Raw genomic sequence first — 57,671 nt, forward strand, 5'->3', positions numbered from 1 at the left:
TAAAAGCCCATGTGATGTCTTTTGATGAAGCCATGTCTCGACTCGAAAGTGAGGAAATAGATAACGCTGCCACCGTGATTAGTCTACAATGGTTAGCGCTAAATAAATCGAAACTTGCAACATTGTTGTGAAACGGGAGTCATTTTGTCTGATTTGATGCATGAGTATGGTGCAAGGGGTAACGCCACTAAACCTAGGTATGTGCAGTCCCTTCCAAAGTATATTACCTTGTGTGAGCACAATTATTTACGTGCACTCAAAGTTATGCCTGAAGAAGAAGTGGGAAATCAGTGTCAGATAAAAATGGGCGCCATGGACTTTTTCATTGCAGTGGATGCGGTTGCGAAATACACCACAGATATATCTATCCGTCAAAAGCATGCCTTAAGCAGCCATATTGGGGAGTTTGAGTTAGCTGTTCGGTTATACCACGATGCACGAGTGGCCGAAGTGATTCAGCACAACTACCATCAAAAGGTGAAACCTTCGTATCGTTACCCCAATCCTAATATGCACCATAAAGATGAAAAGTATCAATTAAATGCATTTTTAGCGGATTGGCTTCTTGCCTGTATTGAACGCGGTAGAGTGCCATTGAATTGGGATGTGAACAATGGCTTGGTTTGACGAAAACTATGTATTTAATCAAACTCAACTAACGCTGGCTCACATTACGGATACACATTTGTTTGCAGTGAGTAGTGGCGAATATTTTGGGGTGAATACCGCGGAACACTTTAAGCGCGTGTTGTCGGAGCTTGCGACGAAAACGCTCGATGCGGTCATATTTGGTGGTGACCTTACCCAAGATCATACGGTTGAATCTTATCAGTTATTTGCCCAAATTTTAGCTGAGTCTCCGCTCGAGTGCCCACTGTTTTGGGTGCCCGGTAACCATGACGATATTGCGTTTTTAGCTAAGATCAGTAAGGGGCAAATCCATTCTGCAAAACGGCTGACTTTTGAGTTAGGGCAAGTTTTGCTGCTCAATAGTAAGGGGGTAACCCCTGCTGGTTGGGTAGACGCTGCACACCTTATTGAAATAGAGCGGCATACAAGTGTCCCTAGCATTGCATTTTGTCATCATAATCCATTGCCCATAAACGGATACTTAGATAAACATATGTTAGAAAATGGGCCCCAGTTGCTCAATTGCTTAGCCAATACTGGCAGGGTTTTGAACTTATTCCATGGGCATGTGCATCATGAATATGACTTTACATTTAGAACATTAAAGATCAATGCGACCCCAGCGACATCTATCCAGTTCACGCGTCATACAGAACAATGGCAACAAGAAAACTTAGGTGCGGGATACAGGCTAGTGAGTTGGACACGTGACGGTATACAAACAGAGGTTAAATGGCTCGAAAAGTAATCTATATACACGGCTTTAACAGCTCAGAAAAATCATTTAAAGCTGTGCAATTTGGGGAGTTTTGTCGCGCACGTTGTGAGTATATTATTCCTCGTTTACATTTTGACCCACGTATTGCAATGTTGCAGCTGGAGCAACTCATTGATCAAGACTGTGCATTGATAGGCAGTTCGTTAGGCGGCTTCTATGCAACACATTTGTCAGAACGATTTGGATTAAAAGCGGTCGTAGTGAACCCCGCTGTTAGGCCGGATAAATTGTTATGGGATTACCTCGGAACTCAGTATAATCCTTACCAAGATATACATTACGAGCTTACTGAGGAACACGTATTTGCACTACAGCAAATGTATGTGAAGCAGCTTACGACCCCAAGCAATATCATGTTATTGCAGCAAACTGGTGACGAAGTGTTACCTTATCAAGAAGCAGTGGCGTATTATTGTGAGTGCCCCTCAAAAATAGAATTTGGTGGCGACCACAGTTTCATGAATTTTGAAAGGCACTTTAATCGCCTCGCCAATTTTCTTAAAATTAACTAAAACAGAAAGAAATAACTTAGTCAGTAGCATTTATGAGTGAGCAAAATTATAACGCAGAAGCCATTGAGGTGTTAAATGGCCTAGAGCCAGTTAAGCGCCGTCCAGGCATGTATACGGACACCACTCGACCTAACCACTTAGGTCAAGAAGTTATCGATAACAGTGTTGATGAAGCATTGGCAGGCCATGCGAGTAAAATTGATGTTATTTTGCATGAAGATAACTCGCTTCAGGTCATTGATGATGGTCGAGGTATGCCTGTGGATATTCACCCAGAAGAGGGGATCCCGGGCGTAGAACTGATCTTAACGAAACTGCATGCTGGTGGTAAATTTTCGAACAAAAACTATCAGTTTTCGGGTGGCTTACACGGGGTTGGTATTTCGGTTGTAAATGCACTTTCAACACGTGTGGAGGTCACTGTTAAGCGCGATGCTCAACAATTTGAAATTGCATTTGAAAATGGTGACAAGGTTCAAGACCTCGAAGTGACGGGCAGTGTTGGAAAACGTAATACTGGTACTTCGGTACAGTTTTGGCCTGATGCAAGTTACTTTGACTCTGCCAACTTTTCATTGACTAAGCTTCATCATTTGCTCAAGGCGAAGGCCGTCCTTTGTCCGGGGTTACGCATCCGTTTTATCAATAAGCAAACCAAAGAAACGCAAGAATGGCACTATGAGTCAGGTTTACAAGATTATCTAAGCGACAGCGCTAAAGACTTAGAGGTATTACCTAAATCTCCTTTTACGGGAAGTTTCAGCGGTTCAACAGAAGGTGTTGATTGGGCACTGCATTGGCTACCAGAGGGCGGAGAGTCCATAGCCGAAAGCTATGTCAACCTGATCCCGACTGCGCAAGGAGGGACCCATGTCAATGGTCTTAGACAGGGATTACTAGAAGCGATGCGTGAGTTTTGTGAATTTCGCAACCTGCTGCCACGTGGAGTGAAACTAACACCAGATGATGTATGGGATAAATGTAGTTACGTATTATCGGTTAAAATGCAAGACCCACAGTTTGCAGGCCAAACCAAAGAAAAGCTCTCTTCTCGCTCGTGCGCGACGTTTGTTTCTGGCATCGTCAAAGATGCGTTTAGCTTATGGCTTAATGAACATACAGAAACCGCAGAGCTATTAGCAGAGTTATGTATTAGCAATGCTCAAAAACGGTTACGCGCGGCAAAAAAGGTAGTGCGTAAAAAGGTCACCAGTGGCCCAGCCTTGCCCGGTAAACTCACCGATTGTTCGGGGAGTGAAACCGAACGTTCAGAACTCTTTTTAGTAGAAGGTGACTCGGCAGGTGGGTCAGCCAAACAGGCTCGGGACAGAGAGTTTCAGGCGATTATGCCTTTGCGCGGTAAAATTCTGAATACTTGGGAGGTTGACTCAGGTCAGATTTTAGCTTCTCAAGAGGTCCATGATATCTCGGTGGCTTTGGGAATAGACCCCGATTCAACTGATTTATCAGCACTCCGTTATGGCAAAGTGTGCATCCTTGCTGATGCAGACTCGGATGGTTTACACATTGCAACCTTGCTATGTGCGCTGTTTGTAAAGCATTTTCCGACGTTAGTTGAAGCCGGGCATGTGTATGTTGCGATGCCGCCTTTATTCCGTATAGACGTCGGGAAAGAAGTTTATTATGCGTTAGATGAAGATGAGAAGCGTGGCATATTAGACCGTATTGAGGCCGAGAAAAAGCGCGGTAAAGTCAATGTACAACGCTTTAAAGGCCTGGGTGAGATGAACCCAATGCAATTACGTGAGACCACGATGGATCCCAACACCCGTCGGTTAGTTCAGCTTACTTTAGAGGAGCAAGAGCAGACAATGGAAATGATGGATATGTTGTTGGCGAAAAAGCGCTCCGGTGACCGCAAAGCTTGGTTAGAGCAACATGGCGACAAAGCCGAGGTATAACAAGAAGTAAGGTGTATCATGACTGATCCACAAGCCCTATCATTACAGGGCATAGAACAATTACCAATGGGGCGTTTTACCGAAGACGCCTATTTAAATTACTCCATGTATGTGATCATGGATAGGGCATTACCACACATTGGTGATGGCCTGAAACCTGTGCAACGTCGTATTGTTTATGCGATGAGCGAGTTAGGTTTATCTGCAGCTGCAAAATATAAAAAGTCGGCGCGTACGGTGGGTGACGTGCTGGGTAAATACCATCCTCACGGCGACAGTGCGTGTTATGAAGCGATGGTCTTAATGGCACAGCCTTTTTCTTATCGATATCCGTTGGTGGATGGACAAGGTAACTGGGGTGCTGCCGATGACCCTAAATCCTTTGCTGCAATGCGTTATACTGAAGCGCGTTTATCAAAGTTCTCAGAGGTGCTGCTCAAAGAGCTTGGCCAAGGCACCGTAGATTGGGTACCAAACTTTGATGGGACAATGAAAGAGCCTCAAGTGCTACCAGCACGCTTACCTCATATCCTATTGAATGGCGTGACGGGGATTGCAGTTGGTATGGCCACGGATATTCCACCACACAATGTGAATGAGCTGGCCACAGCATGCTGCATGCTGCTGGACAAACCTAAAACGACGTTAGAGGAACTGCTCGAGGTCGTACAAGCACCCGATTACCCGACTGAAGCAGAAATCATCACGCCAAAAGATGATATTCGTAAAATCTATACCACGGGGCGTGGTTCAATCAAGATGCGTGCAGTGTATCAAGAAGAGCAAGGTGAAATCGTTATCACTGCTTTGCCACACCAGACCTCTGGTGCGAAGATACTTGAGCAAATCGCTGCGCAAATGACCGCTAAAAAGCTGCCGATGGTTGCCGATTTACGGGACGAGTCAGACCATGAAAACCCAACGCGTATTGTTGTTGTGCCGCGCTCTAACCGAGTTAAAGCAGAACCACTGATGGCGCATTTGTTTGCAACGACCGATCTTGAGAAGAACTATCGTGTAAACCTTAACATGATTGGTTTAGATGGACGTCCTCAGGTCAAAGATCTCCAACAAATTCTTTCTGAGTGGTTAATATTCCGTCGTGAAACTGTGCGCAGAAGGTTGCAGTATCGCCTTGACAAGGTATTGGCGCGCTTACACATTTTAGAAGGCTTGATGATTGCTTTCTTAAATATTGATGAAGTCATTGAAATCATTCGTAATGAGGAAGAACCTAAAGCAGAGTTAATGTCTCGATTTGGTTTGTCTGACACCCAAGCAGAAGCCATTCTTGACTTGAAGTTACGCCACCTTGCGAAACTTGAAGAGATGAAGATCCGCGGTGAACAAGATGAGTTGAGTAAAGAGCGTGACAAATTAGAGTTAACGCTGGGCTCTGATCGTCGCATGTCGACATTAATGAAAAAAGAAATCCAAGAAGCCGCGGAGCTGTATGGCGATGAAAGACGTTCGCCAGTAATTGAAAGACAGGAAGCGAAAGCGCTGAGTGAAAAGGATCTCATCCCGTCTGAATCGGTGACCGTGGTGCTGTCCGAAAAGGGCTGGGCTCGTTTTGCCAAAGGTCATGAAATCGATGCAGAGGGATTAAATTATCGCTCTGGTGATAGCTATAAAGCTTCTGCCAAGGGCAAGAGTAATCAGCCTGCGGTCTTTTTAGATAGTTCTGGTCGCGCTTTTGCGACAGATGCGCACAGTTTGCCCTCTGCAAGAAGCCAGGGCGAACCAATGACAGGTCGATTTAACCTTGCAACAGGGGTGAATTTTGAGCATGTTGTCATGGGGGAGGAGCAAGATCTATATTTGATGGCAACAGATGGTGGCTATGGATTTATCACTGAATTCTCTGATTTGGTCAGCAAGAATAAAAATGGTAAGGCGCTGGTCAGTATTCCTAAAGGTGCAGAGTTGATGGCACCCATTACTGTCAATGATGTAGCTACAGATCGCTGTATGGCGATTTCTAACGAAGGCCGCATGTTGCTTTTCCCACTGAGAGATTTGCCGAAATTGGCCAAAGGTAAAGGGAATAAGATTATTTCCATTCCAAACGCCAAAGTGCAGGCAAGAGAGGAGTTTGTCAAAGTGCTGGCGGTTGTCCCAGAGGGACGTGCGGTTACACTATATGCTGGAAAACGCAAGTTGACACTGAAAAACTCTGATCTTGAACATTATTTTGGAGAGCGAGGGCGCCGAGGTAATAAGTTACCGCGGGGCTTGCAGCGCGTCGATAACTTTGAAGTTGAGTTTATAGAAGCGGAAGATATCAACCCTGAAGGGGATACGGAAGCCTAAAGCGATGAGAGGAGCGGGTCAAATGACTCGCTTTTTTATTGCCCGTCGAGCATCAACATTGCGCAGCGCATTGTCATCATTTCCTCGTTAATCTGTCACTTTGCAGTAAAAACCCTGATGTATGACAAGCAATTTCTATCTGACTCGGCTAGAATACACGGTTATAAGTTATTCTTGTTCAGAGTGACACCCAACAGTGGTGACGCTCGCACTGACAATACGGGGTTTTTATGTCTGAGAAGTGCTACATTACAGCGCAACAGTTACTAGAGGATTCTTTCCGTCTAGCGGCTCAAGTTTATGAAGATGGGTTCCGTCCTGACTTTATCATTGGTATTTGGCGAGGAGGCGCACCTATTGGGATCGCTGTGCAAGAGTACTATGACTATAAAGGCATCGAAACAGACCATATCGCTGTTCGTACTTCTTCATACTATGGCATTGGTCAGCAGTCTAAAGAGATTAAAGTTCACGGTTTGCATTACATCATTGAGAATGCCAATGCCGGAGACTCGTTATTAATTGTTGATGACGTATTCGATTCGGGTCGCAGCATCTATGCACTTCGCGAAAAACTAGAAGAGCTTATGCGACTAAATCTGCCTAAAGATATCCGTGTTGCTTGTCCTTATTACAAACCAACCAATAAAAAAGTGCCTATGACGCCAGACTATTATATTCATGAGTCTGATGAGTGGTTGGTATTTCCACATGAGCTTTCAGGGCTGACACCGGATGAATTAATCGCTGGTAAGTCAGACCTAGCAAACATCAAAGAACTATTTACCAAGTGATGTAATAAACGTTCAAAAAAGCCGCTGAAAACCTGTTTTTTCAGCGGCTTTTTTATGGCTGCTTATAAGTGCATTTGTTACACTCCAGCCATTGTGATTTATGCATTTTTAGTATGACAGACTATCAATCAATTTTAGAGCGTACCGTTTCGCATGTACAGCCATTCTTGTCTCAGGGACAAGTAGCCGATTACATTCCTGCTTTGGCTGAGCAGCAGTTGGGACAGTTTGCGATAGCCATTCAAACGCAATCAGGTGAAACTTATTGTGCGGGCGCTTGCGACGCCAAATTTACGGTGCAGTCAGTGTCCAAGGTGATGACTTTGACGCTGGCTTTGCAGCGATATGGTGATGAGTTATGGCACAGAGTCGGCAAGGAGCCCTCTGGCACAGCTTTCAACTCTTTGACTCAGCTAGAGTTTGAAAATGGTATACCACGAAACCCCTTTATTAATGCCGGTGCAATCGTCACGTGCGATGCGTTGTATTCGCGTTTGAGTGCGCCGATCCACACCATGCTCGAAAGCTATCGTATGCAAACCGGTAACCCGAAGTTATCCATTAACAAAGTGGTTGCGCAGTCTGAATATGAACATCGCTATCGCAATGCAGCGATGGCGTATTTAATGAAGTCATTTGGCAACTTTAATAATGAAGTTGAAGAGGTGTTGTGGTCATACTTTAATTTTTGTGCCATTGAGTTGAATGTCGCGGAGTTGGCCAAGTGCTTTTCGTATTTGTCTAACGGCGGCGTTTGCACTCAGACAAAACAGCAAATATTACCAGCGAAACAGGTGAAGCAATTGAACTCTTTGCTGTTTACCAGTGGTCTTTATGATGCGGCGGGAGATTTTGGATATCGTGTGGGTATGCCTGGCAAGTCTGGTGTTTCGGGGGCGATAATCGCAGTTGTACCAGGGCGGTTTACGATTGCTGTATGGTCACCTGGACTTGATACAGTTGGGAATTCTGTTGCGGGTATTACGGCGTTAGAGTTTCTTGCTGAGGAGCTCGGCACAGCAATTTTCTAACGCCGATAATAGCGCGATATTTATCGCGCTATTTAAATTTATTGGTCCCAGTAAGACTGCTCTAACGAGTCTTCTCTTTCTGGTAGTCCGCGAGACAGTCTGGGTGAATGTTGCACCAATACTTCGAAGCTGGCACGGTTAGCGTATTTACTAATTTGCGCCAGTGAGGAGTATGTGATCGCAGACTGCTCATGCTTCGCAGAGTTAGGTACATTCAAGCGATGGTAAACATTGGCTGATAAGTCATGTAAAACCGCTGCTAACGCACAATCTCCAGCGCCATTGGTGTTTTTAATTGTGTCGGGACCGCCCATATATGGTGCAGTATGGCTATATACTCGAACAGGTCGTTCACAGCGTGACTTGCGCATTGCACGAGAAAACTCATAGCGGTTAAATTCAGGAATAGCGCCAGGTAAAAGCGGATACTCTGTTTCTCGTTTCATCTCATCTTCTACATAACCCGCCATGTAAAGACCCGTTGGACCTGCGGTACAAATGACCAAGTCAACCCAATCCAGTGCTTTATCAGCAGCCATGAGCGGATCATCAAACCCGGTGATTGCTTCGCCTTCCTCTTCGTTCATGGCAAGAATGTCGACATGCTTTTCGACAAATTCAGCCCACCACTGAGGATCTTGTTCAATCAAAAACTTAGTACCAAGAGTAAGTACTACAGGGACACCAGCTTGGTTGGCGTACTCTACCGCCTGCATGGTGGCTTGCGTCATTGTTTCATCCCCGTTGGTACGCATTAGGTATGCGCTGATCACCAAAGCTGAGGCATTTTCTATCAAAGACTGGCTGATAGATTCAGGCTTTAAGTAGTTCATTAAGCCAGCACTAATGGCAAAGGTTCTTTCGCCACTATCATCAATTAACGTAAAGCAACGGCCAATTGGGCCAGCAACAGGTTGCAAGTGATCTAAGTCGACACGGCTAGACGTATTACATAAAAATTTATACGCATAGCTGCCGATTTCTATACTTTCACTCATTACGCCCAGCAAAACCGAACGGTCATCTGCTAGAACTGAGTAGTTGTGCATGGTGTTGCCAATGGTGCCGCCTGCAAATTCGTAGTCAATCATGTCATCACGTTTTAAACGCTCATAGAGCGCGTTGGTGACATCATTGTCTATGACTTGTGACATACCGCGTTGCAGATGGAATTCATCTAAAAACGCTTGGTCGACTTTGGCTTCAATATCAACAACGATTTGATCAATGCCGCAAATATAGTTGCGCTTTAAGCGATCTTCAGCATTTAAGTGATTGATAAGTGGGTCCTTATCCTCCACTGGAAAATAATGTTTATGCCTACGGTGTCCCGGAAATTTCATGTTTTACCCGTGTGTTTTGAGCTCATTAAATAAAAAAAGCGGCGAATTATAGCCTAATTTTGTATGGGTGAGCCATGGTAATTTGGTAATTTTAGCAATAATTCTGTAACCAAGCGGTTTCTATAAAGGAAGCTGGTATACTAAAACTCAAATTTACATTGTAGTTTTTAGTATGACTATCCAAGAACAAGATGAGTACTGGATGCGCCAAGCGCTAAGCTATGCTGACAAAGCAGAAGCTGAAAATGAAATTCCCGTTGGGGCCGTGGTTGTTCGAGATGGGGAGTTGATTGCTGCGGGTTGGAACCGTTCCATTGGGCATCATGACCCCTCTGCGCATGCAGAGATGATGGCGATTCGAGAAGCGGGAAAGAAAATTCAAAACTACCGACTTATTGATTGTACCTTATATGTCACCTTGGAACCCTGTCCAATGTGTGCAGGCATGTTGGTGCATGGTCGTGTTAAGCGGGTTGTTTATGGCGCAAGTGATGCTAAGACCGGTGCTGCTGGCTCGGTGATGAATCTGTTGCAAGACCCTCAGCTAAATCATCAACCGGAAGTCACCTCTGGTGTGCTTGCACAAGAGTGTGGTGACAAATTATCTTGCTTTTTTAAGCGCAGAAGAAAAGAACATAAAGCAGCGAGAAAAGCACGCCAAGCGCAACAAACGAATACGGCTCAAGGCTGAGCCGTTTTGGTGTCTGCTGCTAATTGGAGAAGTGAATATATGCGGCGGCGCAATAGGATTTTCTTGTGGATGTTTTTAAGCATCACTCTGCGACGATTCGGGTTGGTATTGCGAGTGTTGCGTTTAAATTGATGAGTTCGACGTCTTCTAAGCATCAGAACCTCCTTTGTGAGAGAGAAAAAACTTACGCGTGACAGAAATACCCGTTTAATGTGACAGGCTTATGACAAGGATGCTGGGATGCAATTTATTCGCCAGAACTGAAAGGGAGCGCCCCATTTTCGTCTAACCAGACCAGAGCGTCAAAGTAGCGACGTATGTTATCAACGTAATGTACCGCAACATCGCCACGCGCATATCCATATCTTGTGCTTCGATAGTAGCGCTTTTTTGTCAACAGTGGTAGTCGTTTTTTAACATCTGCCCAGCTGTGTGGATCGCCACCCTGCTGTGCCGTTAATTTGAGAGCATCACGCACGTGTCCCATACCAACGTTATACGCAGCAAGCGCCAACCAAGTTCTATCTGGATTACTGACCCCATCGGGAACGCGAGCAATTAAATTGGCGAGATAGCGGGCTCCGCCACGAATATTTTGTTCAGGCTTTAATCTGTGTTTTACACCGACACTTTTGGCGGTACTTTGCGTGAGCATCATGATACCTCGAACACCTGTGGGGGATTTGGCTCGTGGGTTCCACATTGATTCTTGATAACTCAAGGCTGCAAGTAGTCGCCAATCTAAGTCATATTGTTTAGAGTAGGCAATGAACCACTCGGCATATTTGGGTAAAGTTTGTTTACTCGCTTCAACAAAAGCAACGGTATTGACATAATTGAAGCGCGTAACATGACCAAAGTATTTCTCTTCCAGTGTCGCTAATTGGCCACTGCTCTGCATCTTCGCAAAGAATGGCATCAATAGCGCGTATAGCGAATCATCTGTTTGGCGTTTCATAACCCAAGCGATGGGATCTGACTGCGAGACAGAGAAGGCTATGCTGAGATTTGGGTGATAGCGCCGAAACAAGGCCAGAGAGTGTGAGTCCACAATGGTATACTCTATTTCATTATTGAGAATACCGAGCAGTAGCTCCTCTTGATCGAGTAAAGTGGTTGTCTGCCATTGTAATTGAGGGTAGTTAACTTTGGCTTCTTCAAGTGATAATACATGGTGACTATTGGCGAGTACTGTTACGGGGGCCTCAAGTTGAGCGTAATTTCTGGGTCTTTGCTTCCCTTGTTTGTACACCAATTTTTGGCTTATCTGTCGATAATAAGGGCCAAAGCGAAATGATTCTGTTCGGCTTGGGTGATAGCTTATGCCCGAAGCCACGACATCTAATTGGCCTTGCTCCAAGCTGGCAAAGAGTTTTTCCAGATTAAAAAAAGGGATAACTTCAAGTTGAACGCCAAGCTCATGAGCGAATGCGCCTGCTAATTCAAATTCAAATCCTTCCTCTTCTGTGTGGCCCTGATAATAAGTCGCAGGTCCGACTAAGGTACCCACTTTTAGTGTATTATTCGCCTTGATTTGCTGCAATTGGTTAGGAGGGGTTTTATCACACCCTATGAGAAACATGCTCACTAAGCAAATTGAAACGAAACAAGTCAACCGAAGAATTACCATACCCACCCTGATTCAGTTTATTCTGAGCCTGAAATACCTTTGTAAATTATCTTGTTAGAAATTGAAAAACAAAGAGTACCGTATAAATCATATCCATTAATTTGTATGCTCGCAGTTAAATTGAATTTTGTGAAGCGGGTTTTTTTCGATAAATGACAATTTTGAGTTAAATCTGTGCGTCAATTCGACTATAATAGCGGCCCAAAATATCGTTCAATCCTTAACCCCGGATGAAATATCTATGTTAATCCTACGTGGTGCACCTGCACTTTCTGATTTTAAAGTCCAAAAGATACTTAAAAGCTGCGCGGATGCAGAATTACCTGTTACTGGTGTTTACGCTGAGTTCATGCATTTTGCTGATTTAACTGCTGAACTTACAGAAGCAGAGTTAGATAAACTGAGCAAGCTGTTAACGTATGGGCCAACTGCTGTTGAACATACGCCAGAAGGCGCACTCGTTTTAGTGACGCCTCGCATCGGTACTATTTCACCATGGGCATCAAAAGCGACCGATATCGCTAATAACTGTGGCCTAGATAAGGTACATCGTGTTGAGCGTGGCATCGCCTATTATGTTGAAGGTGAGCTAAGCGCTGCGCAACTAAATGAAGTGTCTAAGCTACTTCATGATCGTATGACTGAGTCTGTACACAGCCAATTAGAGGATGCGGGTCAGTTATTCCGTGTTGAAGAGCCGCGCCCAATGTCATCTGTAGACATTCTTGGCGGTGGCCGTGAAGCACTTGCGACGGCAAACGTTGAGCAGGGTTTTGCATTAGCGGATGACGAAATTGACTACCTAGTAGAAAACTTTCAAAAATTAGGCCGTAACCCGAACGACATCGAGCTATTCATGTTCGCACAAGCGAACTCTGAGCACTGTCGTCACAAGATTTTCAACGCCGATTGGACAATCGACGGTGAGCAGCAGCCTAAGTCGCTGTTCAAAATGATCAAAAATACCTTCGAAACGCACCCAGAAAACGTATTGTCTGCATATAAAGATAACGCGGCAGTAATGAAGGGTTCTAAAGCGGGTCGTTTCTTCCCGAATAAAGAAGGTGAGTACAACTACAATCAGGAAAACATTGAAATCTTGATGAAAGTTGAAACGCACAACCACCCAACGGCGATTGCCCCTTTCTCGGGCGCATCAACGGGCTCTGGTGGTGAAATTCGTGATGAAGGTGCTACAGGTCGTGGTTCTAAGCCTAAAGCGGGTTTGGTTGGTTTTACCGTTTCTAACCTCCGTATTCCTGGTTTTGAGCAGCCGTGGGAAACAAACTTTGGCAAGCCTGGCCGTATTGTCAATGCATTAGATATCATGATTGATGGCCCACTAGGTGGTGCGGCGTTCAACAACGAATTTGGTCGCCCGAATCTACTTGGTTACTTCCGTACCTACGAAGAAAAAGTGAACAGCCACAATGGTGAAGAGGTGCGTGGTTACCACAAGCCAATCATGCTTGCAGGTGGCCTTGGTAACATCCGTACTGAGCATGTTCAAAAAGGTGAAATTCCAGTTGGCGCTAAGCTAGTCGCGTTAGGTGGCCCTGCGATGAACATCGGTCTGGGTGGGGGGGCTGCATCATCAATGGCATCTGGTCAGTCAAACGAAGACTTGGACTTTGCGTCAGTACAGCGTGAAAACCCAGAAATGGAGCGTCGTTGTCAAGAAGTGATCGACAAGTGTTGGCAGTTAGGCGACGAAAACCCAATCGCGTTTATCCACGATGTGGGCGCGGGTGGTCTATCAAACGCATTCCCTGAGCTAGTTGACGACGGTGGTCGTGGTGGTAAATTCCAACTACGTAACATCCCGAACGATGAGCCGGGCATGGCACCACATGAGATCTGGTGTAACGAATCACAAGAACGTTATGTACTAGCCGTAGCGGCAGAAGACTTTGACCGTTTTGAAGAAATTTGTAAGCGTGAGCGCGCGCAGTACGCTGTAATTGGTGAAGCAACTGAAGAGCGCCATTTAACCGTTGCGGATAGCCACTTCGACAATAACCCTGTCGATCTTCCACTTGAAGTACTACTAGGTAAAGCACCTAAGATGCACCGTGACGTTGAGTCGAAGCAAGTATCTGGTGAAGCACTTAAGACTGACAGCATTGACGTAGAAGAAGCAGCTAAGCGTCTACTTCGTCTACCGACGATTGCAGAGAAAACATTCCTTATCACAATAGGTGACCGTACGGTTACGGGTTTAGTGGCACGTGACCAAATGGTTGGCCCTTGGCAGGTACCAGTAGCAAACTGTGCTGTAACAGCAGCAGCGTTTGACACTTACCACGGTGAAGCAATGTCAATGGGTGAGCGTACACCTGCAGCACTTCTAAACTATGGTGCATCAGCACGTTTAGCTGTTGCAGAAGCGCTAACGAACATTGCTGGCGCAAACATTGGCGGCCTTGAGAACATCAAGCTATCTGCAAACTGGATGGCAGCCGCAGGCCACCCAGGTGAAGACGCAGGTCTTTATGAAGCAGTAAAAGCTGTGGGTGAAGAGCTATGTCCAGCACTTGGTCTAACGATTCCTGTTGGTAAAGACTCAATGTCAATGAAGACGACTTGGCAAGACAACGGTGAAGATAAAGCGGTTACCGCACCTCTTTCTCTTGTGATCACTGCATTTGGCCGTGTAGAAGACATTCGTAAAACGGTCACGCCACAGCTTCGCACTGATAAAGGTGACTCAAGTCTAATCCTAGTTGACTTAGGTGCCGGCCAAAACCGTATGGGTGCATCAAGCCTTGCGCAGGTTTATAAGCAACTTGGTGATAAGACACCGGATGTTGATAGCCCAGAGCTATTAAAAGGTTTTTACAACGCAATGCAAGCGCTAGTCGCTGACGAGAAGCTACTAGCTTACCATGACCGTTCAGACGGTGGCTTATTCACTACCGTTGCTGAAATGGCATTTGCAGGTCGCACAGGTGTGACAGTAAACCTTGATAGCCTAACAGGCTCTGACATCGAAGCACTTTATAACGAAGAGCTAGGTGCAGTCATTCAGATTCGCAATTCTGACCTTGCAGCAGTTGAAGCTGTGTTAGCAGATAACGGCCTTGCAGCTATCAGCCACACTATCGGTGCATTAAACGCAGAAGATAAAGTTATCTTCAACCGTGGTGGTGAAGCAGTACTTGCAAATACACGTACTGAATTACGTACTATTTGGGCTGAAACGACTTATAAGATGCAAGCACTTCGTGATAACCCTGAGTGTGCTAAGCAAGAATTTGATGCAAAATTTGACGAGAAAGATCCAGGCCTAAACGTAAACCTGAGCTTTGACCTTAACGAAGACGTTGCTGCACCTTACATTGCTACGGGTGCCAAGCCTAAAATGGCAATCCTTCGTGAGCAAGGTGTGAACTCTCATGTTGAAATGGCAGCAGCGTTTAACCGTGCTGGATTTGCAGCAGTTGACGTGCACATGAGTGACATCCTTGAAGGTCGTCTAACGCTAGAAGAGTTCAAAGGGCTTGTCGCATGTGGTGGCTTCTCTTACGGTGACGTACTCGGTGCCGGTGAAGGCTGGGCTAAGTCAATTCTATTCAATGACATGGCACGTGACCAGTTCCAAACATTCTTTGAGCGTCAAGACACGTTCAGCCTAGGTGTGTGTAATGGTTGTCAGATGCTATCGACACTGAAAGAGCTTATCCCAGGTACTGAACACTGGCCACGTTTTGTAACCAACAAGTCAGAGCGTTTTGAAGCTCGTTTCAGCCTTGTTGAAGTGCAAGAAAGCCCGTCAGTATTCTTCCAAGGTATGGCTGGCTCTCGTATGCCAATTGCGGTATCTCACGGCGAAGGCCATGCTGAGTTTGCAAACGACGCAGCAGTGAAAGCAGCATTGGAGTCTGGCACGGTAGCAGTTCAGTACGTTGATAACTTTGGTCAGCCCACGACGCAATACCCGAACAACCCGAATGGTTCACCAGAAGGTATCACAGGTATCACGTCAACAGATGGTCGTGCAACAGTAATGATGCCGCACCCAGAGCGTGTATTCCGTGCAGTAGCTAACTCTTGGCACCCAGATGAGTGGAAAGAAGATAGCCCGTGGATGCGCATGTTCCGTAACGCACGTAAAAACGTGGGGTAAAACACGACCGAAACGAAGTTTCGCAGCGTGTTTTACGCGAGTCATGGATGACGAGCCGGGCCGCAGCTTCAGGACGAATTAGTCTGCACTGCCTTAACTAGCTTTAAAGAAAAGGTCACTTCGGTGGCCTTTTTTGTAGCTTTAAAAAAGCGAACGCTTGGCAGTGAACTATTTTCTGGTTGGCTTGTATTTCAAAGCAACGTTGAATTCGGGTTCGCCGAAACGTCCAAATTTTTATTGTCTTCTCTGTGCTATTTTACAACTTCTTACTTAGTTCTACATTACATTGTTTCAATGATGGCTTACACTAACAGCCTTAAGTCGCTAATTTATCTAGGAACAAATGCGCCGCAATGTTTTAGTCACAGTGATGGTTTTGCTACTGACACTAATCATACTTTATTTCTGCCGGGTGCCGCTAAGTTTGGTCGTAGCCAAGTACGTTCTGCCGCAAGGGAAAATCACATGTTTGGATTGGACCTTTTCTGGGTTAACAGAGGTTGAAGTAAGCGAAGTTTGTTTTGAAAATGATGACTTCAAGGCGAAGGGGAAAAACATTACTGTAACCTCTGAACGCATTGATATTAGTTCGTTGGCAGTTGCGCACGTAAAAACTCAAAAAAATATCGACAATAGTGAGGTGCAAAAACTCAACATCCCCATGAATGCGCACCGCCCACTAGTTAGCATCAATCAATTGAGTATCAGTTCTCACCTTTTAAAAAAGCCCTTAAATGCTTCCGTCACCGAGATGAAGCTGAATCAGTTTGCATTCACTGGCGATGTTATTGCCAAGCTTGAGCTATCCGTCGACAACTTGAATGTAGATTTTGATTTGACGAGCAATTTTCTAGCGCCTTATTTACCAGAGCCAATCAAAGCGTTTTCGGGAATGCTGCATTTTTCTACAGATGGCTTGAGTATTACATACGATGCAGATCTTAACTTCAGAGCTAAATACCAACAAGAAGCGCAATGTGAAATAGCGCTATTAGGCCGTGGACAGGTCACTGGCAACTGGGACTTCAACCACGCTAAAGGCGCTGTAAATGCAACATCTTTGCCCTTGGATATAAACTTGTCACATTGCGAAGACTTATTAGATCTTCAACAAGAGTTGGCTGTGTTAAGGTTAAGTGAAACCTGGTCAGTCTTGAGCACTGAAAATATTCAGATTAACAAATCAGACATTATCCTACCGAGCTTGAGGGTATCAGACTCCCATGGTCAAACGGATATTCAGATAGACACTTTACTAGTGAATCTTGACAGCCAACAGGTTCAAGGAAAGTTGGTGTTGAATCACTATGGGCTAGGGCTTGGTTTAGTCGGTTTACAAGCAGCATTGCGTTATGGAGCTCAGGGGCTTGAACTCTCTGGTGATTGGGTTGCCAGTAATCAACAGCTAAATTTACCAAACGGCATGGAGTTTAGAGATATCGTGAGTCAAGGCGCCTTTACGTTGAAGGGCGATCCTTTGCAATCATTGGCGCTTGAATCTAGCGCTCAACTGACGGCAGGCAAGGCGGTGATCCACAATACTCAGTTAGAAAACACGGAGTTAAATGTCAATGTCGCGTCGACTATAAACCCAGCAGAGAGGACAGCAAAGGCGCTTTGGCCCATTGTTATCGATAAATTCGACATGCAGTTAACAGCTGAGCGTTATCAACTGCAAGCTTTGTCAGGTAAGTACGTTTTATTCCAAGGCAATGCGAAGTTAGATGAATTTGGCGCATTGATAGCGAACACCGAGTTAGATTTGGGATCATTTAAGATCCACGAGGTGCGAGGCAAAGACATTCATCAGACAGCGCGTATGGTTGGTGAGGTTACTCGACAGGGCTTGACTGGCGAAATCAACGGTGAGATGCATCTTGGCTTAGTGGCGACCCCCCAGCTGTCTTTTAGAGATACGACTTTGACTACGTCAGGGACGGTGAAAGACAGCATAAAGCTGGAGCACATTGCATACTCAGATGAATTCGAATTAACAATTGAGCATATACTGGATGGCGAAATTAATCAGATACGCGTCGATGTGCCAAAGCAACGCTTTGTAACACTTCAGCCTATGATGTATCAGTTAGTCCCCCAATTGCAATTGAGTGAGGGCTTAATATCTGCAACTGCGATAGGGGATTTGACCGCGCAAATTTATCGGTTTGACCTTGAGCTAGAAGAGGCGGGGGTGCTCTACGATTCTCACTATATTCGTGGTATCAACCTTCCCCTAACCGGTGCATATGAACGTGCTCAGTTGGTTGTGACTGATACGACACTTAATGTAGCGGAGGTTCGTTCAGGTGCCGTGTTAACGGATTTATCTGCTCGACTCTCAACGCAGCAGGGCACGCTGGCTTTGAAAGATATTCACGCTAAAATTTTTGATGGAGACGTGACGGCCGAGCAAGTGACATTGTCACAGAGTGATCAACGTTTTCTAATTGAGGCACATAACTGGGATCTTGCGCTTATCTCTGACGCGGGCAAAAGTGCGGGTGTTGAACTTAGAGGTCGTGTGTCAGGTCAACTACCTGTGCTCATAGAGCAAGGCGAAATAGCAATAACGCACGGCAAACTGAGAAATATTGATGTGGGTTTTCTAAGTATTGAGAACAATGAGTCTGTAGAGGCATTGAAGTCTCATCAGGCTGGTATCGATACCGCGTTTAGTTTGTTGGAAAGTTTAGATATCGAAAAGTTGTCTAGTGACGTGACATTGTCTCCAGATGGCTGGCTGGACTTAGCGGTTGAGATTGCTGGTGTCAATGCGCAAGCACAGCAACCCATAAACTTTAATTATACGCATAGCGAAAATATCTTTCAGTTGTTTAGGGCATTGCGTTTAAGCGATGAAATAACCAATGAAGTAGAGAAGGCATTAAATAAATAGGAGCAAGAAAGCATGAAATGGATGCTAACCCTGATGCTGGTTGTGTTGACGTCAGCATGCACACATAAAGTGCAGGTAGAGACGAAAGAGCCAATCACTATCAATTTAAATGTAAAAGTGGATCACGAGATCCGCGTAAAAGTAGATAAAGAGCTAGATGATTTGTTTAGCGAAGACAGTGAACTATTCTAAGGAGCTAGAACATGAAAGCGAAAATGATATTGACAACAATTGCAGCAGCATGCTTAAGCTTCTCTGTAATGGCAATGACAATCAACGATGCTAAAACTCAGGGGTTAGTGGGAGAAAATGCGTCCGGCTACCTTGGTGTGATCAAAGGCTCATCAGACGTCAATAAGTTGGTTGCCGAAATCAATAAAAAACGCAAAGCGAAATATCAACAGCTAGCCAAGAAAAACAAGATTAGTTTGGCACAGGTTGAAAAGTTAGCAGCAGAGAAAACGTTCAAAAAGACATCTTCTGGTCATTTTATTCAAGTGAATGGTCAATGGGTAAAAAAATAAAGTGAATGTAGCGCCGCTCAAGCGCTACAACAAAGAGCAACTGCAGTTACTTATGTGCAGTACATTGTACAAGTAACTGTTGCCAGAATGCTTCGCCTTTTCGTCTGGCAAGCCGAATATTATTGTCTGGAATAGACTCCGGGTCATCATACTGCGCTAGCGCTAAAGCCATACTCTCTTCACGGATAAGATGAAGGGTAGGAAAAGGAGCGCGATTGGTATAATTGGCAGGGTCATCGTCAACACTGTCAGCGAACACATAATCTGGATGAAAGTTGGCGATTTGATATTTACCTTCAAACCCCTGCGCGCAGAGCATTGCGTTAGCTAGGTCGACTAAGTCTAAAAAGTCATCAAAGTGTGTAAATCCTTCAGAAAAGATAAGTAGTGTGGTTTCTCGCTCAGGCGTGCTATCAAGCGCAAAGCATTCGTTCAGCATATCCATGACGGCATCTTCGGGCGTGATGGCTGAGCTTACTTGATAGTGAATCGTTTGTTGTTCGACTTCTTTTCGTGCAAAGGGGCAAAAGTTAAATTTGACGATAACTTTGCTTACCCAACTTTGCATTGAGGTTATGACTTGCTCAGACATCTACTGCTCCAATAATGAATCTATGACTTTGAGGGTGTGGTCGATGGCGCCCTGATTTTTTGCAAGGCATTGATGAGCATTCTCACCTAGCTTCCGTGCGTCAGCTGAGTCGCTGAGATAGTGTGTTACTTGTTCTGCTAATTGGTCTGTATTTTGACAAATGTTAGCCCCTTTCATTGCCATCAGTTCAGGGTAAATATGTGAAAAATTATAGATGCTTGGTCCACTGAGAACGCCGACGGCACTGGCCGCCGCTTCGAGCGGGTTGTGACCGCCTCGTTCAATTAAGCTGCCACCGACAAAGGCGATATCCGCGCAGCCATATAAAAATTTCAGTTCGCCAAGTGTATCTGCTAAAAGCACGTGCGAGTGTGCAGTATAGTGCTCACTGCGGCGGCTCACTGTTAAATTCGTTTGTGTCAACAAGCTTGCAACCGGTTCAAACTGTTCTGGGTGGCGCGGTGCGATGATTAACAAGGCATTTGGGTGAGTGCTGAGCACTAACTGGTGCGCGGCAATAACTTGTTCATGTTCTTTTGGGTGTGTAGAGCCCGCGATCCATATAGGTCTATTGCCGATCAATGTTTGCAATGCGGTGAGCTTACTTTTATCACTGTCCTCGATTTGAATATCAAACTTGATAGAACCGGTTGATTGTACTCGCGTTTTCTCTAGACCTAAGGCGACGAAGCGGGCGCCATCTTCCTCATTGTGGCTGGCAAGGGCATCAATGTGTGCCATTAATCCTCGGCTCAGAGCGGCAAAGCGCTTATAACCTTGAAAAGATTTTTCAGATAAGCGTGCATTGACAACAGCAACAGGACAGTTTTGCTGTTTTGCATAGTGAAAAAGGTTTGGCCACAACTCGGTTTCAAGCACAATTAACAGTTTAGGTTTGAGCTTTTTAATAAATTTTCGCGTTGCAAAAGCCAGATCTAAGGGCAAATAGCATACGTCGACCGAATCGCCAAATTGCTTTTGTATTTCTTCTCTCCCTGTTGGGGTATTACATGTGACTAAGAAGCGTTCAGCAGGATATGTTGACTGTAAGCGTTTGATTAGGGGGGAGGCGGCAAGCACTTCGCCCACAGAGGCACAGTGAATGATAAATCCATTGGTCGTAATGGTGCTGTCAACATGGCCAAACCGCTCAGAAAAGTGCGCTCGATAGCCGGCGTTTTTTTTACCTCTTATTTGATAGAGATATAAGGTAATGAGTGGGCTGAGTACGAGTAATAGTAATGAATAAACGAATCTGGTCATGGCGAATAGTGACTAATAAAAGGGTATATTAACCCGCTTAGAGAAGAATGAAAATTGCTATAACAATTTTACACATTACCGAGCGTGCTCAAAAGCAGTAAATTTGCTAGTATGCTGGCCTTATTGTGATTTCTAACGAATTAAAATGTTGTCTATTTCTAAAAGCGTATTATTTGCTGTTTCTCTTCTTGGGCTAAGCTCAACAATGGCATTGGCGATGCCAACCGCGTATTTACCCATTGGTAAAGATAAGATACTTGAATATCAGATAGAAAAGATGTTCACGTTAACCGCTGTGACGCCAATGACCAAGCCCTATCGTATTACAGAGATAAATCAACACATTGTGAAGTTAGGCGAGATTGATCCTGCGTTGCAAGCTAGTATTCGAGCACGAATCGCACCTTACTTAGAGCGAGATGCAATTACACGGCGTGGTGTGAAGTTGCGTATCGATTCAGGAGAAGCGCAAAAGCTTGCCAATGATCGTGGCAACCATTCTAGTGAATATGCTGAATTATCACTAGACGGTATTTACAGAGGCAGCGATAACACATTGATGCAGCTTGGCGTAGAGTATCGTGTAGAAGCTGGCAAGCTCGTGCCTTACAATACAATTTATGCCTTGGGTGGAGACAATTTACAGTTAAATCTGGGTTATAAAGAGCATTGGTTTTCACCATTTAAACATTCAGCACAAGTATACTCTACTAATGCGAGGTCGCCTTTATCGGTGTCTCTAGGCCTAAATTCTCCCCTTAAGAACTGGTGGAACTTTGACTTCGAACTGTTTTATGCCGAGCTAGAGCATGTCGAAAAGGGGATTGACTATCAGGGGCAGTTACACGATGGCACGCCAAGGTTGGCAGGTACACACATCAGTATAGAGCCATTGAAAAATTGGAAATTAGGATTAAACCGCGTGATGCAATTTGGTGGTGGACCAAGAAAAGTTGCTTTTAAAGATGTTGTTAAAGCGTACTTTGACCCTGCTGGAAGCGATAACAGTGGTTTGACTGGCAGCACGGATAGTGAGCTAGGTGACCAGTGGGCTACGGTAACAACGTCCTTCAAGACAAATTGGGTAACACCTGTCGAGTGGTATATTGAGCATGGCGGAGAAGATACTCGAGAACATAAAAACTACTTATTCGGTAACTCAGTGACAAGTTATGGTGCGTATGTGCCGACATTGACACAAGACATATCCCTTAGATATGAGTATTCGGATATCAGTGAAGCATGGTACACCCACCACATTTACCCAACCAAAGGAAATAGTATCGATGACTTCATTTTAGGCCACTTTGCGAGCAACCATCGCAACTTTAACCATGGCGTTGCAACAACCAGCCAAGTATTAGAAATTAATTATCATGAGAGCTTAGACTCAATGTGGAGCGTCCAGTATACCGCGATTGAAAATCAGAATGATGACAAATTTGAGTACAAGAAAATGAATGAACTTAAACTGTCAAACACGAGAACAATTAGTCGCTACCAAGTTGAAACAAGTCTGACCGCGGGCAAAGATGTTTATGGCGAGAATTACACTTGGCTATCAGTCAATGTATACTGGTAATACACGGGTAAGAATAAAAGATAAAGCAGTTTTTTAAACTGGCTACAATATTAAGGATCACTATGTCTGTGAATGACCAAATAGCAAACAGCTACTTAGACAGCTTGAATCGCCACATGGCGCTGTTTTCAAAAATGGCGGACTATCATGATGAGTCGATAGCGCTGCTTAAACAATGTCAAAAAACACTACAAGCTGGTGGAAAGGTAATTTGGTTTGGTAATGGTGGTAGTGCTGCAGATGCGCAGCACCTTGCTGCAGAGTTCGTCGTGCGTTATAAGCTTGAACGCGGGCCGCTAGCTTCTATGGCGTTAACAACAGATACATCTATTTTGACTGCACATAGTAATGACTACCATTTTAATACTGTTTTTGAAAGGCAAGTTCAGGCTTTATGTAAGCCGGAAGATTTGGTGATAGGCTTAACAACCTCTGGCACAAGCGAAAATATTAACTTAGCCCTTGCCGCTGCAAATGAAATTGGTGCGTTCACCGTTGCATTAACTGGCCGTGAAGGCGGTGTGGTTAAAGACATTGCCAAACTGCCTATTATTATTAAGTTCGATGAAACTGCTCGGATCCAGGAAGCACATATGTTTATTGGGCATTGGCTTTGTGAAGCGGTTGACTTGCTAATCGCGGAGCAAAACAAATGAATCTAAGTGCCTTACAAAACCTTCATAGTGCAAATGTATTAGTCGTAGGTGACGTAATGCTTGATAGGTACTGGCATGGAGATACTGGGCGTATTTCTCCTGAAGCGCCAGTACCAGTCGTCAAAGTTAGCAGCTTGGAAGACAAGGCGGGTGGCGCGGCAAATGTTGCAAAAAATATTGCGCACTTAGATGGCAAAGTAGGGTTATTGGGACTTATCGGTAAAGATGACAATGGTGATAAACTCAATAGTATCCTCCAAGCTGAAAGCATTGACTCTCAGTTAGTTGCGGTTGATGCATTGCCAACGATTGCGAAGATGCGGGTGATCAGCCGCCATCAACAAGTCGTGAGACTTGACCTTGAAGAGCCGTTTGAAAACGCGCACAGCAAGTTACTGACCACGCAATTGGAAGCCGTGGTTGATAACTATGACTTTGTTTTATTCTCTGATTACAACAAAGGTGCACTTTCGAATATTCAAGAGATGATTCAAATTGCTAAAAGGGCAGGCAAAACGGTGCTTGTCGATCCTAAAATGAGTGATTTGTCATTTTATAAAGATGCCGACTTTATTACGCCGAATCTGAATGAGTTTAAGTTAGCCGGTGGAGATCCAACCACTGAGCAGACATTAACGGATAGCGCGCGTAGATTGATCACTCAATCTGGAGTAAAAGCGATGCTCCTTACACGCTCAGAGCAAGGTATGTCCCTGATCACAGAAACAGAGAAATATGATTTTCCGGCGCAAGTACTTGAAGTGAGCGATGTAACGGGGGCTGGCGATACGGTTATTGCAACCCTAACCACCATGTTAGGGGCTGGGATGAGTGCGAAGGATGCTGTTGAGATGGCAAACTTGGCAGCAGGTATCGTGGTCGGCAAATTAGGTGCAGCCACAGTGTCTCCAGAAGAACTGAGCGCCAAACTCGGCCAATACTTGAGAGCAACCGGTGAGCACTATCAAACACCATTTGAAGATGTATTGCAGCACATTGAATTTGCAAAGCAAAATGGCGAAAAGATCGTATTTACGAATGGTTGTTTTGATATTTTGCATGCTGGTCATGTGCGTTATTTAGCACAGGCAAAGGCCATGGGCGATAGGTTAGTTGTTGGCCTGAATAATGATGAATCAATTGCGCGTCTCAAAGGTGAAGATAGACCAATTAATCCGTTAAATGAACGCGCCATGGTATTATCCGCTTTGGCTTCAGTTGATTGGGTTATCCCTTTTGGTAAAGTTGAAGAAAACGACACCCCAGCCAACCTGATCGCGTCAATCAGCCCTGATATATTGGTCAAGGGTGGCGACTATAAAGTGGCAGAAATAGCGGGGGCTGATCATGTACTGAATCATGGTGGGCAAGTAGAAGTGTTGACTTTTCTTGACGGTTGCTCCACTTCTAACGTAATCAAAAAAGCGCGATTAACCAAAGGTTAGTGGGTATTCAACGCTTTTTGGTAAGCTTCAATGAGCACTTGCCAATCAGTATCTGTAAAATAGAAGGCCGGCCATTTGCCGGCTTCTTTCTTAAAAGACCTTTTTAACCTATCCATGTTTGATTGTTGCCATGCCTGCTCGGGGGCACGCAAATCTCCTTTATCGAAGTCTATTAAGTACACCTTGCCGGTTTGGTCAAACAGTATATTATTTATATTCAAGTCATCGTGGTATGCGCCTTGTCGATGAAACAGGGCAATGGTCGTGCCTACAGCGGCAAGTGCCTGTGCCGATAAGGCTTTTTGTTGGAGCTGTTCACAGAGGCTTGTTGCGCCCGAAATTGCTTCGGTAAGGATATCGGCACGGTAAGTACCCCATTTTACTTCTACATTGGCCGCGAGTGGCCTTGACACTGGTAATTTTAACGCATCTAATTCTGTTAATAACTTAAACTCTTGAAAGACGCGAGTATTTTCAAGACCTGTGTACAGGTATTGATCTGACAATAACTTACCAATCAGGCCTCCTCGCCAATAATGTTTGAGCACGGCGATTTTGTTGTCTTGGTATTTAACAAACCATGCTGCAGCTCGACCCTGCTTGCTCGTGACAATCGCATCTTGGTCACGCCAAAATTGAACATTAAACCAAGTTGTTTGAATATCTAACTTTGAGTCATCTGGTATAAGTAAGTATTGATTGTTGGTTTTTTTTACCGTGAGCATGATTTACTGAATAAAAGACAATGTGCCGCAAGTTTAGCGATTTTTTGGCAAGAGTAAAATGCACAAGTGTTGCAAATCAGGGTGATTAATTTAAGATCAGGCGTTCATAAAATTACTTGGTAGGGCTGCGTGTCTAATTCTCTCTCTTCTATTTGTATCTTAAGATTGTCTGCCATCGGTGACGTATGCCATGCAGTGTCGGCTGTGCAAGCTATTCAGAGGGCTCACCCAAATGCCAAAATTACCTGGGTCCTCGGTAAGGTTGAAGCCATGCTTTTGACTGACTTACCTGGCGTAGAGTTTGTCATCTTTGATAAAAAGCGTGGCAAAGCGGCATTTAGAGATCTGAAATCGCATTTTAAAGGTCGCAAATTCGATGTATTGCTGCATATGCAAGTTGCTTTTAGAGCAAACATCGCGGCGTTACATATTCCCGCAAAAATAAAAATTGGGTTTGACAAAGGGCGCTCAAAAGAACTGCATTCTTTGTTTGTTAATCAACGTATCGAACCTCAACAGGAACCCCATGTTTTAGAAGGCTTCCAGAATTTTGCACGTGCCATTGGTGCAGATATTGATCATGCCTGTTGGGAAATGCCATATACAGAAAAAGATGAATTTCAAGCGAAGGCACTACTCGATGGGTTGAATAAGGTTTTTGTTATCTCTCCTGCTGCGAGTAAAAAGGAGCGTAACTGGTTACCTGAGCGATATGCGTTATTGGCAGATTATGCTGCCGAAAAAGGCTTTGATGTCGTTATAACCGGAGGCCCGACTGACATGGAACGTGACCTCAGTGAAGCAATCATAAAGCATGCACACTGTGCTATCACTAATTTGGTTGGTAAGACGCAATTAAAAACGCTGTTGTGTGTATTAAAAGAGGCTAAATTAGTATTAGCACCAGATACTGGGCCAGCCCACATGGCTGTGACTGTAGGGACACCGGTGATCGGTTTGTATGCACACTCTAACCCGAAAAGAACAGGTCCTTATCTATATCAGCAGTATGTTGTTGAGGTGTACCACAAGAATTTACTTGCTCAAAAAGGAAAAACAGCAGCACAGTTACCTTGGGGAACACGCGTGAAAGGGCAAGACCTGATGGCACAAATCGACGTTGAGCAGGTTAAATCCATGTTCGATACCGTTGTAATACAAGAGCAATTATGAAGTACAAAGCTGTTTTTTTAGATAGAGATGGTGTGATCAATCATGATCATGCCTATGTTCACACCATTGATGAGTTTGATTTCATAGACGGGGTTTTTGAAGCTTGCCAACGTTTTTGCCAAGAAGGGTATAAAATCATCGTGGTGACCAATCAGTCTGGTATTGGTCGAGGTTACTATGATGAACAACAGTTTAACTTGTTGAGCGAATGGATGTGTCAGCAGTTTGCAATGCATCAAGTTGAGGTGAGTGGTGTGTATTTTTGCCCTCATCACCCTAAAAAAGCCTTGCCGGAATATTTACAACGGTGTGATTGTCGCAAGCCTGAACCAGGCATGTTACTGAGAGCCATGCAAGAGCACGATATTGATCCGGCGCAGAGCATCATGGTCGGTGATAAATTATCAGACATGGGGGCCGCAAAAGCGGCGGGCGTTACGACTAAAATCCTCGTAAGGTCGGGACAAAAATTTGATGAAGAAGGAGCCTCAGAGGCTGACTTTGTATGTGATGCACTGTCGGATGTGCCGAACATTTTGTTCAAGGACGCATAAATATTTACAGTTGGCTAAAACAACATAATCACAATTCGTGCATTTAGCTAGCGAACCTTTTAAAATATACTCAAGTTATGTAATGCATTCATACAAAAACTGAGCAATGAGCTTGGGTATGACTTTTCATTTGGTGTGTATCCGATTTTTGTTGATTTACTCTAAACACAAGCGTCTAGCGAACAGTGACAAATATACGTGGCAAACCGTGTTGGTTGGCTGCAGTATCATTCGCCAATTCGATAGTGTGTTCGGTAGCGAAGCAAGTTTTGTTTACACACTCCGTGCAACCAATGGAGACTCTACATGAGAGCAGCGGCATTTTACAGCCAACTTCAACAAAAAATAGAAGAAGTAAAAGCTGAAGGTTTATATAAAAAAGAACGTATTATCACTTCACAGCAACAAGCTGAAATAGCAGTTTCAACAGGTGAAAGTGTAATCAATTTTTGTGCAAACAACTATTTAGGTTTAGCAAACCACCCAGAGCTAATTGAAGCTGCACAACATGGGCTTTCTGATCACGGCTTTGGTGTTGCCTCAGTACGTTTCATTTGTGGTACGCAAGATATTCACAAGACGTTGGAAGAAAAAATCAGCGCATTCCTAAAAACAGAAGACACGATTTTATATTCTTCATGTTTTGACGCAAATGCGGGTTTGTTCGAAACGATTTTAGGCCCAGAAGATGCCATCATTTCTGATTCACTAAATCATGCATCAATCATTGACGGCGTACGTTTATGTAAAGCGAAACGTTTCCGCTACGCGAACAATGATATGGCTGATTTAGAACAGCAATTGATCGCAGCGACAGAAGCGGGTGCAAAAACCAAGTTAATCGCGACTGACGGTGTGTTTTCAATGGATGGTGTAATCTGTAACTTAAAAGCGGTTTGTGATCTGGCTGATAAGTACGATGCATTGGTCATGGTCGATGATTCTCACGCAGTCGGCTTCGTTGGCGAAAATGGTGCAGGCACAGCTGAATACTGTGGTGTTATGGATCGCGTTGACATCATTACGGGTACTTTAGGTAAAGCCCTCGGCGGTGCATCAGGCGGTTATACATCAGGTAAGAAAGAAATCGTTGAGTGGCTACGCCAGCGTTCGCGCCCATACTTATTCTCAAACTCTTTGGCTCCATCTATCGTAACGGCATCTATCCGAGTGTTAGATATGTTAAAAGATGGCAAAGAGCTTCGTGAAAAGTTATGGGAAAATGCGGCATATTTCCGCAGTGAGATGGAAGCTGCTGGCTTCACTTGTGCAGGTAAAGACCATGCCATTATTCCGGTAATGCTGGGCGATGCAAAAGTCGCGGCAGAAATGTCTGATAGATTGTTGGCTGAGGGCATTTACGTTATTGGTTTCTCTTTCCCTGTCGTACCAAAAGGTCAAGCACGTATTCGTACACAGATCTCTGCTGCGCACACTAAAGAGCAACTAGATAAAGCAATCGCTGCATTTATCCGCATTGGTAAAGATTTAGGTGTGATTTAATAGCTAGGTGCCTTTTTGGCACCTACTTTTTAACGAGTGAATATTATGAAAGCATTATCCAAGTTGAAAGCTGAAGAAGGGATCTGGATGACTGATGTGCCAAAACCAGAAATGGGGCACAATGATCTACTTATCAAGATCCGCAAAACAGCGATCTGTGGTACGGATGTCCATATCTACAAATGGGATGAGTGGTCCCAAAATACCATTCCTACCCCAATGGTTGTTGGCCATGAATATGTAGGTGAGATTGTTGATATGGGCCAAGAGGTTCGAGGATTCAATGTTGGAGATCGCGTATCCGGAGAAGGCCATATTACATGTGGGCACTGTCGTAACTGTCGCGCAGGACGCGTTCATTTATGTCGCAACACGATTGGTGTCGGTGTAAATAGAGAAGGTTCTTTCGCAGAATACCTTGTGATCCCTGCATATAATGCATTTAAGATTCCAGACAATATTTCAGATGAATTAGCATCTATCTTTGACCCGTTTGGCAATGCTGTTCATACCGCACTTTCATTCGATTTAGTGGGTGAAGACGTGTTGATTACTGGTGCGGGCCCAATTGGCATTATGGCTGCTGCGGTAGCTAAGCATGTTGGTGCACGTCATGTAGTCATAACGGATGTAAATGAGTACCGCCTAGAGCTTGCAAGAAAAATGGGGGCAACAAAAGCTGTCAACGTCGCAACTGAAAAGCTCGAAGATGTGATGCAGGAACTCGGTATGACAGAGGGCTTCGATGTTGGGTTAGAAATGTCAGGGGTACCTGTTGCGTTCAATAGCATGCTCAACAACATGAACCATGGCGGAAAAATTGCTATGTTAGGCATTCCTCCAAGCGATATGGCCGTTGATTGGAATCAAGTCATTTTTAAAGGGCTTGTAATCAAAGGTATTTATGGGCGAGAGATGTTTGAGACTTGGTACAAGATGGCAAGCCTCATCCAGTCGGGCTTAAACCTAGAGCCGATAATCACTCATGAGTTTCATGTTGATGATTTCCAAAAAGGCTTTGATACAATGATATCTGGCCAATCAGGCAAAGTAATTTTGAATTGGGCTGAGTAAGTTAAGTTACTGTTGAACGCCCATAAAGTGTGATTGCGGTTAGTGAGTTTATGATTAACCGCAATAATAAAAGATTTTTAAAGAGAGTAAGATGTCTTTTAAACATATCACCACAGAACAAACTCATGAAATGATGTCTCGCGAAGACGTTGTGATTGCAGATATTCGTGACCCTAATTCATATTCTGCCGGACATATCCCAGGTTCCGAGCACCTTTCCAATGAGAATCTCGCGCAATTTATGCAGGAAAAGGAGTTTGAACAACCGATCATTATCGTATGTTATCATGGGATCAGCTCGCAAAATGCAGCGAATTATTTGGTCGAGCAAGGTTTTGAAGATGTGTACAGCATGGATGGTGGGTTTACCCAGTGGGAACAATCTCAACCAAATAGTATCGAAAGATGAGAGTCCTAGGCTCCTTTTCTGACCCGAGGGCGGTTCAAGGAGTCTCTGACTACCTAAAAACTCAAGGCATTGAGTGTACATTGCGCAGTGAAGATGGCCACGTCGTCACTGTGTGGGTCAAAGAACAAGATTATCAGCAAGCTGTGCCCATTTGGAATGCGTTTCTTAAAGACCCTAGCGGTAAAAAATACAGCCAAGCTTCTTGGTTGGTGGGGGCCACGAATAGCCCTTTGAAGTATGAAAGTACAGACTTAAATTTATTTACGCGATTTCTTCGTCTCAACTGGCTCCTGCAAGCCGTTACCATCATCAGTATTTTATTGTTTGCCAGCTTTTTTATTTTTGACGCCACACGCATTTTTAATGCACTAAAGTTTCATATCGACAAGCCCTTGACTTGGTTTACCCCAGCTTTGGTGCATTTTGGCATTATTCACCTACTGTTTAACCTTAGTTGGTGGTTGCATTTAGGTAATCAAATCATTAGTAGAACAAGCTTTTATACCTTATCTGGGCTCTTTTTAACCAGTGCATTAATCAGTAATTGGGCACAGTTTTTAATGGTTGATGCCGAGTTTGGCGGGCTCAGTGGTGTCGTTTATGCGCAGTTAGGCTTTTGTTGGGTATACTCATCGCTTCATAAACATCAGCCACCCATTCTGTCGAAGCCAGTCATTGGCTTGATGTTAGTTTGGATGGTGTTGGGGTTTGCCGATGTGCTCTTTATCAGTATGGCCAACTGGGCCCATCTGTTTGGTTTGCTATCAGGGGTAGGCATTGCCTTTTTACATGCGCAGGTTAATGGTAGAGATACTTAGTAAATAACACTTCTCTGATAATTTCTTGCCCAGTCTCTTCTTTTAGCAGTGATTTAAGCTTGGCTGCACAACGTTGCCTTATTTCTTCACGACCAGTAAGAGATTTGATTGTTTCTTCAGGCTCCTTACTGAGAATTTGAACGACCGCATCTCGAAGTAAGGGGGTATGGTGTTCCACAACGGCAATATTAGAGATGTCGTCCAGCATCAGATCGATAGTGACTCTCACATACCCTAACTTCTTATTAGATTGGCCGATATAATTAGTGATGATATCGGGTTCGAAGCCAAAATAGCCAACAGTTGACTCAGCTTTAAGCTTAAAACTCAAGGTGCTTACCAATAGTGCTATTAACAATAAATGAAAACGAACCATAATTGCCTAAAAAAGTAACCAAATATCAATAATAAGCTTAGTTTATACTTAAATCTAAAACATGAACAGCAGGCAATAAGATAATCACGAACTTTTTTGCATTGCTAAGCTTTGGTATGATGGCGGCGATTGAATCTTTATTGAATAATTGAATTGCTAAAAAATCCTATTTCCCTAGATTATCAGTGGTGTGGCGTTAACCAACTGAAAGAAGATGCACCTACGTGGTTGCACGATAGACTAGTTGAGCAGGGGTCCTTGACTGCTTTACTCAAACGTCAGTGTGCGCAGTTTAGCGTACAGGTGTTAGATGAGAAGTTGATGACACCGCCACAAAGCATTGCAAAGCTGCTTGGCACAGGGCTGGAACAAAGCTTGTGTAGAGAAGTACTGTTGTTATGTGACAATGCGCCTCATGTATACGCGCAGAGTTGGATAACTGATGAAGCGAATGAGCTAGGACTGAGCAATGTCGGCAATAAGCCTTTAGGAGAAAGACTATTCCAAGAGTCTGATTGGCACCGAGGTGAGCTTGAAGTGTGTCACATTGAATGTGCTGAGAGCCAAAAGCAACTAGCAGAGTTGTTTTGTGCATCTTTAGGACCTTTGTTTGCGAGGCGAAGCATATTCACCAATCAAAATGCTAAAGTTTTGGTGTGCGAAATATTCAACAATGGAATTGAATAAATGAAAAGTTCGGTATTGCAACTCTCAAATTATCCAGAATACAAGCAGCTTATGAGACTGGATAAACCCATAGGAACATTTTTACTTTTATGGCCAACAATGTGGAGTGTGTGGTTGGCCTCAAATGGTTCACCTAGCCTATTGCATATATTTGTATTTGCAATGGGGACTTTCCTAATGCGAAGTGCTGGTTGCGTTATCAATGATTTTGCAGATAGAAAAGTCGACGGGGCCGTAAAACGGACCGCTCAGCGACCCTTGGCGCGTGGTGCTGTGTCATCAAAAGAAGCATTGTATCTATTTTTCGTTCTTGTTATTGCTTCTTTTGCATTGGTGTTGTTGTTGAATTGGCAAACGATTTTGCTTTCGGTAGGTGGTCTAATTTTAGCTGCAATGTATCCTTTTATGAAGCGTTACACACACTTACCTCAGGTAGTTTTAGGGGCGGCTTTCAGCTGGGGGATCCCTATGTCGTTTATGGCAGCGTCGGGAGAAGTGCCTATGCTTGCATGGTATCTATTTTTTGCGAATTTATTATGGACGGTTGCGTACGATACCATGTATGCCATGGTGGATAGAGATGATGATTTGAAGATTGGGATTAAATCAACCGCGATTTTGTTTGGGAAATGGGACAGACATATTATTGCACTCTTAAATCTGTGCTTTATGGCAATTATGGCCAGTGTTGCATTAATGACCGAGTTAGGAATGTGGTTTTGGATTGCATTTAGCATCGCTGCGATGATTTTAATGTATTTGCAAAAAGAAATCGTCACCCGAGATCGTGAGGCTTGCTTTAAAGCATTCTTAAACAACAATTACGTTGGAATGGTACTCTTTGTAGGCGTTTTGTTTGGCTGACACTGCCCACATCTAAATATTTAGGATGTGGGCTTGGTGCGTCAAGTAGAAGAGAAATTAAGAATGCACTGGCGCACTATTCATTTGTAATTGACCTGCGGTTTTTTCGATGAGCTTAAGCAGGCTACTTACATGGGTGTTACCACTAATCTGGTGGTTGGTATTGATTACTAACTGCTCATGACTATCGTCTTTGTTAGTCTTTAATAGTGCCAGTTCAGGATCTTGTGCGATAGTCTTTGAATGTTCAATGCTCGCAATTGCAAAGCTTTGACTGCATTTCAATCCGTCAATAACCTGTGTGATATTTCCTATCTTAACACTCGTTGACTTATTAAGACCTTCTACCGCTTCGTTTAGCATACTCTGCACTTGCTTCGATTGAGAAAAACAACCGTACATAGGGTACTGAGACAATTCAGCCCTGCGAATGCAGTCTTGTGATGCAAGGGGGTGCATCTTGGAAACGAATAAAATAAGCTGATCAGGCAAATGAATATCACTGATTAAGCTTGTTGCAGAAGAAAGGTATACACTAATATCTACTTCACCCAACTGAACTTTTCTGGTCAATTCATGTTCATCAAGCAGTTGCATCTCGATCTTAACATTAGGGTAGTCAGCCAAGAATTTACCACACGACATAGGCACAATTTCACTGGCTTTTGCTGTGTAGCCTACAACTAGTTTTTGTTGATCGCGCCCAAATAAGCTCTGCTTAATTGTGTTTTTGGTCACATCAAGTTCACTCAGTGTGGCTTTGCAATAGTTTAGGAACAGCTCTCCTTGTTCAGTTAATTTCACTGATCGTGTTGAGCGCTTTACGAGCTCACACCCAATTTCATCCTCCAGAGTCTGTATGCTTCTGGTCAATGCAGAAGTACTGATCTGTGTTTGTTCGGCAGCTTGTCTAAAATGACGAAGGTTGCCAAGAGCAACAAATTGCTCAAGTTGTTCAAATCTCATTTGAAATTCCTTTTATTTCAACAAAAATGCAATCATAACGTTGATTTCCTAATACTAATACAGATTAAGGAAACATCCAAGTGAATTTTTTACATTTCGCTTACAAAGTTTTAGTCGGGATGGTTATCCCTGATTAATATGAATTGTTCCAGATTATTTATAAATAAATCAACTAATTTGGGATCAAATTGCTTGGATTTTTGAGATTTAATCTCAGAAATGATTTTTTCCATCGGCCAAGCAATTTTGTAGCATCGTTTACTTCCGAGTGCATCGAAAACATCCGCTAACGCAGTAATCCTGCCCACTATATCAATATTTTCGCCGCTTAATCCTTGAGGATATCCGCTGCCATCCCACTTTTCATGATGCTGATGGGCAATTGTTGCGCCACATTGCAAAATTTCATTCGTAGAATTTTTCAATATCTCGTACCCTAATTGCGCATGTGTTTGCATTAATTCCCATTCGTCACTAGTAAGCTTGCCTGGCTTGTTGAGGATGACATCAGGTATGCCTATTTTGCCAATATCATGCAATGGAGACGCCATCTTAATAATTTCTGCCCTGTAGCTATTGATACCATATAATTCGGCAAGCAATTTGCTGTACATCGCAACCCGCTTTACATGAGAGCCAGTTTCTTTAGAACGTTTTTCGACAGCTTCGCCCAAAATGTATGAGAGTTCACGCTGTGATTCCTTGACCGTTTCTCGGAGTTTTAAATTGTCATGAGCCAATGCTATGTTGTTTGCAAAAAACTCTAGTAGTTGGCAGTCGGTACTTCGTAAGGAACTCTTTTTACTGACATAAAGCATCGTTTCTAGGCCACCTTTTGAGGTGAAATAGCCAACATATTCATTGCAAGACTTGCAAGAAGTTTTTCTATTGTGTGTTTCGATAAAGAGATTCTTCACATTGCTAGGGATTTTTTCTGAACTGGGCTCGACGCCTTCACCAGATGCTGCAAGCAACTTAAACTGTGAGCCTGAGTCGGTTTGCCTATTAGTCGCCGCGGCACAATATATTTCTGAGTCAGACAAGCCAAGCACTTGCGCAACATGATCTAGGATGGTCGAGGCAAAATCATGAACATTGTCGCATTCCAAAAAGCTTGATGAAGCAGCAATAATGCGCTCTAGTCCTTTTTTATGTAGTTCAATTGTTTGCAAATCTCGATGTGAACGCAAAGCGGAATATAACAGTGTCTTGAGTTTAACGGCGGTGAGCTCTGTCTTATTCTTGTAGTCGTTAATATCGTAATCACGTATGACTGATTCCTCGGGGGCTTCTCCTGGTTGCCCCGTTCTTAAGATAAGTCGAATATCATGATTGGCAATGTCGTTTCGAATAAACTTAATGAGGTCCAATCCGGCATGGTTGTTTTCCATGACAACATCAATCAAACCCACAGAGATGGAGTTGTCACTTTCGAGAATTTCCATTGCTTGTTGGGCTGAATAGGCATGATGAAATCGCAGCGACTTTTCTTCGAATCTAAAGTCTGAAAGGACCAACTTGGTAACTTGATGGATGTCTTCCTCATCGTCAACGACAAGGACATCCCAGAAGGCGTCATCTTTTGGAATTTGCGCTTCTTCTCTTAGTTGTTCATTTGAAAAAAGAAAACCACTCACAAACGGCCCGCCTGTTACTGTTGTTATAGTCAGTATAGTCAGGCCAAGGAGAGATGCTTACTCTTGTAGTGGCTTTTTTTCGATATTGTTTAGTTCTATTTCTATCGCGTCACATGAAATATGTATCTCATAGAGAGAGAGAATAAGGGATGCGATTAAACAACATAGGCTTGCACCAAACAAAATAATACCGAGGAGATTGACCTCTATAAACAACGCAAACATAGACAGTGTACAAAGCAAAAACGAAAACACGCCCCAAGCCTGCATTAAACGAATGAGTTTTATCCGTTTTTTTAAATTATTGATCTGTTGTACCACGAGTGGGCGCAAGGTCTCCCCTTCTCGAGCATTGAGCTCTCGTATTAGTTGAGCAAGTACAAGAAAGCGGTTGGTATAAGCTAGTAATAAGAGAGAAATTGCGGGAAAAAGCAGTCCCGGAGTTGTGAGAGTCATAGAGCTCTTCCAATTTACACACTACAATATTGTTTATGATAGCAAAATTAGATTTGGACGCTATGGAAAACGAATGGGATACTTGGTGTTGTGTGTTTAGCACAGACAATGTCATTGAGGCACACCTAGTCAACGGCTTACTACAACAGGCTAGAATCGCTACAAAACTTCAAGGGGAGGTATTGAGTGCGTCTCTTGGAGAGCTTCCTTTTGCAAATAGCGCAATAAAGATCTTAGTACCCGCGATAAAGTTGCCCCTTGGTGAAGAAATATTGGTAAACTACCACCAGTCAAAATCAAATGAAGATTGGCAATGTCCAAACTGCAATGAGCAAAATGGTGCGGCATTTCAGAGTTGTTGGCATTGTGGAAGTGAATATGAGCAAAGCAAATAATTTTCAGCGAATAAGAGAACTGAATTACTTACAAAAAGCTGTGTTGGCTGCGGCTATCCTTGAGCGCATGACACCCAACTATGGACTTTTTAGTGAGGCAACTGGGTTTGGTGACGAACAGATTTTTAGAAATGCGCTGAATTTATGTTGGGAAAAACTGCTTTTACCGAAAAGTAAAATTAGTTTGGAAAAGCAAATTGAAAAAATTGAGCCGAATGTACCGGAACTGGCTGATTTCGATATGTTTGGTACATACCCTGCGATTGATGTATCGACCGCCCTGCTTGGATTTATTCAAGGGTTGATGACCAAAGATGATGTCGAGTTTGTCAATGTTGCGAAAATTTCTCAAGCAACTGTAGCTAGATACATCGAATTTTTACTGGTGTCAGAGGATATTACACCAGACAATAAGGTCGTGAGAGAACACCCATTGATGCAATACGAAATTGACGTGCTATCAGAGCTCATTGACTTTGTTGAGGGGATGGGAAGAATCACCTCTGAATCAATTAAACAGCTTAAAGCCCAAGCCATCAGTGATGGACAAACCAACATTGGCTTGGCGATTGACCCAGCGTAGTAGTAAATAAAGTAGAGTAGTGGAGAACAAGGTTGCGTATTTTAGGTATTGAATCTTCCTGTGATGAAACTGGCATTGCTATTTATGATGATGAGCAAGGTCTTTTGGCTCATCAGTTATACAGCCAAGTAAAAGTACATGCGGACTATGGTGGTGTTGTGCCAGAGTTAGCTTCTCGAGATCACGTGAGAAAAACAATTCCATTGATTGAAGCGGCATTTAAGCAGGCAGGTTGTGGTCCAGAGTCTTTAGATGGTATCGCATATACTGCTGGGCCAGGATTAGTTGGCGCACTCTTGGTGGGGACATCGATTGGTCGTTCGCTGGCATTTGGCTGGAATATTCCTGCTGTTGCGGTACACCATATGGAAGGTCATTTGTTGGCTCCAATGCTTGAGGAAGATAAGCCTGAATTTCCTTTCGTCGCGTTGCTTGTCTCTGGTGGACATACCATGATGGTTAAAGTGGCGGGCATTGGTGAATATGAGATTTTAGGAGAATCAGTGGACGACGCCGCTGGTGAAGCATTCGATAAAACCGCGAAACTCTTGGGCCTAGATTATCCGGGCGGACCGCTCCTTGCTAAACTGGCTACACAGGGCACCCCTGAACGATTTGTATTTCCAAGACCGATGACCGACCGACCAGGGTTGGATTTTAGTTTTAGTGGGCTAAAAACAGCCGCTGCTAATACCATCAAAAATGAAGGTACAGATGAACAAACAAAAGCCGATATCGCACATGCATTCCAGACGGCGGTCATTGATACTTTAGCAATCAAATGCAAGCGTGCTCTGAAGCAGACCGGCATCAAGCGTTTGGTGATAGCTGGGGGAGTCAGCGCCAATACAGAACTGCGCGGGAAATTAGAGCGTATGATGCAAGGGATGCAAGGCCAAGTATATTATCCCCGAACTGAGTTTTGCACTGACAATGGGGCAATGATCGCATTCGCGGGCATGCAGCGTCTAAAAGCGGGCCAAGTTGCACCTTTAGATATGAAAACGCAGCCTCGCTGGCCTTTGGACAGCTTACCACCGCTATCTTAATCGGTATTATCTGTACTTTTCTTACCTACTCTAGGTTCTTTTCCTTGCAGGAGCCTAGAGATGTTTGCTCGATGTCTAAAAATAATCAAGAGCGTTAAAAATACCACCGGCAGAGTATATTGTGGTTTTATTAGCCAAGTATAAAGCGGCGCCGCTGCAACGGTAACAATAGCAGCTAAAGAAGAGTAACGAAAAGCCCATAAGATCAACAGCCAAGTCAATATCAGTAACCCCGCCAAAGAAAGCCCTATAGGCAAAAGTGCGCCGAAAGCTGTTGCGACGGCTTTACCCCCATTAAAATGAAAAAAGATGGGATATATGTGTCCGAGACAAGCGCTAACCGCCACTGCACCTAACCAGATTGGTTCTATATTTAAGAAGTAAGCGCCCCACACGGGGATCGTTCCTTTTAACACATCAAAAATAAGGACAAGTGCGGCAGGCAGCTTCCCGCCTAATCTGAGCACGTTTGTTGCGCCTGGGTTATTTGAACCTGAAAAGCGAGGGTCTGGCAGGGAAAATAGCCTAGAGATTAAAATCGCCGAGGAAATTGATCCAAATAAATAAGCACAAACACACATTAAAATGACTAACACAAGCTTCCTTATTTTTTCTTGCTTTAATTTGGGCTATGATCGCGATTCTTTTTACGCGGCTACAAATATTGAGCCGACCTGTATTAGTCATGCTAGGAGTATACATGGACAAGGTCTATATCTCGCAATTGCACGTCGAGACCATAATAGGAGTTTACGACTTTGAGAAAGAAAGTAAACAAAGCCTTTATTTTGATATTGAAATGTCTACGGATATTGCCCAAGCTGCTAAGACGGATGACATCAATTTGACTGTTGATTATGCAAAAGTCAGTGAACGTATCATTGAACTCTCTACGTCTATTCAAGTTGAATTGCTGGAGACGCTATTAGAGCGATTGGCTAACATGATTCTCAACGAGTTCTCAGTCAGTGATGTGAAAATAAAAGTAAGCAAACCCGCCGCAGTCGCGCAGGCCCAAACAGTGGGTATTGAGATACTTCGGACTAAAAACTAATGGCAGAAATTTACATCAGTATTGGCTCTAATATAGAAAGAGAGCGATATTTCCAAAATGGATTAAAGGCTTTAATTGACCATTTTCCTGACTATAGACATTCGAATGTGTATGAAAGCGAGCCCGTTGGATTCAGTGGGAGAAATTTTTTCAATTCAGTATTTGCTGCGACAACCACTTTAAGTGTTGAACAGGTGTGCCAGATACTAAAGAAGATTGAGCAGGATAACGGGCGTACTCGTGGTGATAAAAAGTTCAGCCCAAGAACTTTGGATCTTGATTTACTGATGTACGACGGTTTGATCTGCGAACACCCTGCGCAACTTCCCCGTGATGAAATTACTAAAAATGCTTTTGTCTTATTGCCGCTATCTGAAGTTGCAGCAGAGGTGCAACACCCAACCGTTGGTGAGACAATACAAGTCATTTGGCAAAATTATCACAACCCTTCTCAGAAACTATGGAAAGTGGAGCTGTAATAGAAAATGAGCATCATTGAAATAATTGTATTGGCCTTAATTCAGGGGCTGACCGAGTTCCTTCCCATCTCCAGTTCTGCGCATTTAATTCTTCCCTCTCAGGTGTTAGGTTGGCAAGATCAGGGATTGGCCTTTGATGTTGCAGTGCATGTCGGGACATTATTTGCTGTGGTCATTTATTTCCGTAAAGAAGTGTCAGAAATTCTAACTGCTTGGTTTAAATCTTTTGGCAGTCAAGGAACAACCGAAGATAGTAAGCTTGGATGGTTCATCTTGTTGGCAACATTACCTTCATTGATAATTGGTTATTTCGCGAAAGATTTCGTCGAAGAATACTCGCGAAATGCATGGATTATCGCGGGTACGACAATCGGATTTGGCCTCCTATTATGGTACGCAGATAAAACAGCCAAACAAATAAAGACCATTTATCAAGTGAACTGGGTGATGGCTTTGTGTATTGGGTTGTCTCAAGTCATCGCGATGATTTTACCAGGCACATCTCGCTCTGGTATTACCATGACGGTAGGTTTGATGATGGGGCTAAATAAGCAAAGCGCAGCGAGATTTTCATTTTTAATGTCAATTCCAGTGATAGCGGCGGCGGGGAGTTATTTAACTTACAAGTTGCTTTCGGAAGGCACAGCGTTTAATGCCGTGGATATTGTCACGGGTGCAGTATTGTCATTTTTTGCCGCTTATGCCTGTATCCACCTTTTCCTAAAAGTAATCGAAAAAATGGGTATGCTGCCGTTTGTCATATACCGTCTCGCACTGGGTGGGTTTTTAGTCATTTTTCTCTCGATGTCTTAGTTGCGCCGCGGGAGTTTATTTACTCCCGCACGGAACCCCTATAGCTGCTTTTGATAAACAACAACTTCTGCATCACCAAGTGGATCTTGGTGCTGTTTAGTTTCTTTGTATACAAGCCCGATTTTTTCCATAATCTTAATTGAGCCTAAATTATCAGGTAATGCAATTGCTGTGAGTGTCGTACATGCTTGATTTTCGATGAGCGCTGTACAAACTTGTTGTGCGGCTTCTGATGCAAAACCTTGACCCCAATGTGACTGCATAAATCGCCAACCTATTTCCAAGTTATTATCTGCTCTATTTATCGTAAAAAAATGCATAGGACGCACTAAGATCCAGCCAATAAAGATTTTTTGAGGCGCTAAAAAACACCCCCATAACCCCCATCCTTTTTGCGTATTTGTAAATTGCTCTAATCTAGGTACGAAAATATCGTCAATATCGGCCAGTGTATTCGGCTTACCACCATTAATATAGCGCATGACTTCTGGGTCTTGGTCCAAGGCAAACAGTAAATCTCGGTCTTGTGCAGTGAGTAATCGATAGGTAAGCCGAGAAGAGGCGCTGATTTTCATCATATTCAATTTATCCTTTTATAGTAAGACTTGGTACAATAGCCTGTCGTTTATTATCGGAGGTTATTTTGAGCAATTCTGTATTGGCTCTACGAACACAGCAAATTGCCGACTCTAAAAGAGCGTTTAAAGCGCGAGGGTCCAAACTCACCCGTTGTGAAGCCTGCTTATTGGCAGAGCCGTTATGTATCTGTGCCGGTGTGAAACAAGCGGACTGTGAGAGTGCAGTATGCTTATTAATGTATCACAATGAAAGCTTTAAGCCATCTAACACCGGGCGTTTAATTGCGGATATAGTACCTGATAATTATGCTTTTCGATGGGATAGAACAGAGCCTGATGAGGCATTGCTAGCACTCATTACTAATGAGGCTTATCAACCTATCATCGTTTTTCCTGAGGAAAATGTAGAACCACAGCGAGTTATTAAAAGCGTATCTCGAGAAGTGGGTAAACGACCGTTATACATTTTCTTGGATGGTACTTGGCGTGAAGCAAAAAAAATGTTCAGAAAGAGTCCTTATCTTGACTCGTTACCGGTTTTATCTGTTTCGCCGCAAAGCCTATCCAATTATAAACTTCGTGTTGCGCCACATGAGCACCAGTTAGGTACAGCTGAGGTCGCATGTGTCGTTCTTGCCGAAAATGGCGAAATGCAAGCTGCTGAATTTTTGACCCAGCACTTTATTGATTTTCGTGATGCATATCTTAAAGGGAAAAGAAGTAAACTCAACGACTAGCGCGTTAGCAGTGAAGATAGCGCGACTCTTTCGAGCCGCGCTTGACGGAATCTTCTAAATAGCATCCTGCTATGTTGATTTGATCAACTCCTTACACATTTCCATACAGCACGCTTAGTGTTTTGGTTCTGCGTACTCACATGCTTCCTGCATATGTCCACTTGGGTTTTCCTAACCCCGTCCCTTATCGCCTAGGCGTTTCCATTTGCCTATATCCGCTGCGTTCTTCCTTACGTAGGTAATCCGTAACCCGTCCTAAATCCCTAACATCCTTACTTCCTGTATATCAACTTCCTTACTTTAATGTCCGCGTCCTGCAAACACATCATAATCCAAGTTCCATACTCCATGTGGGGACCTAGTTCCTTGTTTCGCCAATCACATCCATTTTCCCTGCTTTGCCTCTCCCCTAAGAGACAAGTAAAGTATAAGCCCAGACATAAACTTTAAACATTAAGTTGCGGTTCATAGAAAACAGACTATGTTCTAACTTGATATTAAAAATGATTAAATAACAAAGGGTTCCTGTGATATAGGCGATAAAGTTAGCACCATCTTCATAGATATCCACTAGCAGAGTGAGATATTTCGCACAAGAAAATTGTCTGAAAGCGACAATAATGGTAACGACCCGCCAATTAGTGGGCTGTAATTTGTTTATAATCGCGTTAGAATTACTTGATAATAATAATTGTTTGGATTTGGAGCACTCATGAAACGAGCTATTGTCACGTTATTGACCGCTGTGACTTGTTTACCCGCGTTAGCAGCAGATGAAGTAAATATCTATTCTTTCCGTCAGCCATTTTTAATTCAACCTATTTTGGATGACTTTACAAAGCAAACAGGCATAAAAACCAAAGTGGTTTTCGCTAAGAAAGGGTTAATTGAACGTGTAAAAAGAGAGGGCAAACACTCTAGAGCAGATTTGGTTCTTACTTCCAATTTCAGTGCGATGATTCAGTTAGAAGATTTAGGACTAACACAAAAAATCGATAGTAAAACTGTTGCAAATAATATACCTGCCGCGTTTAGAGATCCAGAAGGTCAATGGGTAGCACTTACCAAACGTGTGCGTAATGTGTACTCATCAAAATCTCGCTTGGGCAAACTGGATTCCCTGAGCTACGAAGAGCTGGCTGATCCTAAGTATAGAGGTAAAATCTGTACACGTTCGGGGAAGCACCCTTACAACCTAGGGTTGGTGGCATCAATGATTGCACACCATGGTGAAGCTGAAACTAAAGAATGGTTGGTAGGTGTTAAAAATAACTTGGCGCGTAAACCGCAGGGTAATGACCGTGCACAAGTCAAAGCGGTTAAAGAAGGCTTGTGTGATGTTGCTTTGGGCAACAGCTATTACTTTGGCAAGATGATGACGGATGCGAAACAAAAGTCATGGGCGGAGTCCGTGTACATTAATTTCCCGAATCAAAAGAACCGAGGTTCTCACCTAAATGTTTCTGGTGTCGTATTAACGAAGTATGCAAAAAATAAAGAAAATGCCTTGAAACTCATAGAGTTTATGACGGACAATAAGGCTCAGAATATGTATGCATCGACGAATATGGAGTACCCAGTTAAGCCGGGCGTCGAATTATCGAAAATGGTAGCTTCTTGGGGAGCGTTTAAGGAAGACAGCTTGCCACTTGCTGAGATAAGTAAATACCGTCCATTAGCGTTAAAGCTAATTGATGAGGTAAAATTTGACCTTTAATGCAACTAAAAACTAATCTGTCGAATTGGCAGCTAACTGCGTGGGTGATAGGTGTATGCCTATCTACCCCGCTCGCATTTCTGATTTTTGAGTCTCTGCAAGGAGAGTCAGAAGTGTTTTCCCACCTCTGGAATACCGTTCTTTGGGATTATATTAGTAACACGGTTTGGTTAATTGTTGGCGTGTTACTTTTGAGTGCTTTGATTGCGCTGCCTCTCGGTTGGCTCACCGCTTATTGTCAATTCCCCGGAAAGCGGGTGTTTGAATGGGCTCTGATGCTGCCATTGGCGATGCCGACCTATATTATTGCCTACGTCTACACGGATTTATTGGATTATGCCGGCCCTGTACAAATTAAGTTAAGAGCGTGGTTTAATTGGACTAGCCCTGACGATTACTGGTTTTTTGATATTCGTACTTTGCCAGGCGCAATCGTAATGATAGCGTTGGTGCTTTATCCTTATCTCTATTTAATCTTCAAAACAGCATTACGTGAACAGTCATTTAAATTGGTTCAAGCAAGCCAGTTAATGGGGTTAACGCCTTTTCAAAGCTTTTTGAAAGTAAGTTTGCCGTTATCTCGAGGTGCGATAGTGGCAGCTCTAGCACTAATAAGCATGGAAACCATGGCTGATTTCGCAACCGTTCATTACTTTGCTGTCAGTACGTTAACTACTGCGGTATATGATACATGGTTAGGCTATTACTCATTGACGGCGGCAGCTAAAATATCTGGCATTATGCTGCTGTTTTTATTTGTAGCACTGACGTTGGAAAAAATGAGCCGCAGAAATCAGGTTGTGCATGAGCGTCAAAGCTCAGTCAATGATACTTGTTTATATGAGTTAAGTGGCAAAGTAGGTTGGCTGGCGACACTATTTTGTTGTGTGATATTAATCGTCGCATTTTTTATCCCTGTGGGTATTTTATTTAGTTACGCCATCGACTATTTTGACCAAGCTTGGAATGATGCATTTTTTACTTATGCTTGGCAGAGTTTAAAAATTAGTTTTTATGTCAGTGTTATTGCTATTTTATTCAGTATTTTAGTTGTATTTTATCAACGGATCGGCGAACAAAAATCAAAAAGTGTGCCTGGCAAAGTTGCCAGTATGGGATACGCCTTACCCGGTACTGTTTTAGCAATAGCCGTGTTGCTACCTTTGACTTTACTCGATGACTATCTCAACCGATGGTTCAGTGACACCAGCTTTGAACCTGGGTTGCTACTCAGTGGGACGATATTTGCAATGGTGTTTGCCTATGTGGTGCGGTTTTATGCAATTGCACATGGTGCAGTGGAAGCCAGCTTTGTAAGAATAAGTCCAAGTATAGATATGGCCAGTGCTTCTTTGGGTAAAAATAATTTCCAAACGCTGGGTCGCGTGCATGTCCCATTACTTAAACGGGGTATATTGACTGCGGGCTTATTGGTTTTTATTGAGTGTATGAAAGAGTTACCCGCGGCGCTGTTGTTGCGTCCATTTAACTTTGAAACGCTGGCGACGCATGTTTTCCAATTTGTGAGTGATGAGCAGCTTGAGCTTGCGTCGATCTCGGCGCTATTTATCGTGTTGGTTGGGTTAATCCCACTGTATTTAGTAAATCGCTCAATGGAGCAACAAAAATAATGTACAGCTTATCTATTGAATCCCTGCAGTATAGCTATGACGGTCATGCTGTAATTGACAACCTTGACTTGCACGTTAAAGAGAATGAAATCGTTTGTCTCCTTGGCTCGAGTGGTTGTGGTAAAACAACGACGCTCAAGGCAATTGCAGGTCTGCTAAAGCCTCAAAGTGGCACCATCCATATTGGCCACAAATGTGTCAATGAAAAGGGGCACTTTGTACCACCACAAAATAGAAATGTGGGTATGATGTTTCAAGATTATGCATTATTCCCCCACTTGACCGTGTCTCAAAATGTGGCGTTTGGTTTGAGTAAATTGAGTCGAGCTGAAAAACAAAAACGTGTTGACGAAATGTTGGAGTTAGTCCACTTAAATGAATTCTCAAGTCGCTATCCACATGAGCTTTCAGGCGGTCAACAGCAACGGGTTGCGATTGCGAGAGCTCTGGCATATAAACCGAACCTATTATTATTGGACGAACCGTTTTCGAACATTGATGCTCAGGTCCGCTTTCAATTGATCAGCGATATTCGCACGATTATCAAAGATCAAAAAGTGTCCGCCATTTTTGTGAGCCACTCTAAGGACGAAGCGTTTGCATTTTCTGATCGATTAGCCATTATGCACCAAGGTAAAATCGCACAGCTAGGTTGCCCAACCGAGCTATTTCAAACGCCAAAGAATAAAGTTGTCGCGGAGTTTCTAGGACAGGGGATTTACTTAGACGCAATGCCGTCAGGTAATGACTGCTTTCAAACGAAGTTTGGTTTAGTGAGCTCACTCACTCAGCAGTCTTTATCTGACACACATGGTAAAATCTTTGTTAGACCGAGTAATATTGAGCTGTTCAATGCTGACTCAGGTGAAATTAAGGTAAATCAAGAGCGTTTTGTCGGTACGGAGTACCTGTATGCGGTAGAGTTACAGGGACAACACCTCGAAATCGCAAAGCCCGCAGATAATCCACTGGATTTGTCTAAACCTATCTCTTTAAAAATTAAGCCTCATGCGGTAAATTTCTTTTCTTAGAGACGATAATAATAGGGAAAGGCGATGGCCCAGCCGCAATCTGGAGTTTGTGCAGAAGCAAATTTGCATGGTTTACACTTGTTCTTTAACGTACTTGAAGGGCAAGATGAAGCTGTTCGGATTGCCTTGGCACAGGTAGGTCGGCTTCAAGATGAATTGAGCGATCGTTTTTCTGAATCTATGTTAAGCAGTTTTGTGGCGATTGGCGCACAGTACTGGCCACATATTTACCCCGAATATATACCGCCAGAGTTAACAAGCTTTCCACACATAAGGTCCTCAGAGCACTTAATTCACAGTCAGCCATTTGACCTGTTGTATGTCATCCGTTCAGACAGAGAGGATGTCAATCATCTATTTGCGCAGAGTGTAATTCATATGTTGGCAGGCAGTGTAGAACTGGTGGCGCACGTACGTGGCTTTCGTTTTTTGGATGGAAGAAACTTCAACGGTTTTATATATGGCAGTGAAACCCCACATGGTCGATTTAAGCGCCAAGTTGCACTTGTGGATAACCCGGATGGACTCGATCACCAGGGAAGTTACATCCATATCCAACGGGTGAAGTTTGACTTAGCGCGCTGGCAACAACTTCCAATAGAAGAACAAGAAGCATTGATGGGCCGGACTCGTTTAGATAATGTCTTGATAGAGCCGAAAGCTGCTTTTAGTCATGCAAGTAGAATCGAACTTAAGGACGCAAATGGCATGGTTTTGTTGCTCGATCAAAGTATGCCTTTTGGAGATGTCTTTGAGCAGGGGAGTATTAGCTTAAGTTGCTCTGCACATGGTAATGCGTTTGAAACGGTATTGATGAGTCGCTTCGGTTTACTGTCGGGTCAAGAATGTTATGATCCGCTGCTAGACTATTCAGAAGCGGATATGGGCGCGGCATTTTTCGCGCCATCCTTGCAGTTTTTAAGTCAGATGGCGCAAAGCATGGAAGAAAGCTAGGGCTTATACATTGTCAAACAAAGTCTTAACTTTCTCGAGCGTAGCGTCAATTTCTGAAATTTGAGCTGGTGCGATAAAAATTGTGTCATCACCTGCGATCGTACCCAGTACACCATCGGCACTGCCCAATGAATCCAATAACCGAGCAATAAGTTGAGCTGCTCCCGGGCTAGTACGGATAATAATCATCATCTCATTATGCATGATATCAATGACAAGCTGACGAAGTGGGCTTTTTGCTGTAGGCACTCCCATTTCTGCTGGAAGGCAGTATACCATTTCCTGCTTGGCATTTCGTGTACGTACGGCACCAAACTTACTTAGCATGCGCGAAACTTTACTTTGGCTTATATTATCGAAGCCTTGCTCTTTGAGTGCATCAACGATTTCGCCTTGAGACCCAAAATTCTCCTCTCTTAATAAGGCTTTGAAGGCCCTTACTAAAGCTTCTTGTTTCTCTTGCACTTGCATATACATCTCTTCTGTCTAGTTCGATAACCCGATTTTACACAAATCGACCCCTTTACCCAAATTTTCACGCCAGAGTAATTTTCATGCGCTACCGTAAAGCCATTTTGCTGAACAGTTTCCTGTTGTTTACAACTATAGTCGAAAAAATCTCGAAAATAACGCGGATAAATTTGTCTTTACTCGCGCTTTTCATTATCTTTACAGCACACAAAATTCCTACCTTCAATATATGGAGAATTATAATGAAAGTTGCTGTATTAGGTGCCGCTGGTGGTATCGGTCAAGCGTTATCACTTTTGCTTAAAAACGGTCTACCTGCGGGCTCTGAGCTAGCACTATACGATGTTGCACCTGTTGTTCCTGGTGTTGCAGTTGATCTTTCTCACATCCCAACTGCCGTTGCAGTATCGGGTTACGGTAAAGACGATTTAGATCCTGCACTAGCTGGCGCTGATATCGTATTAATCCCTGCTGGCATGCCACGTAAGCCTGGCATGGACCGTGCAGATCTATTCAATGTGAATGCAAGCATTGTTAGAACTCTAGCTGAAGGTATCGTTAAAAACTGTCCTAAAGCGTTTGTTGGTATCATCACAAACCCTGTAAACGGCACTGTTCCAATCGTTCGCGAAGTATTCAAAAAAGCGGGTACTTATGACGCTGCTCGCGTATTCGGTGTAACAACACTTGACGTTATCCGCGCTGAAACGTTCATCGCTGAACTGAAAGGTCTTGATGTTTCAGAAGTGAAAGTACCAGTTATCGGTGGTCACTCTGGTACAACTATCCTACCATTACTTTCACAAGTAGAAGGTGTAGAGTTTACTGACGAAGAAGTAGCTTCTCTAACTAAGCGCATCCAAAACGCAGGTACAGAAGTTGTTGAAGCGAAAGCGGGTGGCGGTTCAGCGACACTTTCAATGGGTGCAGCTGCAGCACGTTTCTGCTTCTCACTAGTGAAAGGTCTTCAAGGTGAAGAGAATGTCTTTGAGTACGCTTACGTTGAAGGTAACACTGGCGACGCTGAGTTCTTTGCACAGCCTATCCGTCTAGGTAAAAACGGCGTTGAAGAGCTATTACCATATGGTGAGTTGAGCGCATTTGAGCAAAAAGCAAAAGACGACATGCTTGCGACACTAGAAAAAGACATCAAAGAAGGTGTTGATTTCATGGCTTAATGCCAGAATGAAATTCTGAGATAAAAAAAGCAGCCAATAGGCTGCTTTTTTTATAGTGGCACTTGAACGTATATGCTAGTGCAAAATTCTTGCTCTAATTGTGCCTTCTACTGCGCTTAATTCTTTCAAAGCGACTTCTGAGTGATCGCTGTCGACGTCGATAACAACATAACCAATGCTGTCATCTGTCTGTAGGTATTGGGCCGCAATATTGATACCGTGCTGAGCAAATGCTTGGTTAATTTGCGTCAGCACACCCGGCCTATTTTCGTGCACGTGGAGTAGACGGCTACGATTTGATAGCTCTGGTAATGAGACTTCTGGGAAGTTGACCGCAGTGACGGTAGAGCCATTATCTGAATACTTCGTAAGTTTACCTGCGACTTCTATCCCAATGTTTTCTTGTGCTTCTTGTGTTGAACCACCCACATGTGGTGTAAGAATGACATTATCAAACTCTCTCAATGGAGACACAAATTCTTCATCATTTGATTTGGGCTCAACTGGGAACACATCAATGGCAGCACCCGCAAGTTTCTCATGCTGTAAGGCTTCAGCAAGTGCATCAATATCGACAACGGTGCCTCTTGACGCATTAATTAAGATAGCGCCTTGCTTCATCACTTCAATTTCGGCCATGCCAATCAAGTTTTTGGTTTGCGGAGTTTCCGGAACATGTAAGCTGATCACATCGGCACGTTGCAATAGTTGCGTAAGGTTTTGAACTTGCTGCGCATTTCCGAGAGTCAACTTATCTTCGATATCATAAAACTCGACTTTCATCCCGATGTTTTCTGCCATAATACCGAGTTGGGTGCCTATGTGGCCATACCCTATGATCCCGAGTGTTTTTCCCCTCGCCTCATAAGAACCAATGGCTGACTTATGCCATTGCCCTCGGTGCGCCATTGCGTTGCGCTTAGGGATCCCTCTAAGAAGGAGTAAAATCTCCCCAAGTACGAGCTCCGCAACAGAGCGTGTGTTTGAGAACGGCGCGTTAAATACGGCAATGCCTTTGCGTTTTGCTGCGTCTAAATCTACTTGGTTGGTACCAATACAAAAACAACCAACCGCGACCAGTTTCTCAGCCGCATTGAGCACGTTTTCAGACAAATGAGTGCGAGAACGGATCCCGATGAAATGGACTTGGCGGATCCGTTCGATTAATTCACTTTCAGGTAGCGATGTCTTGAGGTACTCAATATTGCTATACCCATTGCGCTTTAGCGTTTCAACGGCGCTTTGGTGTACGCCCTCTAACAATAAAATCCTAATTTTATCTTTTGACAAAGATACCTTACTCATGACTCATTCCTGTTACCTAGTTTGTGGACCTTGCGGAGTCCCAGTAATAACAGTGTTGGCACCGCGGTGAGCAAATAGCCCGTTAGTAACAACACCTACGATTTGATTTATTTTTTCTTCAAGTGCTTCTGGGTCTGTAATGCTGAGCCCATGTACATCTAATATCACGTTACCATTGTCTGTAATGACACCTTGTCTATAGACAGGGTCACCACCTAGCTTTAGCAACTCACGTGCGACGTAGCTGCGAGCCATCGGGATCACTTCTACAGGGAGAGGGAAAGTCCCCAGTGTGTCAACATGCTTGCTTTCATCAACGATGCAAATAAACTTGTCTGCCACTGCCGCAACGATTTTCTCGCGTGTTAGTGCTGCACCACCGCCTTTGATCATGTGCCCTTGCGAATTGATTTCATCCGCACCATCTATATAGATATCGAGCTGTGCAACATCATTTAATTCATAGACTTCAATACCCAGTGCTTTAAGCTTTTCAGTAGAAGCCTCCGAACTAGATACCGCACCTTTAATGTCATCTTTAATGCTACCGAGTGCGTCTATAAAATGATTAACGGTTGAGCCTGTACCCACGCCTACAATGGTATTTTCTTTAACATGCTCAAGAGCTGCCCAAGCCGCCGCTTTTTTCATTTCATCTTGTGTCATAACGTAATCACTTTGTTGTATTTCATTAAATTGGGATTATACGCTTAAACACTTAAATTGCATGCCAATATAGGTTAACGAGCGTACTATTTTTCACTTATATCTCTGCGCTGGCATCATTGCTCGGCCATTGATATAAGCATGTTGGCGTTAAAATCGTTGGCAATGGAACGTCCCATGCTTCTATGGGAAGTTGATCTACCTTTTGGCAGTCATGAGCAAGCCCAATCAATTGTGGTTTTGACCACCCTTGTGCGTAGTAAGCCGCTAATGTTCTGTCATAGTAACCACCGCCCATTCCTAATCGATTGCCTTTTCCGTCAAATGCAACCAAAGGCATTAACAAGAAGTCGAGTTGCGAAATTGGGCAAATTTCACTGCAATTTAATTGTGGTTCTAAGATAGCATAGCGATTCTCTCTCATGGTTGAGTTTTTTTCATACTTTTGAAAGAGTAAATGAGTGCCGCTGAATGGGTGGATTACAGGTAGGTAAACCTTGTGTTTTTTATCCCAAAGTGATTGAATTAAAAGGTTTGTTCTAACTTCCCCGTCATTGGGTAAATAAAGGCCAATTGCCGCCTTTTTACCGAGGTTTGTATGTTGAATAAAATTAATGCAGAGTTCTAATTCTGCTTGTGTTTGGAAATTTTCATCTAGCTCTTTTCTACATTTTCTAACTTTTACGCGAATTTCTTTCCTAATATGAGCTTTATTTGATTTAGAATATGAATTTTTCTCCATTAGAACTGGACCATCTCCGGAAACGCAAGGCTGAAACCGAGTAAAATCAGAAGCACGAATAAGATTGACAGCAAGACGTACAATAATTTCTTCGACTTTGGTTTAGGCTCTGTGTCTAGGTCTAGCTCGTCGAATAGGTCGTCATTTTGCCATTGCTCATCTTCTTTTTCGCCATCCCCTTTTTCTTGTCCATCGATACGTTGTTCAAGTTCATCTAGCTTTTCTTCGATTCGGATCAAGCTACTAGTAATGTAGTCTAGCGCTTCAAACACACGCTCATTGGCGGCATTATTCATATTACTGGGTGCAGATTGCACTTCTTGGATTTTGCTTTGAAAACCATAAATCGCGAGCAACTTTGCTTGCTTTAGGCACTTGCTTTTGTCTGTATTGCCGAAAAGTGCTTTTCCCTGAGTAAAGGCTTCGACTTTTTGCTGTGACACTCCCAATTTAGTTGCCAGCCTCTCAATGGCGTTTTGTCCGTCAGTGTCGGCATCAAAACCAACGAAGGTCACACGATATTGCTCACTCATATTGATCCCTTGTCTATTCTAATATGTTGAGTATACCCAAAAAATCAGCATAAGCGTTGAATAAATCTAGGTGCAACGCACTCAGTGATTGAGAAGGAATTCAATGTGACTAAAATCATGTGCCATGACAAATAATGGACAGCGACGAAAGCGCGAGTGGTTGGACGGGAAATAATAAAGCCAGACTCGGGGTTGTCTGGCTCTATGTGGTTGGAACTAAGTTGATTAGTACTTGGCGGAAGTACCTGGTGCAGGTAGCGCTGCCTTAATAAACTTTCTCAAGTCATCATTTGATAGTTTGAGGTCTTCATGGCGTAAGTACATCATGTGTCCAGAGCGGTACCCTTTAAAGCTCAGTCGCTTCTTCATTTTACCGCTTGGGTCCAAATGCCAAAGGTTGTACTTACCGTCAAAGTAATTGGTTGCACCGTCATAGTAGCCAGACTGCACCATGACGTGAAGGTAGGGGTTTTGCGCCATGGCTAAACGCAGCTGTTCACCAACGTCATTATTGGTCCTGTCCCAAGGGCGAACGGGACCAAACATATTGTATTTAATATCGGTTTTATAGTTTAGTTCTTGTCTAAAGTAATGATTAATCGCTGGTGTAAATGAGTGAAGCCATGATGTTAATTCCGGCCAATAGTCAGGGCGTTCTCCTGCTACACGTTTATCAATGCCAAGGTAGCGTGAGTCTAGTCGACCTAATGTGAGCGCTTGGTCGCGTAATAGCTCTTTCCAAAATGCTGATGTCGGAATATCCAAGTTGTTTTGCGCAACAAACTTTTCAGAAAGGCCACTATATTTGGCAACCTGTTTGATCGTGGACTGCTTTTCCTCTTCGCTAATCATGGCGCCTTTAGCGAGTGCTGGTAAGTACTTATCGAGGGTGTACTGCTCCACCTCTTCAAGTACATCTAGGAGATCTTTACTTTGCAATTCTTTGCTTAGGGCTTTGTGATACCAAGCTGTGGCCGCGAAGTAGGGCAATCTATTTGCGACCTTCACTGGGCCTTCGCGCTTGATGCCGATATCTGTTGGTGACACAAGTACGACGCCGTTAAGGTACATCCACTGATTGTTTTGGAGCTCATGAGCTAAACCGGCCACACGGGTTGTGCCGTAACTTTCTCCAATTAAAAACTTTGGAGACAACGCTCGGCCATTACGATTAATAAATGTATTGAGCCATGAAGCTAAGTATTTGATATCAGCATTTACGCCAAAGAAGCTTTTCTGCTGGCTTTTTTTACTGGGCATTTTTCCATCTTGAGCTGGCAATACTCGTGAATAACCCGTATTGACAGGGTTTACAAATACAATGTCAGTGGTATCGAGTACAGAGTATGGGTTGTCTTTTAAACCGTATGGCTGGATAGGGTGCCCTTCATCATCTATTTTCAATACACGCGGGCCAGTATATGCAATATGCATCCAGACAGACGCTGAGCCAGGGCCACCATTAAATGAAATCAAAAGAGGCCTTTGCGCAACATCTTTTACTTTATCTTTTTTATAATAGGTGTAATGCAGAGAGGCTGTTGGGTTTCCCTGACTGTCCCATAAAGGCTGCATACCCGTTGTGACGGTGTAATTTAAACGTTCACCGTTAATGGTTGCTTTGTGCTTTGTAACGACAGAGTGGTCTATCTCAAAGCTTAGTTTTTCGGGTTTGAGGCTATTTGCATCACTTGTCGCGCTGATGCAAATGAGCAATAAACCTGATAATATTTTGGGTACAGCCTTCATGCGAGTCCTTAATGTTCTTTTTAAGGGTTTATTTAAGGCTTTTCTGCGGCGTTTTTCAAAGTTAATGAGACTAAACCGCAATATTTGCAGTTCATTACAATTTGTTCACGATTTAAGGCCACTGCTTGTTTTTTTTGTCATAAAATTCGAGTATATTTCATCCTTATGTCTGTAGTATGAAAGTATTTAGCTCTGTTAAATTCTTGTTTAGCTGCTTCTCCAGTTGTAGTCATTAGAGATTTTTTCCATGCAAAGAGTATTAATTGTCGAGGATAGTCGGGTCGTTCAACAGATCCTACGTCACTTGGCATCACAACACTTAAACGTAGAATTAGATTTTGCTTGGTCTCTCAAGGAAAGTAAGGCGCTACTTAAAAGCAACCGTTACACTTTAGCCTTGGTTGATCTTACTTTACCTGACGCCATGGATGCTGAAGTTGTTCAATTGACCTTAAGTCACAATGTGCCAACAGTGGTGCTGACATCTAAAATTGATGAATACAGTCGGCAGCAAATGCTTGAGATGGGCGTTGTTGATTATGTCATAAAAGACAATCGAGACTCTTATTTATACGCTATTAAATTGGTGTCGAGACTATTGCGTAATCAGGGGTGTAAAGCACTGATCGCTGACGATTCTATGATAAGCCGTGCTGTAATGCGCCAAATGCTAGAAAAACAATTGTTTACTGTATTTGAAGCACAAGATGGTGAGCAAGCACTTACTATGCTTAAATCAGACCATGATATTAAGCTACTGCTAACGGATTACGCCATGCCGACAATGGATGGCTTTGAGTTGGTTAAGGCTGTGCGCAATTTTAGAGGACGTGATGATTTAGCCATTGTCGGATTGTCTGGGGCCGGTACACACGGGTTGTCGGCTAAGTTCATTAAATATGGTGCCAACGATTTTTTAATGAAACCTTTTATGAATGAAGAGTTTCATTGTCGCGTCATGCAAACGATGGAGCAGCTTAACTTAATTGCTGAGATTAAAGATTATGCGCATCGAGATTATTTAACTGGGCTGTATAACCGCCGATACTTCTGTCAACACATGGACAAATCACTCAAAAATGGTCCGATTGCAAGTTGTTTGGCATTGCTCGATTTAGATCTGTTTAAAGAGATAAATGATAAATATGGGCATTTAGGTGGTGACAGCGTGTTGACTCAGGTTGCAGAACTGCTTAATCAATCGTTTGGTGACTGTTTGGTGTCGCGTGTTGGTGGAGAAGAGTTTGCTGTTCTGTTGCCTGGTGAAAGTGTTGAAGAGGCACGTGCGATTTTCGACAACTTTAGAAGCCGCTTTGCAGATAACATTTTTTACATTGAAGGCGAGGCGCTTAATTGCACGTTAAGCATTGGCATTGCCAAGTGCGAATTCGCCACGTTAAGTGAGGTCATGCGTCATGCAGATCAAGCGCTGTATCGTGCGAAGGCGCAAGGCAGAAATTGCGCCATGGCGGCCTGCACCAAATCAAATCAAGCGTCTGAAAAGTGCACCACATAAGTGCACTTCCTCTCCATTTTTAAATTCTAAATTCCTTACCTGACTGAAAAATATAGCTTTATTATTTTGGCATAAACGTTGGATTGATTATTCCATCATCAACAGGAATAAGACTCCTTTGGAGGCCAACAATGAAAATGATAAGCGCAATTATCAAACCATTTAAATTGGACGAAGTAAGAGAAGCTCTTGGGGATCTGGGTATAGAAGGTATGACCGTGGTCGATGTCAAAGGCTTTGGCAGACAAAGAGGACATACCGAGTTATATCGAGGCGCTGAGTATCAAGTCGACTTCATTCCCAAAATCAAGCTGGAAATAGCCACCCACAGTGAAAACTGTCAACGTGTGGTCGATACGTTAGCAAAAGCAGCCAACACCGGAAAAATAGGTGATGGCAAAATATTTGTGTATGACCTAGAGCAAATCGTGCGGATACGCACTGGTGAACTAGACGAAGAAGCGATTTAAGGGGATCGATGATGGACAATACAATAATAGAACTACAATTTTCGCTCAATACTTTCTACTTCTTAGTTTCTGGTATTTTAGTGATGTGGATGGCCGCAGGTTTTGCGATGCTGGAAGCTGGATTAGTGCGATCTAAAAATACTACCGAAATTTTGACCAAAAACATCGCCCTATATGCCATTGCGTGCACCATGTATTTACTCATCGGGTACAACATTATGTACGTAGGTAATAGCGAAGGGGGGTTTGTGCCTAGCTTTGGTGCGCTCATCGGTGAAGCTGCCTCTGACGCCGATCATGCACTTGAATCGGACTTCTTCTTCCAAGTTGTTTTTGTTGCAACGGCTATGTCCATTGTATCTGGCGCGGTTGCTGAGCGTATGAAACTATGGGCTTTTTTACTGTTCACAGTTGTATTGACGGGCGTGATTTATCCAATTGAAGGCTATTGGACATGGGGGGCTGGATTCTTATCTGAATTGGGATTTGTGGATTTTGCAGGGTCGGCTATTGTGCACGGGGCAGGGGCGGCGGCGGCGCTCGCGGGCGTGCTACTTTTGGGTGCCAGAAAAGGAAAATACGGTAAACACGGAGAGATATATCCAATTCCGGGCTCAAACTTACCTCTGGCAACATTAGGTACGTTTATTTTATGGATGGGATGGTTTGGCTTTAATGGGGGGTCTCAATTGTTTTTAGCTGACAAAGAGAATGCCGTTGCCGTGAGCCAAATCATGCTAAATACAAATGCCGCGGCAGCAGCCGGTGCGATTGCTGCGTTGATTGTATGCAAAATTATGTGGAGTAAAGCTGATCTAACCATGATTTTAAATGGTGCGCTTGCTGGGTTAGTGACTATCACAGCTGAGCCAGCTTCGCCAACGCCGCTATTAGCATGTATTTTAGGGGCATTAGGTGGTAGTTTGGTGGTGTTTAGCATCATTGGGCTTGATAAATTGAAGATTGATGATCCCGTTGGTGCGATTTCTGTTCATGGCGTGTGTGGTTCGCTCGGCGTGATGATGGTGCCATTTTCTAATAGTGACGCGAGCTTTGTGACCCAGTTGACAGGGCTGTTAGCAATATTAGGCTTTGTATTTATCACATCATATTTAGTATGGGCGGCATTGAGAGCAACCATGGGTATTAGAGTAACGGAAGAAGAAGAGTTGAGCGGTATGGATCAACATGATTGTGGCGTTGATGCTTATCCTGAGTTTGTGACAATTCGTAATCATTAGTCTAGAAAACAAGAGAAAAGCGGGCGTTAGCCCGCTTTTTTAGTTTCAGTGTTGGTTAATCTAAGTTAATCTAGCATCATTGAAAATACAGCGAATATTGCATAGGTACATGTCAGAGAAAAAGCGTCCTACTGGTGCCAAGTCTAAGCCTAAAAAAACAACTCGAAAATCACCTAAATCGAAAACTTCGTCACCGTCGTTAAAACAGCGTCTTAGCCTGTTTAAATCTAGATTGTTAAAAACACTTTGGTCTTTGTTTTGGAAAGGTGGACTTGCTGTTTGTTGCGCAGTAGCACTGTACGTCATTTATCTCGATTCAAAAGTAAGTAAACAGTTTGAGGGCAATAAATGGCAATTGCCAGTTCAAGTTTACGCACGTGCGATGACGTTTCATCCTGATCAATACTTATCAGAGCAGGAAGTGCTCTGGGAATTAGAACGATTAAATTATTCTCGTGTCAATCGTATTAAGCGCACTGGTCAGTATTTAGTACAGGGGCGCACAATCACTGTCTACCGTCGCGCATTTGAATTTTATGAAGGCGAGGAAAGTGCGACTGAGTTTACCCTGAACTTTGCAGGGAAAAAACTGGCCAGTATTGTGAATAAAGGGGGGAGAAGAATTCCCACCGCCCGCCTTGAGCCGGTGCAAATAGCACGGATAGGCAATGAGACGAAGCAAGACAGAGAGTTTGTTCCGTTAGATAAATTTCCCAGTGTTTTAAAACAAGCGTTATTAGTTGTTGAAGATCGCAATTTTTATGAACATCATGGCGTTTCACTTTGGTCTATTATGCGTGCGTTGTATA

At 43.5% G+C, this 57,671-nt stretch carries 58 protein-coding genes (2 of these 58 cut by a window edge); 41 read left to right on the forward strand and 17 right to left on the reverse strand.

The annotated features are described in order from the left end of the window. The 8 genes from L1286_RS16075 to glsB form a co-directional block, all read left to right on the forward strand. Positions 1–131: the end of an NUDIX domain-containing protein gene (locus tag L1286_RS16075; RefSeq protein ID WP_235408064.1), read on the forward strand. It extends 493 nt beyond the left edge of the window; 131 of the gene's 624 nt are visible here — the last part of the coding sequence; the start codon falls outside the window, past its left edge; its stop codon occupies positions 129–131. A 25-nt stretch (positions 132–156) separates the two neighbouring features. Then, positions 157–627: a DUF1249 domain-containing protein gene (locus tag L1286_RS16080; protein ID WP_235408160.1), complete on the forward strand. Its 471-nt coding sequence runs from the start codon at positions 157–159 to the stop codon at positions 625–627. Next, complete coding sequence (locus L1286_RS16085; RefSeq protein WP_235408065.1) at positions 614–1,378, forward strand: metallophosphoesterase; 765 nt, start codon at positions 614–616, stop codon at positions 1,376–1,378. The genes L1286_RS16080 and L1286_RS16085 overlap by 14 nt, the downstream gene beginning before the upstream one ends. Then, the gene (locus tag L1286_RS16090; RefSeq protein ID WP_235408066.1) at positions 1,363–1,920 is read left to right on the forward strand and encodes a YqiA/YcfP family alpha/beta fold hydrolase; all 558 of its coding nucleotides are present in this window, start codon (positions 1,363–1,365) and stop codon (positions 1,918–1,920) included. The genes L1286_RS16085 and L1286_RS16090 overlap by 16 nt, the downstream gene beginning before the upstream one ends. 32 nt (positions 1,921–1,952) lie before the next feature. Next, a complete protein-coding gene (parE, locus tag L1286_RS16095) occupies positions 1,953–3,842 on the forward strand; it encodes a DNA topoisomerase IV subunit B (RefSeq protein WP_235408067.1) in 1,890 nt (629 codons plus the stop codon). An 18-nt stretch (positions 3,843–3,860) separates the two neighbouring features. Beyond that, positions 3,861–6,155 carry a DNA topoisomerase IV subunit A gene (gene parC, locus L1286_RS16100; protein WP_235408068.1) on the forward strand — a complete coding sequence of 765 codons (2,295 nt, stop codon included), beginning with the start codon at positions 3,861–3,863 and terminating at the stop codon, positions 6,153–6,155. A 230-nt stretch (positions 6,156–6,385) separates the two neighbouring features. Beyond that, positions 6,386–6,949 carry a phosphoribosyltransferase gene (locus tag L1286_RS16105; protein ID WP_063376538.1) on the forward strand — a complete coding sequence of 188 codons (564 nt, stop codon included), beginning with the start codon at positions 6,386–6,388 and terminating at the stop codon, positions 6,947–6,949. Between the two features lie 113 nt (positions 6,950–7,062). After that, on the forward strand, positions 7,063–7,980 hold the full coding sequence (gene glsB / locus L1286_RS16110; RefSeq protein WP_235408069.1) for a glutaminase B: 918 nt from the start codon (positions 7,063–7,065) through the stop codon (positions 7,978–7,980). Between the two features lie 38 nt (positions 7,981–8,018). Here the strand turns inward: glsB and L1286_RS16115 are convergent, their stop codons facing one another. Beyond that, entirely contained in the window at positions 8,019–9,323 is a 1,305-nt protein-coding gene (locus tag L1286_RS16115; protein WP_235408070.1) for an inosine/guanosine kinase, read from the reverse strand. Positions 9,324–9,495: 172 nt separating this feature from the next. On the opposite strand from L1286_RS16115, the gene tadA reads away from it, so the two are divergent. After that, positions 9,496–10,014, forward strand: a complete 519-nt coding sequence (gene tadA, locus L1286_RS16120; protein ID WP_235408071.1) for a tRNA adenosine(34) deaminase TadA — start codon at positions 9,496–9,498, stop codon at positions 10,012–10,014. 247 nt (positions 10,015–10,261) lie between these two features. Here tadA and mltF read toward each other — a convergent pair whose 3' ends face one another. Continuing rightward, positions 10,262–11,644 carry a membrane-bound lytic murein transglycosylase MltF gene (mltF, locus tag L1286_RS16125; protein ID WP_235408072.1) on the reverse strand — a complete coding sequence of 461 codons (1,383 nt, stop codon included), beginning with the start codon at positions 11,642–11,644 and terminating at the stop codon, positions 10,262–10,264. A 241-nt stretch (positions 11,645–11,885) separates the two neighbouring features. Between mltF and purL the strand changes: the two genes are divergently transcribed. From purL to L1286_RS16145, 4 genes are all read left to right on the forward strand, one after another. Next, positions 11,886–15,770, forward strand: a complete 3,885-nt coding sequence (purL, locus tag L1286_RS16130; protein ID WP_235408073.1) for a phosphoribosylformylglycinamidine synthase — start codon at positions 11,886–11,888, stop codon at positions 15,768–15,770. A 343-nt stretch (positions 15,771–16,113) separates the two neighbouring features. Next, positions 16,114–18,666 (forward strand): intermembrane phospholipid transport protein YdbH family protein, encoded by a 2,553-nt coding sequence (locus L1286_RS16135; RefSeq protein WP_235408074.1) that lies wholly within the window; start codon positions 16,114–16,116, stop codon positions 18,664–18,666. A 12-nt stretch (positions 18,667–18,678) separates the two neighbouring features. Further along, positions 18,679–18,858, forward strand: coding sequence for a YnbE family lipoprotein (locus tag L1286_RS16140; protein ID WP_063359409.1), 180 nt, complete (start codon positions 18,679–18,681; stop codon positions 18,856–18,858). A gap of 11 nt (positions 18,859–18,869) precedes the next feature. Continuing rightward, positions 18,870–19,190, forward strand: a complete 321-nt coding sequence (locus L1286_RS16145; RefSeq protein WP_235408075.1) for a YdbL family protein — start codon at positions 18,870–18,872, stop codon at positions 19,188–19,190. A 46-nt stretch (positions 19,191–19,236) separates the two neighbouring features. Here L1286_RS16145 and L1286_RS16150 read toward each other — a convergent pair whose 3' ends face one another. Together L1286_RS16150 and waaA are read right to left on the reverse strand one after the other, a co-directional pair. Then, positions 19,237–19,782, reverse strand: a complete 546-nt coding sequence (locus L1286_RS16150; protein ID WP_235408076.1) for a DUF1415 domain-containing protein — start codon at positions 19,780–19,782, stop codon at positions 19,237–19,239. After that, on the reverse strand, positions 19,783–21,045 hold the full coding sequence (gene waaA / locus L1286_RS16155; RefSeq protein ID WP_235408077.1) for a lipid IV(A) 3-deoxy-D-manno-octulosonic acid transferase: 1,263 nt from the start codon (positions 21,043–21,045) through the stop codon (positions 19,783–19,785). Positions 21,046–21,190: 145 nt separating this feature from the next. On the opposite strand from waaA, the gene L1286_RS16160 reads away from it, so the two are divergent. The 3 genes from L1286_RS16160 (at position 21,191) to hldE (ending at position 24,728) form a co-directional block, all read left to right on the forward strand. Continuing rightward, on the forward strand, positions 21,191–22,627 hold the full coding sequence (locus tag L1286_RS16160) for a capsule assembly Wzi family protein (protein WP_235408078.1): 1,437 nt from the start codon (positions 21,191–21,193) through the stop codon (positions 22,625–22,627). 62 nt (positions 22,628–22,689) lie between these two features. Then, positions 22,690–23,283, forward strand: coding sequence for a D-sedoheptulose-7-phosphate isomerase (locus L1286_RS16165; protein WP_235408079.1), 594 nt, complete (start codon positions 22,690–22,692; stop codon positions 23,281–23,283). Continuing rightward, entirely contained in the window at positions 23,280–24,728 is a 1,449-nt protein-coding gene (gene hldE, locus L1286_RS16170; RefSeq protein ID WP_235408080.1) for a bifunctional D-glycero-beta-D-manno-heptose-7-phosphate kinase/D-glycero-beta-D-manno-heptose 1-phosphate adenylyltransferase HldE, read from the forward strand. The genes L1286_RS16165 and hldE overlap by 4 nt, the downstream gene beginning before the upstream one ends. Here hldE and L1286_RS16175 read toward each other — a convergent pair. Further along, positions 24,725–25,453 carry a 3-deoxy-D-manno-octulosonic acid kinase gene (locus tag L1286_RS16175; protein WP_235408081.1) on the reverse strand — a complete coding sequence of 243 codons (729 nt, stop codon included), beginning with the start codon at positions 25,451–25,453 and terminating at the stop codon, positions 24,725–24,727. The two genes, hldE and L1286_RS16175, sit on opposite strands and share 4 nt — an antisense overlap. A 129-nt stretch (positions 25,454–25,582) precedes the next feature. Between L1286_RS16175 and L1286_RS16180 the strand changes: the two genes are divergently transcribed. From L1286_RS16180 to glpG, 7 genes are all read left to right on the forward strand, one after another. Continuing rightward, positions 25,583–26,626, forward strand: a complete 1,044-nt coding sequence (locus tag L1286_RS16180) for a glycosyltransferase family 9 protein (RefSeq protein WP_235408082.1) — start codon at positions 25,583–25,585, stop codon at positions 26,624–26,626. Then, complete coding sequence (gmhB, locus tag L1286_RS16185) at positions 26,623–27,180, forward strand: D-glycero-beta-D-manno-heptose 1,7-bisphosphate 7-phosphatase (protein ID WP_235408083.1); 558 nt, start codon at positions 26,623–26,625, stop codon at positions 27,178–27,180. The genes L1286_RS16180 and gmhB overlap by 4 nt, the downstream gene beginning before the upstream one ends. Before the next feature lie 118 nt (positions 27,181–27,298). Then, positions 27,299–27,490 carry a hypothetical protein gene (locus L1286_RS16190; protein WP_235408084.1) on the forward strand — a complete coding sequence of 64 codons (192 nt, stop codon included), beginning with the start codon at positions 27,299–27,301 and terminating at the stop codon, positions 27,488–27,490. Next, positions 27,487–28,683 (forward strand): glycine C-acetyltransferase, encoded by a 1,197-nt coding sequence (locus L1286_RS16195; RefSeq protein ID WP_235408085.1) that lies wholly within the window; start codon positions 27,487–27,489, stop codon positions 28,681–28,683. Before L1286_RS16190 ends, L1286_RS16195 begins: the two co-directional genes overlap by 4 nt. A 45-nt stretch (positions 28,684–28,728) precedes the next feature. Then, positions 28,729–29,757: an L-threonine 3-dehydrogenase gene (gene tdh, locus L1286_RS16200; protein WP_235408086.1), complete on the forward strand. Its 1,029-nt coding sequence runs from the start codon at positions 28,729–28,731 to the stop codon at positions 29,755–29,757. A gap of 91 nt (positions 29,758–29,848) precedes the next feature. Next, complete coding sequence (gene glpE, locus L1286_RS16205) at positions 29,849–30,166, forward strand: thiosulfate sulfurtransferase GlpE (protein ID WP_235408087.1); 318 nt, start codon at positions 29,849–29,851, stop codon at positions 30,164–30,166. Continuing rightward, positions 30,163–30,984: a rhomboid family intramembrane serine protease GlpG gene (glpG, locus tag L1286_RS16210; RefSeq protein ID WP_235408088.1), complete on the forward strand. Its 822-nt coding sequence runs from the start codon at positions 30,163–30,165 to the stop codon at positions 30,982–30,984. The genes glpE and glpG overlap by 4 nt, the downstream gene beginning before the upstream one ends. On the opposite strand, the gene L1286_RS16215 is transcribed toward glpG, so the two are convergent. Then, positions 30,965–31,360 carry a flagellar basal body-associated protein FliL gene (locus L1286_RS16215; RefSeq protein WP_235408089.1) on the reverse strand — a complete coding sequence of 132 codons (396 nt, stop codon included), beginning with the start codon at positions 31,358–31,360 and terminating at the stop codon, positions 30,965–30,967. The genes glpG and L1286_RS16215 overlap by 20 nt on opposite strands. A gap of 153 nt (positions 31,361–31,513) precedes the next feature. Between L1286_RS16215 and L1286_RS16220 the strand changes: the two genes are divergently transcribed. Together L1286_RS16220 and ubiA are read left to right on the forward strand one after the other, a co-directional pair. After that, positions 31,514–32,047: a chorismate--pyruvate lyase family protein gene (locus L1286_RS16220; protein WP_235408090.1), complete on the forward strand. Its 534-nt coding sequence runs from the start codon at positions 31,514–31,516 to the stop codon at positions 32,045–32,047. Then, on the forward strand, positions 32,048–32,911 hold the full coding sequence (gene ubiA / locus L1286_RS16225) for a 4-hydroxybenzoate octaprenyltransferase (protein WP_235408091.1): 864 nt from the start codon (positions 32,048–32,050) through the stop codon (positions 32,909–32,911). It begins immediately after the preceding gene. 57 nt (positions 32,912–32,968) lie between these two features. Here ubiA and L1286_RS16230 read toward each other — a convergent pair whose 3' ends face one another. From L1286_RS16230 to L1286_RS16240, 3 genes are all read right to left on the reverse strand, one after another. After that, positions 32,969–33,877 carry a LysR family transcriptional regulator gene (locus tag L1286_RS16230; RefSeq protein ID WP_235408092.1) on the reverse strand — a complete coding sequence of 303 codons (909 nt, stop codon included), beginning with the start codon at positions 33,875–33,877 and terminating at the stop codon, positions 32,969–32,971. A 110-nt stretch (positions 33,878–33,987) separates the two neighbouring features. Further along, positions 33,988–35,514: a DUF3369 domain-containing protein gene (locus L1286_RS16235; protein ID WP_235408093.1), complete on the reverse strand. Its 1,527-nt coding sequence runs from the start codon at positions 35,512–35,514 to the stop codon at positions 33,988–33,990. Positions 35,515–35,571: 57 nt separating this feature from the next. Beyond that, positions 35,572–35,970 (reverse strand): DUF2721 domain-containing protein, encoded by a 399-nt coding sequence (locus L1286_RS16240; protein WP_235408094.1) that lies wholly within the window; start codon positions 35,968–35,970, stop codon positions 35,572–35,574. Positions 35,971–36,005: 35 nt separating this feature from the next. Between L1286_RS16240 and L1286_RS16245 the strand changes: the two genes are divergently transcribed. From L1286_RS16245 to tsaD, 3 genes are read left to right on the forward strand one after another with little or no spacing between them, the layout of a single operon-like run. Further along, positions 36,006–36,365 carry a putative signal transducing protein gene (locus tag L1286_RS16245; protein ID WP_235408095.1) on the forward strand — a complete coding sequence of 120 codons (360 nt, stop codon included), beginning with the start codon at positions 36,006–36,008 and terminating at the stop codon, positions 36,363–36,365. After that, a complete protein-coding gene (locus tag L1286_RS16250) occupies positions 36,349–36,948 on the forward strand; it encodes a YjaG family protein (protein WP_235408096.1) in 600 nt (199 codons plus the stop codon). The genes L1286_RS16245 and L1286_RS16250 overlap by 17 nt, the downstream gene beginning before the upstream one ends. A gap of 32 nt (positions 36,949–36,980) precedes the next feature. Beyond that, on the forward strand, positions 36,981–37,997 hold the full coding sequence (gene tsaD / locus L1286_RS16255; protein WP_235408097.1) for a tRNA (adenosine(37)-N6)-threonylcarbamoyltransferase complex transferase subunit TsaD: 1,017 nt from the start codon (positions 36,981–36,983) through the stop codon (positions 37,995–37,997). Here tsaD and plsY read toward each other — a convergent pair. Further along, positions 37,994–38,593: a glycerol-3-phosphate 1-O-acyltransferase PlsY gene (gene plsY, locus L1286_RS16260; RefSeq protein ID WP_235408098.1), complete on the reverse strand. Its 600-nt coding sequence runs from the start codon at positions 38,591–38,593 to the stop codon at positions 37,994–37,996. The genes tsaD and plsY overlap by 4 nt on opposite strands. 104 nt (positions 38,594–38,697) lie before the next feature. Between plsY and folB the strand changes: the two genes are divergently transcribed. From folB to L1286_RS16275, 3 genes are read left to right on the forward strand one after another with little or no spacing between them, the layout of a single operon-like run. Beyond that, complete coding sequence (gene folB, locus L1286_RS16265) at positions 38,698–39,051, forward strand: dihydroneopterin aldolase (RefSeq protein ID WP_235408099.1); 354 nt, start codon at positions 38,698–38,700, stop codon at positions 39,049–39,051. After that, positions 39,051–39,530, forward strand: a complete 480-nt coding sequence (gene folK / locus L1286_RS16270) for a 2-amino-4-hydroxy-6-hydroxymethyldihydropteridine diphosphokinase (protein ID WP_235408100.1) — start codon at positions 39,051–39,053, stop codon at positions 39,528–39,530. Before folB ends, folK begins: the two co-directional genes overlap by 1 nt. Before the next feature lie 6 nt (positions 39,531–39,536). Then, positions 39,537–40,343: an undecaprenyl-diphosphate phosphatase gene (locus tag L1286_RS16275; protein ID WP_235408101.1), complete on the forward strand. Its 807-nt coding sequence runs from the start codon at positions 39,537–39,539 to the stop codon at positions 40,341–40,343. A gap of 38 nt (positions 40,344–40,381) precedes the next feature. On the opposite strand, the gene L1286_RS16280 is transcribed toward L1286_RS16275, so the two are convergent. Continuing rightward, a complete protein-coding gene (locus L1286_RS16280) occupies positions 40,382–40,921 on the reverse strand; it encodes a GNAT family N-acetyltransferase (RefSeq protein ID WP_235408102.1) in 540 nt (179 codons plus the stop codon). A gap of 65 nt (positions 40,922–40,986) precedes the next feature. Between L1286_RS16280 and L1286_RS16285 the strand changes: the two genes are divergently transcribed. From L1286_RS16285 to L1286_RS16305, 5 genes are all read left to right on the forward strand, one after another. Continuing rightward, complete coding sequence (locus tag L1286_RS16285) at positions 40,987–41,658, forward strand: tRNA-uridine aminocarboxypropyltransferase (protein ID WP_268832495.1); 672 nt, start codon at positions 40,987–40,989, stop codon at positions 41,656–41,658. A gap of 712 nt (positions 41,659–42,370) precedes the next feature. Continuing rightward, positions 42,371–43,375, forward strand: coding sequence for a Fe(3+) ABC transporter substrate-binding protein (locus tag L1286_RS16290; RefSeq protein WP_235408103.1), 1,005 nt, complete (start codon positions 42,371–42,373; stop codon positions 43,373–43,375). Next, complete coding sequence (locus L1286_RS16295; protein WP_235408104.1) at positions 43,375–45,006, forward strand: ABC transporter permease; 1,632 nt, start codon at positions 43,375–43,377, stop codon at positions 45,004–45,006. The genes L1286_RS16290 and L1286_RS16295 overlap by 1 nt, the downstream gene beginning before the upstream one ends. After that, complete coding sequence (locus tag L1286_RS16300; RefSeq protein WP_235408105.1) at positions 45,006–46,037, forward strand: ABC transporter ATP-binding protein; 1,032 nt, start codon at positions 45,006–45,008, stop codon at positions 46,035–46,037. The genes L1286_RS16295 and L1286_RS16300 overlap by 1 nt, the downstream gene beginning before the upstream one ends. A 24-nt stretch (positions 46,038–46,061) precedes the next feature. Further along, entirely contained in the window at positions 46,062–46,991 is a 930-nt protein-coding gene (locus L1286_RS16305; RefSeq protein WP_235408106.1) for a Dyp-type peroxidase, read from the forward strand. A 3-nt stretch (positions 46,992–46,994) separates the two neighbouring features. Here L1286_RS16305 and argR read toward each other — a convergent pair whose 3' ends face one another. Beyond that, complete coding sequence (gene argR / locus L1286_RS16310; protein WP_235408107.1) at positions 46,995–47,462, reverse strand: transcriptional regulator ArgR; 468 nt, start codon at positions 47,460–47,462, stop codon at positions 46,995–46,997. 242 nt (positions 47,463–47,704) lie between these two features. Here argR and mdh point away from each other — a divergent pair, with 242 nt between their 5' ends. Then, positions 47,705–48,640, forward strand: coding sequence for a malate dehydrogenase (gene mdh, locus L1286_RS16315; RefSeq protein WP_235408108.1), 936 nt, complete (start codon positions 47,705–47,707; stop codon positions 48,638–48,640). Positions 48,641–48,715: 75 nt separating this feature from the next. Here mdh and serA read toward each other — a convergent pair whose 3' ends face one another. From serA to L1286_RS16340, 5 genes are all read right to left on the reverse strand, one after another. Beyond that, positions 48,716–49,945, reverse strand: a complete 1,230-nt coding sequence (gene serA, locus L1286_RS16320; protein ID WP_235408109.1) for a phosphoglycerate dehydrogenase — start codon at positions 49,943–49,945, stop codon at positions 48,716–48,718. A gap of 12 nt (positions 49,946–49,957) precedes the next feature. After that, positions 49,958–50,611 (reverse strand): ribose-5-phosphate isomerase RpiA, encoded by a 654-nt coding sequence (gene rpiA, locus L1286_RS16325; RefSeq protein ID WP_235408110.1) that lies wholly within the window; start codon positions 50,609–50,611, stop codon positions 49,958–49,960. A 97-nt stretch (positions 50,612–50,708) separates the two neighbouring features. Continuing rightward, complete coding sequence (locus L1286_RS16330) at positions 50,709–51,353, reverse strand: 5-formyltetrahydrofolate cyclo-ligase (RefSeq protein ID WP_235408111.1); 645 nt, start codon at positions 51,351–51,353, stop codon at positions 50,709–50,711. Further along, positions 51,353–51,886, reverse strand: a complete 534-nt coding sequence (locus L1286_RS16335) for a hypothetical protein (RefSeq protein ID WP_235408112.1) — start codon at positions 51,884–51,886, stop codon at positions 51,353–51,355. The genes L1286_RS16330 and L1286_RS16335 overlap by 1 nt, the downstream gene beginning before the upstream one ends. A 225-nt stretch (positions 51,887–52,111) precedes the next feature. Continuing rightward, a complete protein-coding gene (locus L1286_RS16340; protein WP_235408113.1) occupies positions 52,112–53,635 on the reverse strand; it encodes a S10 family peptidase in 1,524 nt (507 codons plus the stop codon). 247 nt (positions 53,636–53,882) lie between these two features. On the opposite strand from L1286_RS16340, the gene L1286_RS16345 reads away from it, so the two are divergent. The 4 genes from L1286_RS16345 to mrcB form a co-directional block, all read left to right on the forward strand. Next, entirely contained in the window at positions 53,883–55,151 is a 1,269-nt protein-coding gene (locus tag L1286_RS16345) for a response regulator (RefSeq protein ID WP_235408114.1), read from the forward strand. Positions 55,152–55,282: 131 nt separating this feature from the next. Beyond that, positions 55,283–55,621, forward strand: a complete 339-nt coding sequence (locus tag L1286_RS16350; protein ID WP_063359370.1) for a P-II family nitrogen regulator — start codon at positions 55,283–55,285, stop codon at positions 55,619–55,621. A gap of 11 nt (positions 55,622–55,632) precedes the next feature. Then, positions 55,633–56,862 carry an ammonium transporter gene (locus L1286_RS16355; RefSeq protein WP_235408162.1) on the forward strand — a complete coding sequence of 410 codons (1,230 nt, stop codon included), beginning with the start codon at positions 55,633–55,635 and terminating at the stop codon, positions 56,860–56,862. A 109-nt stretch (positions 56,863–56,971) separates the two neighbouring features. Further along, a protein-coding gene (gene mrcB, locus L1286_RS16360) for a penicillin-binding protein 1B (protein WP_235408115.1) crosses the window boundary here: on the forward strand, positions 56,972–57,671 show its beginning. 1,631 nt of this gene lie beyond the right edge of the window; 700 of the gene's 2,331 nt are visible here — the first part of the coding sequence; the start codon lies at positions 56,972–56,974; its stop codon lies beyond the right edge, outside the window.

It is taken from the genome of Pseudoalteromonas sp. SMS1 (genome assembly GCF_021530565.1).
In the GTDB taxonomy this organism is placed as follows: Bacteria; Pseudomonadota; Gammaproteobacteria; order Enterobacterales; family Alteromonadaceae; genus Pseudoalteromonas.

Coding starts and splice junctions, on each gene's coding strand:
- L1286_RS16080 (WP_235408160.1), top strand. CDS start 157: ATGCATGAGTATGGTGCAAGGGGTAACGCCACTAAACCTAGGTATGTG.
- L1286_RS16085 (WP_235408065.1), top strand. CDS start 614: ATGGCTTGGTTTGACGAAAACTATGTATTTAATCAAACTCAACTAACG.
- L1286_RS16090 (WP_235408066.1), top strand. CDS start 1,363: ATGGCTCGAAAAGTAATCTATATACACGGCTTTAACAGCTCAGAAAAA.
- parE (WP_235408067.1), top strand. CDS start 1,953: ATGAGTGAGCAAAATTATAACGCAGAAGCCATTGAGGTGTTAAATGGC.
- parC (WP_235408068.1), top strand. CDS start 3,861: ATGACTGATCCACAAGCCCTATCATTACAGGGCATAGAACAATTACCA.
- L1286_RS16105 (WP_063376538.1), top strand. CDS start 6,386: ATGTCTGAGAAGTGCTACATTACAGCGCAACAGTTACTAGAGGATTCT.
- glsB (WP_235408069.1), top strand. CDS start 7,063: ATGACAGACTATCAATCAATTTTAGAGCGTACCGTTTCGCATGTACAG.
- L1286_RS16115 (WP_235408070.1), bottom strand. CDS start 9,323: ATGAAATTTCCGGGACACCGTAGGCATAAACATTATTTTCCAGTGGAG.
- tadA (WP_235408071.1), top strand. CDS start 9,496: ATGACTATCCAAGAACAAGATGAGTACTGGATGCGCCAAGCGCTAAGC.
- mltF (WP_235408072.1), bottom strand. CDS start 11,644: ATGGTAATTCTTCGGTTGACTTGTTTCGTTTCAATTTGCTTAGTGAGC.
- purL (WP_235408073.1), top strand. CDS start 11,886: ATGTTAATCCTACGTGGTGCACCTGCACTTTCTGATTTTAAAGTCCAA.
- L1286_RS16135 (WP_235408074.1), top strand. CDS start 16,114: ATGCGCCGCAATGTTTTAGTCACAGTGATGGTTTTGCTACTGACACTA.
- L1286_RS16140 (WP_063359409.1), top strand. CDS start 18,679: ATGAAATGGATGCTAACCCTGATGCTGGTTGTGTTGACGTCAGCATGC.
- L1286_RS16145 (WP_235408075.1), top strand. CDS start 18,870: ATGAAAGCGAAAATGATATTGACAACAATTGCAGCAGCATGCTTAAGC.
- L1286_RS16150 (WP_235408076.1), bottom strand. CDS start 19,782: ATGTCTGAGCAAGTCATAACCTCAATGCAAAGTTGGGTAAGCAAAGTT.
- waaA (WP_235408077.1), bottom strand. CDS start 21,045: ATGACCAGATTCGTTTATTCATTACTATTACTCGTACTCAGCCCACTC.
- L1286_RS16160 (WP_235408078.1), top strand. CDS start 21,191: ATGTTGTCTATTTCTAAAAGCGTATTATTTGCTGTTTCTCTTCTTGGG.
- L1286_RS16165 (WP_235408079.1), top strand. CDS start 22,690: ATGTCTGTGAATGACCAAATAGCAAACAGCTACTTAGACAGCTTGAAT.
- hldE (WP_235408080.1), top strand. CDS start 23,280: ATGAATCTAAGTGCCTTACAAAACCTTCATAGTGCAAATGTATTAGTC.
- L1286_RS16175 (WP_235408081.1), bottom strand. CDS start 25,453: ATGCTCACGGTAAAAAAAACCAACAATCAATACTTACTTATACCAGAT.
- gmhB (WP_235408083.1), top strand. CDS start 26,623: ATGAAGTACAAAGCTGTTTTTTTAGATAGAGATGGTGTGATCAATCAT.
- L1286_RS16190 (WP_235408084.1), top strand. CDS start 27,299: ATGACTTTTCATTTGGTGTGTATCCGATTTTTGTTGATTTACTCTAAA.
- L1286_RS16195 (WP_235408085.1), top strand. CDS start 27,487: ATGAGAGCAGCGGCATTTTACAGCCAACTTCAACAAAAAATAGAAGAA.
- tdh (WP_235408086.1), top strand. CDS start 28,729: ATGAAAGCATTATCCAAGTTGAAAGCTGAAGAAGGGATCTGGATGACT.
- glpE (WP_235408087.1), top strand. CDS start 29,849: ATGTCTTTTAAACATATCACCACAGAACAAACTCATGAAATGATGTCT.
- glpG (WP_235408088.1), top strand. CDS start 30,163: ATGAGAGTCCTAGGCTCCTTTTCTGACCCGAGGGCGGTTCAAGGAGTC.
- L1286_RS16215 (WP_235408089.1), bottom strand. CDS start 31,360: ATGGTTCGTTTTCATTTATTGTTAATAGCACTATTGGTAAGCACCTTG.
- ubiA (WP_235408091.1), top strand. CDS start 32,048: ATGAAAAGTTCGGTATTGCAACTCTCAAATTATCCAGAATACAAGCAG.
- L1286_RS16230 (WP_235408092.1), bottom strand. CDS start 33,877: ATGAGATTTGAACAACTTGAGCAATTTGTTGCTCTTGGCAACCTTCGT.
- L1286_RS16240 (WP_235408094.1), bottom strand. CDS start 35,970: ATGACTCTCACAACTCCGGGACTGCTTTTTCCCGCAATTTCTCTCTTA.
- L1286_RS16245 (WP_235408095.1), top strand. CDS start 36,006: ATGATAGCAAAATTAGATTTGGACGCTATGGAAAACGAATGGGATACT.
- L1286_RS16250 (WP_235408096.1), top strand. CDS start 36,349: ATGAGCAAAGCAAATAATTTTCAGCGAATAAGAGAACTGAATTACTTA.
- folB (WP_235408099.1), top strand. CDS start 38,698: ATGGACAAGGTCTATATCTCGCAATTGCACGTCGAGACCATAATAGGA.
- folK (WP_235408100.1), top strand. CDS start 39,051: ATGGCAGAAATTTACATCAGTATTGGCTCTAATATAGAAAGAGAGCGA.
- L1286_RS16275 (WP_235408101.1), top strand. CDS start 39,537: ATGAGCATCATTGAAATAATTGTATTGGCCTTAATTCAGGGGCTGACC.
- L1286_RS16280 (WP_235408102.1), bottom strand. CDS start 40,921: ATGATGAAAATCAGCGCCTCTTCTCGGCTTACCTATCGATTACTCACT.
- L1286_RS16290 (WP_235408103.1), top strand. CDS start 42,371: ATGAAACGAGCTATTGTCACGTTATTGACCGCTGTGACTTGTTTACCC.
- L1286_RS16295 (WP_235408104.1), top strand. CDS start 43,375: ATGCAACTAAAAACTAATCTGTCGAATTGGCAGCTAACTGCGTGGGTG.
- L1286_RS16300 (WP_235408105.1), top strand. CDS start 45,006: ATGTACAGCTTATCTATTGAATCCCTGCAGTATAGCTATGACGGTCAT.
- L1286_RS16305 (WP_235408106.1), top strand. CDS start 46,062: ATGGCCCAGCCGCAATCTGGAGTTTGTGCAGAAGCAAATTTGCATGGT.
- argR (WP_235408107.1), bottom strand. CDS start 47,462: ATGCAAGTGCAAGAGAAACAAGAAGCTTTAGTAAGGGCCTTCAAAGCC.
- mdh (WP_235408108.1), top strand. CDS start 47,705: ATGAAAGTTGCTGTATTAGGTGCCGCTGGTGGTATCGGTCAAGCGTTA.
- serA (WP_235408109.1), bottom strand. CDS start 49,945: ATGAGTAAGGTATCTTTGTCAAAAGATAAAATTAGGATTTTATTGTTA.
- rpiA (WP_235408110.1), bottom strand. CDS start 50,611: ATGACACAAGATGAAATGAAAAAAGCGGCGGCTTGGGCAGCTCTTGAG.
- L1286_RS16330 (WP_235408111.1), bottom strand. CDS start 51,353: ATGGAGAAAAATTCATATTCTAAATCAAATAAAGCTCATATTAGGAAA.
- L1286_RS16335 (WP_235408112.1), bottom strand. CDS start 51,886: ATGAGTGAGCAATATCGTGTGACCTTCGTTGGTTTTGATGCCGACACT.
- L1286_RS16340 (WP_235408113.1), bottom strand. CDS start 53,635: ATGAAGGCTGTACCCAAAATATTATCAGGTTTATTGCTCATTTGCATC.
- L1286_RS16345 (WP_235408114.1), top strand. CDS start 53,883: ATGCAAAGAGTATTAATTGTCGAGGATAGTCGGGTCGTTCAACAGATC.
- L1286_RS16350 (WP_063359370.1), top strand. CDS start 55,283: ATGAAAATGATAAGCGCAATTATCAAACCATTTAAATTGGACGAAGTA.
- L1286_RS16355 (WP_235408162.1), top strand. CDS start 55,633: ATGGACAATACAATAATAGAACTACAATTTTCGCTCAATACTTTCTAC.